Here is a 57,671-nt window from a genome sequence, read left to right on the forward strand (position 1 = left end):
TCCTTTGCAAGAATGGGGCGGGAAGCATTGGAAATGTCAGTTTCTCCACGGCAGAACTTCTTAAAGCCACCACCAGTGCCGGAGACACCAACAGTAACTCGAACTTTTCCTTTCTGTGCCTTTTGAAACTCTTCTGCTACGGCTTCGGTGATGGGAAATACTGTGCTGGAACCATCAATGTTAATTGTCGCTTGGCTTTGGGAGTAAACCGCAGGCACTGATACACTAAAAGTAGCTGCTACCAGTGAAATCACACCTAGTACAGTCAAGCTGTTAAACTTCAAGTTGATTGTTTTCACAGGGATACTCCTCACTTTAGAATGTTAAATTTCTATTTGATTACTCCTAATGCAGAATAGTTTTACTAGGTTAAAGGATGATAAATATAAGGTAGAGTATTGGTAAAAAAATGATGCAAATAAGTTAAGCCAAGGTTAATCTAAGGTTAAAACGTTTATTATGAAATATTTAAGCTGATCGGTTAAGATACTAGATTGTGGTTATTTGAAGCTACTTTTACCTCTATACTGGTTTTTGGTGTTGCTGAATTGAGGTATGAAATTTAAAAATCAGGCATTAAAAACTCTTATTCTCCGCGGCTCTGCGCCTCTGCGTGACCTCAATATAATCAAGATAAATAGTTTAATTTTCTAAATCGTTTCCTTTTTACAGATTGCCTTAAATTGCCAATCTTTTTAAGCAATAAACTTACCAATTCCAAATTTCAGAAACTGTTGGACAAATTACTTCACTATTACACAACATAAGTCCACTGTAGTAACTAGCGCGCGCCTTCTATTCAGCAGAGAATAGTTTTTCAATCATCTGCTCAAGAAGTTGAGAAAATGTGTTTTTAGTTTCTTGATGTTGCCTTAATTACCTACGAGAAATGTAATGTTAATTATTTAACTAGCCATAGAATAAATAAAATCGTTAGTCAGTTTATAAATCTTTTAAAATCATTTCATAAAAAGTAAACATATAAACTTTTCATATCCATGTAAGATGCCGATATTGGTATAATTTTGCTTATCATGTGGGTGATATTTTGTAAAAATGATAGCAAACCCAAAACAAAGCTAATAATTTTGTTCGTCTTTATTTAGGCATAGCTATGCATAAAGATTTTATTTAAAGTCAAAATTATTAGGTATTAAAAAGTAATTTAAATGTTAGATTTATAAAGATAAATTAATATTACTTTAATATTAAAAATATGAATAAACTAATTACTGCGATTAAAGTTAAAAACCTCAGCTTTTACTATGGCAAGACAAAAGTTTTGGAAGCAATCTCAATGGATATTTACCAGAACCAAATAACTGCAATAATTGGCCCTAGCGGATGCGGTAAGTCTACTTTTATTAAAGCTTTAAATCGAATGAATGAATTAGAAGAGGAAATAAAAGTTGAAGGCAGGGTAGAATTTTTCTCTCAGAATATTTATAGCCGTCGTGTTAACCTAAATCGGTTACGTCGTCAAATTGGAATGGTGTTGCCGAGACCAAATCTTTTTCCAATGAGTATTTATGATAATGTCGCATATGGTGTAAAAATAATAGGATGGCGTCCCAAACAAGAATTAGATGAAATCGTTGAATCTGCTATCAAAGCAGCTGGTTTGTGGGATGAAGTCAAAGATAAATTGCATAAATCTGCTTTCGGACTTTCGAGTGGACAGCAACAGCGGCTGTGCATTGCTCGTGCACTAGCAGTTAAGCCAAAAGTATTATTAATGGATGAACCTTGTTCAGGACTTGATCCGATTGCAACTATCAAAATCGAGGAATTAATTCGTAATTTGCGTGGAGAGTTAACAATTGCTATTGTGACTCGCAACACCCAGCAAGCTGCTCGTGTTTCTGATTTCACAGCTTTCTTTGGCACTGATGAAAATCGTATTGGGCGCTTAATTGAATTTGGAGCAACTGCTCAAATCTTTAACAATGCTGTTGATGAGCGCACTCGTGATTATGTTTCTGGACGTTTTAGTTAGTTGGGGTGCTTAGGCTGGTAAAAAGAAGGTTTTCATCAAGTGTGTGATGAGCAATTGCCTGTAGGAGTTTAACTTGTGAACTTAAACTTAGATAATTCTGCTAAATTAATAATAAATGTAGACTGGACGAATTAAATTTAACATATAAACGCAAAAAAGCGAAAAATTGGAGTGAAATCAGCCATAATTACTGCTAATGCTCTCATCAGCGCCAGCTATCCTTGTCTGATTCAATCAAAAATATTAAGCGGAACTAGAGGAGACGTTGAAAAGATTATCTGATGCGATTGAATTGGATTCGATCAGTGATGTTCACAAATCTGACTGCGGCGATACCCATCAGTGAAATAGCTAAAAGGCTTTTAGTCATATGGACATTCTACAAGTCCTAAACAACTTGCGGTTGTTGGTGGTAGATGATGATGCTGATACTCTTGAGTTAATCAGGTTCATCTTTGAACAACACAATGCACAAGTGAGTTCAACAGTATCAACAACTGAAGCTTTTCGGGTAATCCGGCTGTGGAAACCAGATATATTAATTAGCGATATCGCTATGCCAATTGAGGATGGGTGTTCGTTCATTCGCAAAGTCAGAAGTCTTAAACAACAGGAAGGGCAAATTCCAGCGATCGCTTTAACAGCATTGGCAGCACAGGAGAAACTAGCCCTGAATGGAGGATTCTCTACATATATGGTGAAACCATTTAATCCTGATGATTTGGTGAAACTTGTTGCAAACCTGGCTTTGCAAAAATCATTCACGCTTAGTCCAGCTGCATATGACTAAGAATGCAGAAGCTTTTGTGAGCAAAACAAACAGCGAAATATCTAAATAAACCCGCCCTTAATAACGACGAGCGGAGATTCACCCCATAGTGCACCTGAAATGGGCTTTATCGCCGTCTTTCGTTAATACATCTGGCGGTGCATCCATTGTCCACAGCAATACGCTAACGTAAAAATATTAAAGCACCTCTTTTAGAACCTTTAGATAGGTCACTAAGTCCCTGACTCTCAAAAGAACTGGCTACGAGACGGGCATAAGAAAATAGAAGTGTAGGAATGTAGGGATAAAGACAGAACAGCCTAATTAATTGGTGCGGCTCTCCCTGACACCCATGCCTTCCTAAACCCTTCCGCCCCTACAGTGTAAGTTGTCGAGGATAAAAAATGAGGTGGTAGGCTAGCTAAAGTCCAGGAAATTGCCATGCATGAACTGGTTCAGACTGTCTTAAACAGCGATGAGAAAACCGCTCTACGTCATTTAATATCAGAGTTGAACGCCTTAGGTAAGCGTTACTTCCTCAGGAATGAGATTTTGCACGCTTTTGCTGAGTACTGCCACCAATCCCAAAAGCCTGCCTACTTTTTCCACTCTTCCTCTTTGGGTAAGCTAATTCACTATACCCATGAAATTCTTTTGGAAGATGACAGTGCATGGTTTTTGTTACGACCAAGAATTGCTTCTCAAGAAGTGTGGCGATTGTCAGAAAACATGAGTAGCTTTGAGCAGATGGCTCCACAGGCATTGCTCGATGCACGCGATCGCTTTGTCAACCGCTACCAAAGCGAAATTCTCAATGTAGATTTTGGCCCTTTTTACCGAGCTTTTCCCTCCATTGACGATCCGAGAAAAATTGGGCAAGGTTTAGCTTTCCTCAATCGGTATTTGTGCTCTCAAGTTGTAATTAACCGCCAGTATTGGTTTGAGGTATTGTATGAAGCATTATGCAGGCTAAATTACAATGGCACACCACTACTGACTAGCGATCGCATTCGCTCCGGTACTCAATTATGCAGACACATTAAGCAAGCTATCAAATTAATTAGAAAGCTACCTCCAGAAGAACCCTACGTAAATTTCCGCAAAGATTTACAAGCACTAGGTTTGGAGCCGGGTTGGGGTAACACTGCATCGCGAGTATGCGAAACCCTAGAACTATTCGATCGACTTCTTGATGCTCCCGAACCTGCTATCCTAGAAGCTTTTGTTTCTCGTGTTCCGGCAGTTTTTCGTGTAGTTCTGGTTTCTATTCACGGCTGGATCTCTCAAGAAGATGTGCTGGGAAGATCTGAGACAATGGGGCAAGTAGCTTATGTTTTAGAACAAGCTCGCAGTTTAGAAAATCAACTGCGGCAAGATATTCAGCTTGCCGGCTTGGATCTACTGGGTATTCAACCCCAAGTTCTGATTCTTACCCGCCTGATTCCTAACTGCGAAGGCACTCATTGCGATCTACGTTTAGAAAAACTTGAGGGAACTGAAAACAGTTGGATCTTGCGCGTTCCCTTCCGGGAGTTTAATCCCAAAGTTACCCAGAATTGGATTTCTAGATACGAGATTTGGCCTTACCTAGAAACATTTGCCATTGATGCCGAACCAGAACTGTTGGCACAATTAGAAGGACGCCCAGATTTAATTATTGGTAACTACAGCGATGGTAATTTAGTTGCCTTTATGCTCACACAACGGCTGCAAGTTACTCTGTGCAATATTGCTCACTCCTTAGAAAAGCCCAAGCATTTATTCAGTAACCTCTACTGGCAAGACTTAGAAGAGCAATACCACTTTAGCGCCCAATTCACAGCCGATTTGATCAACATGAATGCGGCTGATTTTATTATCACCTCATCTTACCACGAAATTGTCGGCACACCCGACGCTCTCGGTCAGTATGAGTCGTATAAATGTTTTACTATGCCCCAGTTGTATCATGTGGTTGATGGGATTAATTTGTTTAGTCCCAAATTCAATTTGGTACCGCCAGGGGTAGACGAGAACATCTTCTTTTCTTACACCGAAAAAGAAAAGCGTGATGAGAATATCCGCACCAAAATCAACGAGCTACTTTTTAGCAGCGAACAACCGCAAATTCTCGGTCATCTTGACGATCCCAACAAGCGACCAATCTGTGCTGTATCTTACATTACCTCGGTCAAAAACATTTCTGGTTTAGCAGAATGCTTTGGTAAAAGTGAGGCATTGCAACAGCATTGCAATTTGATTCTTGTTACCAACAAGTTAAATGCTGCTGGAGCCACAAAGCCAGAAGAAGTAGAAGAAATTGAAAGAATTCATAACATCATTAATCAGTATAATCTTCACGGTCGCGTCCGCTGGATTGGAATGCGCCTCAAGAGTCCAGAATTAGGGGAACTTTATCGAGCGATCGCAGATCGTCAAGGTATATATGTACATTTTGCTTTGTTTGAACCTTTTGGAAGAACCATTCTCGAAGCTATGAGTTCTGGTTTACCAAGCTTTGTCACTGAATTTGGTGGCGCGGCAGAATTGATTGAAGGTGAAGAAGATGAATTTCATCTCAATCCTACAGACTTAGAAGGAACAGCAAAGAGAATTTTGAATTTCATTAACCAGTGCAACATCAATCCCGAACACTGGTACGAAATCTCCGAAAGAGTTATCCAGCGAGTTCATAACAGGTATAACTGGCAAGTACACAGCAAGCAGTTATTATTACTTTCTAAAATCTATCGATTCTGGGACTTTGTTACCCAGGAAAACCAAGAACCTCTGCTTCGCTATGTAGAAACTTTATACCATCTACTCTTTAAACCTAGAGCAGAAAAAATCTTGGAACAGCATATGCAGCGATAGGGACTAGGGACTAGGAAAAAGCAGGGGAGCAGAGGAGAAAAACTTCCCCAATCCCCATCCCTAGTACCCAGTACCCAATCCCCGTACTCTACGAGAAGCCGCTTGCGCGTCTACGCGTAGCGTCTCCGTCAGGAGAATCCCCAATCCCCTGTCTATTTTTACCAACAGCAGTGACGATGGATATAAAAGCCCATTCCCAGCATTTAACGTATACAGACTGGACTGTAAGTGAAACTCACCTCGCTCCAGAGCGGTTTAACTCTCGCGAAACAACTTTTACAATTGGTAACGGTTACCTGGGAACACGGGGCAGCTTTGAGGAAGGCTATTCTCGTGCATTGCCAGCTACCTTGATCCACGGTGTCTACGATGAAGTTCCGATTGTCTACACTGAACTCGCTAACTGTCCAGATTGGTTACCACTTGTAGTCATTGTAGATGGCGATCGCTTCCGCCTGGAGCGAGGTGAAATCTTAAGTTACGAGCGGCAGTTAGACGTGCAGCGAGGTGTTCTCAGCCGTAAAGTGCGTTGGCGCAGTCCTAGTGGTATAACAATTGACATTGTTTTTGAGCGCTTTGCAAGCATTGCCGATCAACACGTTCTTGGATTGCGCTGCCAAGTCACACCAGTAGATAGCGAGAGTGCGATCGAAGTTCAAGCAAGTATTAATGGTTACCCCGAAAACCAAGGATTCAACCACTGGGAATTACTGGATCAGGGTAAGACAGAACATGGAGTTTGGTTAAATCTCCGCACTCGTTCCTCCCGCATTCAACTGGGCATGGCAACTGGCATCAAATTATCAGGAGCCGAAGCCTCCCTGCAAGTCACCAATCCACCAGGTTATCCAACTTTAACTGCATCTTTTTTGGCTTCTCCAGGACAAACTGTGACTGTAGAGAAACTAGTTACAGTTTTTACTTCGCTCGAATGTGAAAATCCAGTTGAAGTAGCTTGTGAAAAACTTGCTCAATTACCAGAATACTCCAGTCTACTTGATGCTCATGTTCAAGCCTGGGATGAAGTTTGGCAAAAAAGCGATATTGTCATTGAGGGAGATGTCACAGCTCAATTAGCTGTTCGCTACAACCTATTTCAATTATTAATTTGCGCTCCCCGCAATAATGACAGAGTCAGCATTCCAGCAAAAACCCTTTCTGGATTTGGCTATCGCGGTCATATATTCTGGGATACAGAAATTTTTATACTTCCTTTCTTTATCTATACTCAACCCGAATTAGCACGCAATATGCTAACTTACCGCTATCATACCCTCCCAGGAGCGCGGCGCAAGGCAGTGCATTACGGGTATAAAGGAGCAATGTATGCGTGGGAAAGTGCGGAAACTGGCGATGAAGTCACACCCCGGTGGTTGCCTCCAAACGATTTTTATGGTGAAGACATTCGGATTTGGTGCCGCGATCGCGAAATTCATATTAGTGCTGATGTTGCTTACGCTACATGGTTTTATTGGCAAGCAACTGGTGATGATGAGTGGATGCGGGACTGCGGGGCTGAGATAATTTTAGACACCGCCATCTTCTGGAGTAGCCGGGTTGAATACAACACCAAATACGAACGCTACGAAATTCGTGAGGTAATTGGTGCGGATGAATATCACGAATTTGTCCACAACAACGCCTTTACTAACCGGATGGTACAATGGCACCTCGAAAAAGCACTTTATATTTACGATTGGTTGGGCAATAACTTTCCTGAAAAACTGAATGAACTCGATCAAAAATTAAATTTGAGTTCGGGAAGGCGATCGCGTTGGAACGATATTATTGCTAATATTTGGATTCCCTACGACGAATCTACCGGATTGATTGAGCAGTTTGAGGGATTTTTCCAACTACAAGATATAAATCTAGAAGAATACGAACCGCGTACCAAGTCCATGCAAGCTATCTTGGGAATCGAAGAAGGCAACAAGCGGCAGGTACTCAAGCAACCAGATGTGTTAATGCTGCTGTATCTGATGCGGCAATCCCAGGAGTTTCCCTACAGCCAAAAAACCTTAGAAAAAAACTGGGATTACTACGCACCCCGCACTGATATTTCCTATGGTTCATCTCTAGGCCCGGCAATTCATGCTATTTTAGCCTCAGACTTGGGCAAAACCGCAGAGGCTTATGAAAGATTTATGCAGGCAGCATTAGTTGATCTAGAAGATGTTCGTGGTAATGCTGCTGATGGCATTCATGGCGCTAGTGCTGGTGGTGTTTGGCAAGCTGTAGTTTTGGGTTTTGGCGGAATTCAAATCGGAAACGACGAACCCGTAGCTCATCCCCACCTACCTCATGGTTGGAGGCGTCTAAAGTTCAATTTTCTTTGGCGAGGGAAGTGGCACGCGTTCGATTTGCGTCCACAAGAGGATATGGAGACACGGAGACACGCAGACATGGAGATTTCTTTACCCGCTTCTTCTTCCGAATCCCCAAACATTCGGGGATTCATTTTCGATTTAGATGGAGTATTAACAGATACTGCTGAATATCACTATCTTGCTTGGCAAAAACTCGCAGATGAAGAAGGTTTGCTCTTTAATCGAGAAGCTAACGAAGGATTGCGGGGAGTGTCTCGTCGAGAGTCACTGTTAAGGATAGTGGGAGACAAACACTATCCGGAAGAAAAACTCCAAGAGATGATGGATCGCAAAAACCAATATTATGTAGATTCAATTCAAAACATCTCGCCCAAAGATTTGTTGCCTGGCGTACTTACCTTACTCGATGAATTGCGCCAAGCCGGGATCAAAATCGCCCTTGGTTCCGCCAGCAAAAATGCTCGTCCCGTTGTTGAAAAACTAGGCATTGCTAATCGTATAGATGCGATCGCTGACGGTTACAGCGTGCAGCGTCCCAAACCTGCTCCCGATTTATTTTTGTATGCAGCCAACCAGCTAGGGCTGGAGCCAGCGCAATGCGTGGTGGTAGAAGACGCAGAAGCAGGCATAGAAGCTGCTTTAGCGGCTGGAATGTGGACGGTAGGACTTGGCCCTGCTTCGCGAGTGGGAGAGGCTCACGTTATTCTACCAAACCTCGCAGATACAGACTGGACAAAACTACGGGCAAAATTGAACGATGCGGCTGCACAACAGCAAAAAGCGAGAGTATAAAGGGGATCGGGGATCGGGTATTAGGGATCGGGAAGAGGACACGGGGACGGGGGGATACGGGGATACGGAGAATCATGCTTCGCTAGCTGAGATAATAGTTCTGCTATCCGTCTTGCGTCTACCGCCAAACTGGGTTCAAGACTCCTACCAAAACAGCCTGGAGGCATAGCCTCGAAACTCTCGTTACCAGGTTGAACCTGGTAACGAGAACTAGAGCCTCTGGCTCTCTCAATCGTAGGGCAAATTCCTAGTCCCTACCCCTTAGTCATCAATCTATCCCTTCTGCCTTTCTTCAAATCATGACTTTGACTCTTCCCTCTAAACCTCGGAAGTTACCAACTCAAGCCATAGGAGCTAAAATTTTTCACTGGCTCAATATCATTAGCCTGTTTATCATGCTCACCAGTGGACTACAAATTTACAACGCCAATCCTGTGTTTGGTGGCAGATCGGGTTGGCACATTCCCCCTTTATTTACCTTGGGTGGTTGGTTGGCAGGAGGTAGGCACTGGCATTTTGCAGCGATGTGGCTATTCTCGCTCAATCTTGTCTGGTATGGTTTGTACATTTTAATTACCCGTCGCTGGCGACATCGGTTTGTGGGTAGCAATGATATCAAGGCATTACAAAAAAGCCAAAATCCGAAACGGCTGATTTATGCTTGGCATCGTATAGCCTATACAAGCATTATTCCAATCCTACTACTGGCGTTATTTACAGGAATTGGAATGTATAAGCCAGCCCAATTTCCTTGGATAGTGGATCTGTTTGGTGGTTGGCAACAGCTAAGAATTGTTCACTTTTCTTCAGTACCGTTATTTATTATCTTTGTTATGGTTCATTGGTGGTTGGGAAGTAAAGCTGGTGGTTCCGAACTTACAGATTCGATGTTTTGGTAATGGTTCTCAATTTACACGCCGTCAATTTTTACAAATTTCTGGATTGTCTAGCCTGAGTTTTTTGCTTGGTGGCTGTGGTGCGCCCATATTAGAAGATGTTGTGGGCAAACTTTCTGAACCGCTTAATCAGAAGTTTGAAGCTTTAATATTTAAATCGCAAAAGCCTGTTCCTGAGTTCAGCCAGAGTGAAATTCAACCACAGGCTTTAATCGTCAATAGCTTTAGAGGCACTCCTATTATCGATCCAGCCAAGTATCGTTTGATTGTTGACGGTGAAGTGAATCATCCCCTGAGCCTCAGTATGGTAGAGATTCAGTCTTTGCCTTTGACATCAATGATTATTCGTCATGTTTGCGTAGAAGGTTGGGCAGCGATCGTGCAATGGGGAGGTATACGTCTACGGGATATTGTTGCCCTTGCCCAGCCGCAAGAAAATGTTAAATATGCTTACTTTCAATCAGCCGATGGCTACTATTCAAGTTGGGATATTGCTTCAGCCATGCATCCTCAAACTTTACTAGCTTATCAAAAAAACGGTGAACCTTTGCCACCTGACAATGGTGCGCCTTTACGCTTGGCTGCTCCAATTAAACTTGGTTACAAGCAGAGTAAATGGGTGACTCGGATTACGCTAGTTAGTCATTTGTTGCCACGCAAAGGCTACTGGGAGGATCAAGGATACGAATGGTTTGCTGGGCTTTAAATTACTAATTTCAAATTATGCCTTCTTTAAATAAACTGTTGCAATGGTTAATTTTGACGCTGTTATTTCCTTTAATTTTTCTCAATATTTGGCTAGCATTTCGAGTTTTCCGATATTTTCAACCCCTAGTAACAATTCTTGTCTTGGCTTGTTTGCTAGCATTCATTTTGAATTATCCAGTTTCGCTTCTCCAGCAACGGGGAATTAAACGCAATTATGCGATTGCATTAGTTTTAATCTCAACTGTAGTGATTTTAGCCGCCTTGGGGATTACCTTGGTGCCTATTGCTTTACAGCAGTTTAGTGAAATGACTAAAGTATTTCCCCAATGGATTGATTCTAGCGAGCAAAATCTCCAAATTTTTAGCGATCGCGTTTTTGGTAACAAATTTAATATTAATCTCAGACAGATATTTTCTCAATTAATAAACCAGTTACCGAATGAAGCAGAACAAATAGGAGATAAGCTTTTTAGTATAGTTGTAGATACAATTGATGGTATTTCTGAAGCTTTAATTACAGTAGTGTTGACTGTTTATCTCTTAATAGATGGTGAAAGAATTTGGGAAGGAATATTTAAGAAGCTACCTTTAGGTTTTACTCAGAAAATCCAGCAATCTCTTCAACAAAATTTCCAAAATTACTTAATCGGGCAAGTGAGTCTGGCTTTGTTGATGGGTGTTTCACAAACTGTGATGTTTTTAGTTCTGAACGTCCGATTTGGTTTACTCTTTGGTTTGGGTATTGGCATCTTAAGCTTAATTCCCTTTGGTGATGTTGTCAGCCTGGCTATCATCACTCTGATTATTGCTTTCCATAACTTTTGGTTAGCAGTCAAAGTTTTAGTGGTAGCTGTAATTATTGATCAGTTAATAGACCAAGCGATCGCACCCCGACTTTTAGGTAGTTTTACAGGGATTAGACCAATATGGGTGATAGTTTCTTTACTTGTAGGAACTTATCTGGGTGGAGTGTTAGGGTTACTTATTGCCGTACCTGTAGCTGGTTTTATTAAAGATGCAACAGATGGTTTTGTTACAACATCTGCAAATACTAGCAACCAGATTGAGAGTGAAGAATTACCAGAAATGTTAGCAAATGAGTCTAGTTTGCATTAAGAGGGAATAGGGTTGGGGGAACAGAAGAGGACAAGGAGAATGGTGATTCAAGTTCTTTCCCCTTATCCTCATTCCCCTCTGCCATCTGCCTACTGACTTCTGCCTTCTACTTACCGTTAACATGATTAGCGATACTGTACTAACCACCCAGAGCAAATATGTTGTTTGAAAACTTATTTACAACTTCATCTGAGGGGGAATCCACTTCACCCATTGTTCGCCGCCCCCGCAAAGGTGTGATTGTAGGTGCAGGGCAAGTGGGAATGGCTTGTGCTTACTCGATGCTGATCCAAAATATCTTTGATGAAATGGTTATAGTCGATGTGAATCAGCACAAGCTAGAAGGGGAAGTTATGGACTTGCTGCACGGACTACCCTTTGTAGAACCAACACTGGTGCGTGCAGGAACTTTGGCAGATGGTGAAGATGCGGATATTGTCATTATTACTGCGGGCGCAAAGCAAAAACCGGGAGAAACCCGTTTAGATTTGGTAAACAGAAATGTAGAAGTTTTTAAAGGCTTAATCCCGGAAGTAGTCAAGTGTTGTCCAAAAGCGGTTTTGCTGATTGTTACCAATCCAGTGGACATTATGACCTATGTTGCTCTTAAACTTTCTGGATTACCTAGTTCTAGCGTGATTGGTTCGGGTACGGTGTTGGATACCGCGCGTTTCCGGTATTTGCTAGCACAAAAATTAGAGTTAGATCCCCGTAGTCTACACGCCTACGTGATCGGCGAACACGGTGACAGTGAAGTTCCTGTTTGGAGTAAGGTGAATATAGCGGGTATGAATCTTTTGGATGTGGAAGCAGAAGGCAAAGATATCAATCCGCTCCTACAGGACATTTTTGCCCAAGTTAAAAATGCCGCCTATGAAATTATTCAACGTAAGGGAGCTACCTCCTATGCGATCGGTTTGGGTGTAGCTCAGATTGTGCAAGCTATTTTACGCAATCAAAACCGAGTTTTAACTGTTAGCACTCTGATCCAAAATATTCATGAAATTCAAAATGTTTGTTTGAGCTTGCCTTGCGTAGTAAATCGTCAGGGAGTTACCAGAGTTTTAAATCTCTCGCTCACTCAAGCCGAGTTACAGCAGTTACAACACTCTAGCCAAGTTTTACAGCAAACGATCAAGAAGCTGAAACTTTGATTTTGTGATTTTTGGATAGATGCACCGATCGCGTATATCAAACTACTCCCTTCTCGATGTTAAGGTTACCGATGTAATTTCTTCTCCCCTGCTCCTGGTGCCCTTGAAGTTCCTCTGCTGGCTAAACGGTAATCTTTGGGTGGAAAAGGTAGCTGTCGTGACTCAGCGTATGATTAACGTAGCAGTGGCGAGTAATCACCCTGCTAAGTGCATATTTATGAAAAGCGATCGCACTTCTTAACAATACAAATTCCAAATTTATGTTAGCCTTTTGTTGGAAGATTAAATTCGGTTGTGCTGTTTGTTTTTCACAAGACTTGTATTACAGACCTCTCCGGATCTAAATCTCTACACCCGCTGATTCTGGAGATATTCTATGTCAATTTATGTCGGTAACCTATCTTATGAGGTTAGAGAAGACGACCTCAAGCGTGTTTTTTCAGAATATGGCTCTGTCAAAAACGTTCAAGTACCGATTGATCGGGAAACTGGTCGCATGAGAGGTTTTGCGTTTGTAGAAATGGAAACAGAAGCCGAAGAAGCCGCAGCCATTGATGCTCTAGATAGCGCAGAATGGATGGGTCGCAGCTTGAAAGTGAATAAAGCCAGACCGAAGACAGACGGAGGTTCTGGTGGTGGCAGACGTGGTGGTGGTGGCGGTGGCTACTCTCGACGTTACTAAGCCTTAAGACAAATCATCTTACTCTAAGGTCTTAAAGGCAGACAAAGAGTCTGCCTTTTTTTAACTCTAGGTACCTGAATTGCTCATTATCATGAAATAATAGCCACTAAATCTAAATTAATTCCATTTAGTAGAAGGAGAGAGAATGACTCAAATCATCGTAGGTGAGAATGAAGGGATTGAGTCAGCCTTACGTCGATTTAAGCGGCAAGTTTCCAAGGCAGGGATCTTCCCCGATATGAGGAAGAATCGTCACTTTGAAACACCCCTGGAAAAACGCAAGCGCAAAGCAGTTGCCAAGCAAAAACAGCGTAAGAGAGGTTTCCATAGTTAAAGCCTACAGTCTTCGCTCTAATGATTTAATTGTTTTCTGAACAGATATCACTGTAACTCCAGAAGCCAAACAAACTGTCAGTAAATTAGGGCTAGGCTTCTGGCAAGTTCAACAACTATAAAATTTAAAACTAAATATTTGATTTTTGATTCAGTAGGAATGCGATCGCTTGTTGTGTAGAGAGGGGCGATCGGTTTTTTGTCAAAATTTTATTTAGATCCCCGACTTCTCAAAGAAGTCGGGGATCTGTATTTGAGCGATCGCCAATTTCGATAATGGTATTACACTGCCAAAAGTTGTTTTGCTGTGTAAATAGACAAAAATGAAATTTTTGGGCATTGATCTAGGCTGGAAATCGCAACCAAGTGGGCTGTCTTGCTTGCAGTGGAAAGATGATCAACTACATATACTTGAAATCGATCGCCAAGAAAAAATAGCAGACATTCTGACTTGGATTGATCGCTGCGTACAGCCAGAAGAAAGTGCCATTATCGCTGTAGACGCACCTACCATCATCCCCAACGCTACCGGAAGTCGCCTACCGGACAAACTTACTCACAAGTATTTTGGAAAATATCACGCTGGATGCTATCCAGCTAACCTTAACTTACCTTTTGCAGAACGCACGGTTAAATTTGGCTTAGAACTAGAATCTAGGGGTTTTGATCATGCACCCACTATCGAACCGCAAAAATTTGGCAGATATCAAATCGAAGTTTTTCCCCACCCAGCAATAGTGCATCTGTTCGGCTTAGAAAAGATTCTTAAATATAAAAAAGGACGCCTCGCCGAGCGCCGTTTAGAACTTCTAAAACTCCAAAATTACATAACACAGACTCTACCCTTTCTAGAGCCAAGCCTATGCTTTTGTAAGCATCAAGAATTGACTCTTTTACCTTCCACTGGTGCAGCACTTAAAGCTGCCGAAGATAAACTTGATAGCCTCATCTGCGCTTATGTCGCTGCCCACTGGTGGTATTGGGGAGAAGAACGTAACCTGGTGCTGGGCGATCGCACTACAGGCTACATTGTCATTCCGCAAAGAAAGTGACTGGGGATATCAGTTATCAGTTACCAGTTATCAGTTATCACAAATAACTGATAACTGTTCACTGTTCACTGTTCACTGCGCCCACACAATCAACCTTGGTTCATAAGGACTAGAAAGGTATTTGTGTTTGGGTAATACACGCAAAGATAAGCCTTGCAAACCAGACGTAGTATACAGAACATTAGCAGTGTAAACACTTAAGCCTTGTGCATCCTCTCCCTGGTATTCCATGACTACAGGCACGCCATTGACAATCTCACCATTGGCATCGATAGCACCTTGGTAGAGTTCTACCTGTACATCATTGTTCGTGAGAGTTGCTAAGTCAAGCTTGGCTTTAACAACAACAGTTTGGTTAACTTTAATGTCTGTACCTGAGGATACATCAACATCTTTAATTTTGATATCGTACCAGTGTTCATAGAGTTTCGCTTTCCAAGCTGCTAATTCTTTGGCAGGAGCGTAATTATTTCCTGTCAAGGTGGAGTTGCGATCGCTTGCCGGGAAATATGCTCGCTGTGCATATTCTCCCACCATCCGCGCCGTATTAAAGTACGGGCAATTTAAGCGGATTGCATCTTTCATTTTGTCAATCCAGTGTCTGGGCAAGCCATCAGCATCGCGATCGTAGAACAACGGTACAACTTCTTTTTCTAATAAGTCATACAAAGCATTTGCTTCGACTTGATCCTGATAATTAGGATCGTCGTAAATCTCGCCATGTCCGATCGCCCAGCCAGTGCGGACGTAATCTGCTTCATCCCACCAGCCATCTAATACGCTTAAATTCGGCAATCCATTCATTGCTGCTTTCATCCCGCTGGTACCCGAAGCTTCACGGGGGCGACGCGGTGTATTTAACCACACATCACAACCCGCTACCATCAGCCGGGAGATATATATGTCGTAATTGGGAACGAACACAACCTGCTTTTCCAAGCCTTGTTCACGAATGAAATGATTAATGTCGCGGATTAGCTCCTTACCAGGAATATCTCTGGGGTGAGCTTTTCCAGCAATAACAAATTGCACTTTACGGTGTTTGTTACCCAACAACAGCCGCCTGATGCGTTCTAAATCCCGCATCCACAAGGTAGCGCGTTTGTAAGTAGCAAAGCGACGAGCAAAACCAATAGTTAAAACATAAGGATCGAGGACTTCTTGTGCTTGGGCAATTTCGCTAGGAGAAGCACCGCGATCATACAAATGTTTAACAAGACGCTCCCGCACATACAAAACCATATCTAAGCGACAGCGTTCATGATTTCGCCATAACTCCTCATCAGGAATAGCATCCATGCGATCCCACAATGGGTGATCGGTTGGTGCGGATGACCAATTGGGGCCTAAGTAGCGATCATATAATTCCTGAGTAGATTTAGCAACACAACTGCGGGCATGAACACCATTAGTTATAGCATTAATTGGTACTTCCTCTACTGGTAAACCTTTCCACAACCCTTTAAACATCTGCCGCGACACTGTACCGTGCAGTTGTGCTACACCATTAGAAAATGTAGCCATCTTCAGTGCCAACACTGCCATACTAAAAGGCCCAGATAAATCACCAGTATTCTCTCGCCCTAGAGCCAAAAATTGGTCTTTGTTTAGACCAAATACATCTGCATAGTGACCTAAGTAGTGCAAAACCTTGTCTGGAGGAAACAAGTCAATCCCCGCCGGTACTGGTGTATGGGTGGTAAAGATATTTGTGGAAGCTACCACCTGTTTAGCTTCGTCATAACTAATCCCTTGTTCCTGAATCAGAATGCGGATGCGTTCTAAAGCTGAGAACGCCGCGTGTCCTTCATTCATGTGATAGGCAGTGACGTTATACCCCAGTGCTTTCAACATCCGCACACCACCAATACCCAACATCATTTCTTGGTGGATACGCATATCGATATCCCCACCGTACAGCTGATCTGTAATGTCGTGGTCGTAGGGATTGTTGGGTTCGATGTTGGTATCGAGCATATATAGCGGCACCCTGCCAACCTGTACGCGCCAAACTCTAGCGTACACGGTGCGTCCTGGATAATCTACCGCAATCCGCAGTTCTGAACCATCAGGATTGCGCTCCAGTTGTATGGGCATATTGTAAAAGTCGTTAATCGGATAGCGTTCCTGCTGCCAGCCATCGGCATTGAGATACTGAGCAAAGTAGCCTTGTTGGTACAGCAAGCCCACTCCCACCAAAGGCAATCCTAAGTCGCTAGCCGATTTCAGGTGATCGCCCGCCAGTACTCCCAAACCTCCAGAATAAATCGGTAAACAATCTACAAGTCCAAATTCAGCGGAAAAATAGGCATAGCACTCTGGAGATCGGGGATCGGGAGAAGACAAGGAAGAATTTATCCCTTGTCCACCTTGTCCCTTATCCCTAGTCCCCGATCCCTTGTACCTTGTTTTCTGATACCAAGTGCGCTCTTTGAGATAGTCTTCTAGCTGCAAAGCGGCACGATCCATTTGTGCTAGGAAGCCTTCATCTTCTACTACTTCCGTCAACCGGATTTGGCTGATAGTTCCTAGCATGAGAACAGGATTGTGATGGCTAGATTCCCATAGATCGGGATCTAAGCGGCGAAATAGATCTTTAGTCTCAACGTTCCAATCCCAATGTAAGTTGTATGCTAGCTTCCGCAGCGGTTCTAATCGCGGAGGCAATGCAGGAGAGACGTTGAATGTGCGAATTGGCTGCATAGGCAAGCAGAGCTCCAAGTCTAGCTATCGCTATTGTTGTCTTTCTTTTGTTAATGTTGCCAATTTTTTATACTGTGTTTGCAAACTACCCTTAACATTGTTAAGCTTTGCAAACTATTCTCATTTTTCTTGCGATCGCTAATAGTAAGCAAATAAGTATGATTGCCAATAAATAGATGCCTTGCGGTGATAGCAGTTGATAATGGCTAGTTAGATTAGAGTAATTCAGTCATTGCCATCCTAAAAGCCCTAAATTCAGTATTAGCAATCTCTTTTCTCTCCAGAGCGCAAGGATAATTACAGCCAATCCACTCAGAATTACTTTGAGCCAAAATGGTAGATTCTGACTCGGAGCACGCTTGTAAACACCTACAGGGCTAGAACATCCCGATTCATCGTAGCGATGATAATTTCATCTGTCCATCAAAGAGGTGATTGATAGTTTGTTGACTTTCTTGGGGCATAAATAGCTTTCCTTACTGGACTAGAACTTTAATTTACGTGTAGTGAAGTTAAACGCAACAAGAATCTATCTCTAGTAGGAAGTAATATGATTTTGTTTTATTTATGCAACATTTCACTGTTATCTCTGAAGCACTTCTACTTAAACTAGGTATTTCCCCAGGAGCGCTTCAGGCTCTAATATACTTTTCGTATCAAAATCTCTAAAGCCTTACTAATTGAACTTTACTATTGCAATAAATAATTATTATCAACTCCAAGGAACTTTATCTACTAGTTTTAACTCTCGGTTACTGAAAAATCTTGACGACAGTTGCTATCCAAGTACTTCTTTTTTAATTAACACCCAAGGAGGATGTCTGTACAGATTCAATGTACTAAGAAAGTTTAATAGAGTTAATACAGATAAATATCTTATGTTAATTTCTCTGAAATTTCTAAAGATGTTGAGGAAATTAAGTATTTAAATTTACACGCAATTGCTCAACTAGGTAAATTAGCTTTGAGTTAGGCTTTACTAACTTAAATACCATCTTTATCTTAACTTAATAAAATACCTAATATATTTAAATGAATCTTTTTATTCTGGAACGATAAAATAATTTATGCTATACGTAAGCATAACTATTTCAAAAAAACATCTATATAAGCAAAAAAGCAATTTGGTTTGTCTGTAGTAATCTACGTACATCATGACTAAAGCAGCATATTACAAAAACTGGCTGCAAGAAAGCCGTCACATAAATCGAGGAAGCGCTTACCTTTTTACGGTTAAGTTGAATGTGATGGCCGAAGTTGGAGAAACTCCACCCTAATTTTTGTTGTACGTGAGCAGAAATATTAAAAATTCAACAACTACATTTTTTGGATAAAAGGCGGAGAGCCTCATTTTGGTAAGAAAAACTTCGACATATGTAGCTAAGATAGAATTTTTGCTTGTCTAAGTAAATATCGAGAGGATTAAAGCTGCCTTGCAGAAAATGGTTTTACAGGCAGATATTCCGTACTAGCTGTATCAGCGTTGAATGTAAATCTTTATCTTTTTGCTTGAGAAATTACCAAAGCCTACTCTTACCATCTATTCTGTGCTTTACTAATCTGATGGTCATAGCTTATAAACGCTGATATAGGCTGAAAATTCTCTCTAAATTAAAGATAAGCTCTGCTCTTTACGTTTTTCGCTTTCATATCATTTTGCACAATTCTATTGCTAACAAAAACTTTTAGTACCAAGTTCATGGAAGCTAATATTGGTAATTAGAAAAGTAAATATCTATTTCACTGTTATCTATTACCAGTTTTACCTATAAACTTCCTGCATTAACCTACTTAATATTAAGTAGAAGCAAATAGAATTAGCCTTAGATGCACTAGAACGGGTATTTATTAGCACTTTTCTCAGCTTTCAAAATTACAAAAAAGCAACAAGATTTGTAATTTTGTTTATTCCTCATCAGAAGTTCAATGCCTGATAAATACCTGCATTTTTAGTGGTTTTCAAGTTAAAAATACGCCTTAAGCCAAAAAGTGGAGAGTAGATTAGATGAATCAACAACAATTTTTTGATAAATGGCAGCGTTTCAAAGAAGTTTTATTAATTAGTTTGCTAGGAGCAATTCCAACTATTGTCTTTGGGCCGAAGCTGCGAAACTTGCTATACCGTTTTATTTTTGCCGAAATAGGCGTTTCAGTCTATATCCAAAATGGAGTTGAATTTCTCGGTACTGATTGTATTGAGATTGGCAATGGTGTACATATTTTCAAAGGTGTTCGTATAAATGCGAGAGGGCATGAAAATAATAGAGTTTGCTTGGAAAAAGGAGTTGCTATCGAGAGAAATGTTGATATTGGTTGTTTAGACAATACATCCATAGAAATTGCTCAAGATACTTTTATCGGCCCTGGTGTTTCTATTACTGGCCCAGGAAACATCAAAATAGGAAAACGCTGTTTAATTGCGTCCCATTCAGGAATATTTGCCAATAATCATAACTTTGCAGACCCGTTAAAATACATAGCAGATCAAGGTATAACTCGCCAGGGAATTGTTATAGGAGATGATTGTTGGCTGGGGCATGGGGTAACAGTACTAGATGGAGTCACTATCGGTGAGGGTAGTGTCATTGGTGCAGGAGCAGTTGTTACCAAAGATATTCCTCCCTTCTCTATTGCTGTGGGGGTGCCTGCAAAAGTAGTTAGAAAACGAGTTAGCAAGCAACTGATTAACCCTAGAGAATCAGAAATGAAATTGACTAAGTTTTAGAGTAGGAGTATCTCTCTTGCTTGTGATGGATTCAGCAAGCCAAACTTCTATCAAGAGATTTTCATCTGTCTTGTGTCTTTTGTTCACATTTGGCACAAGTTACAACTATTGTTGCCAGGTTGAGCCTGGCAACGAGAAATGTATATATTTTCTGTTTTCTCCCTCAAGTCATCAAAAATCTTATTAGTACAAATTCAAATATATCTTGTAATTTTAGTTACTATAATAGTTTTAACACTGATCCAATCAGTTATTTGATGTCAAAAACATACTTTTATATTGAAGTTGGAAACATCTAATCTAGGCAAACGTCAGAATAGCCACCAGTTTACAACTGAGAAAATCACGTGCATCTGTAAGGCAGAAGCCTGTGTGATTAATCTCACAATAAATTGATGAAAACTTCTCTTTCCTCACTCCTAGCCCCTATTCTCAAGTGAGATAACCTGGGTGAGTGGTGAGTGCCTAACTTCAGCTGTGAAGTTTATCTCCTGACTTACACCAGTCTTCTCCAAAAAGAGAATGAGATTTGGGTAAGATAAAGTAGCTATCTTGATCTGCATAGCAGACTCGGAAGTTTTTCATACCCGAAGGAGTTATCTTTCATGCTGACTTTAAAAATCGTCGTTTATATTGTTGTTGCCTTCTTCCTGACTCTGTTTATTTTTGGATTTTTGTCAAACGATCCGGCTCGCAACCCCGGTCGTCGGGACTTAGAGTAATATCGAGACAAGTTATCCAGAGCTGCCTAAAGGCAGAACAGACTAGACGCCTTTGGGGCGGCTTGCTTAAAGTTAGAAAGGCAAAAGTCGGAAGGCAAAGTTTTTAATTAGTCCTTCCGGCTCTTAATTTGGCTATTTGTTTGCTCGACTATGCTGAAATATGCTTCATCCATTTCTGCCGCCAGTCCCGCCCCTCATTCTCGAATCTTCACAATCTACAAATCTACTAGCCATAACTGTTAGCGATCGCCAGTTTAAATTAACCACCGATGCTGACAGCAAAACATTTATACACAAAGAGAATTCCCAGGAGCAACGGCAATCACCACAAAAGGAAACTGCTAGCAATACGGGCAATCTTCCACAACTCGGTGAGGATGAGGCTTTAACTGCCAAGACATTATCTGCACCCACTCAGCAGGAAATCCTCCCGTCTGAAAATTCATCCCTAAATGTTGCTAAAAATGCAGCGGCATTGGGTGAGCCGTTATCTATTGGCGATCGCTCAATCCAATTTGCACAATCAAACGACAATAGAGTCATTCTAGGTGAGCCATTGTCTATTGGTTATCCGGTGCAGCGATCAGCAGAAGTCTCTCAGTCAAATAAAAGGGAACAGAGAACAGATCAATTATCTCTAACAGACTCGCAACAAACGGCTGAAAATTTACTCCCAACTCAACAGGGTGATACAGCTACTAAAAATTCTCAAAATTCAGAAACTTTTCAACTGACACAACAACCAATTAAAATCCAATTTAACAGCCATAGCAAAACAAACGAATCACCACAGCCCTCGACGATCGTATTTAAATCTCGCAGTATTACCAGTCAATTCCCAACGCCCGATCCTAATATTCCACAACAGCCTCCGCAGCCTGCGCCCACAGCACCAAACACCACACCCGAACAACAAACTCAACCACCTACCGCACCTCCACAAGATAGAAGAGTAGTTGAAGTAGTAGCAGATCGGCAAGAATACGATGAACAGCGACGGGTAGTAACAGCAGAAGGTAATGTAGTTGTACGTTTTGATGGAGCGGTGGTAGATGCCGATCGCCTGCAAGTGAATTTAGATAATTTGATCGCCGTCGGTGAAGGAAATGTGGCACTAACAAGAGGCGATCAAGTATTGCGGGGAGAGCGTTTTACTTATAACTTTATTCAAGATAGTGGAGAACTAACAGCAGGCAGTGGTGAAATTTTTATACCCACAGTTGGACAGGATTTTACCTTCTTGCCTACAAATATCACACCGAGTGGAGTACCAGCCCGTCCAATTAGCGATCGCATCAGACAAAATCAACCGCTGACGGCGGGAAGTGCGGGGGGAATTGATATCGGTGTCGGCACTGGATCTCGCGCTAGAAATTTAGTTGGGCAGCAACAGGGAGGACAAGTTAGGCGACTACGCTTTGAAGCCGCACACATTGATTTTTATCCGCGTGGTTGGCAAGCTAGGGATGTTCAAATCACCAACGATCCTTTTTCGCCTCCAGAATTAGTGCTAAGGGCGGATAAAGTCACCTTGACGCGGGAGACTCCTCTACGCGATCGCATCAAAACACAGAGACAGCGTTTAGTATTCGATCAAGGGTTGAGTGTACCCATTCCCAGAGATGAGCAAGTGCTCGATCGCAGGGAGCGCGAAGTTACCCCAGGATTAGCTTCTATTGGCTATGATGGCGAGGATAGAGGTGGTTTATTTGTAGAGCGCAGTTTCCAACCCATCAGTACAGAGCAGGTGAGCTGGAGTTTCACGCCTCAATTTCTTGTTCAAAAGGTTGTAGAAGAAGGTGTTAGCAACATACCAGGATTATTTGGTGCAAGAACAAGCCTCAATGCCACTTTAAGTCCGCGGACAACAGTTGAGGGTAGCGGGCGGTTAAATAGTTTTGACTTAACTCAAGTAGAAGACAACCTGCGCGCAAGTTTGCGATTGCGTCAACTACTAGGCGACATTACAAACCCCCACACTTTGGCATTGGAATACAGTTACCGCGATCGCCTCTACAACGGTACCCTTGGTTTTCAAACCGTTCAGAGTAGTCTGGGGGGCGTGATCACCTCTCCTGTCATTCCTTTAGGTAATGGTATCAATTTTAGCTATCAGGGAGGCGCTCAATATATTAATGCCAGAACCGATCGCCAAGACTTGCTAGAAACAATTCGAGACAACGATCGCATTTCACTTGGACGTGCTCAAGCTAGCGCCGCTTTGAATGGAGGTATTTTGCTATGGCAAGGCAAACCATTAGCACCTACTGCCACAGAAGGTTTACGATACACGCCAAACCCAGTTGTTCCCTACCTGCGGGCATTTGCTGGGGTGACTGGTACTACTAGTTTTTACACTAGCGGCGATAATCAAAACTCTTTGTTTGGCACTATTGGTTTAGAAGGGCAATTAGGACATTTTTCGCGTTCCTTTTTTGACTATACCGCTTTTAATGTCAGTTACTCCCAAGGTCTTAACAGCGGGGAATCTCCGTTTTTATTCGACCGCGTCGTAGATACTAAAATCTTGAATGTTGGAATCACACAGCAAATCTACGGGCCATTTCGCCTTGGTTTTCAAACATCTGTTAACTTAGACACGGGAGAAAGCCGTAGCACCGACTATATATTGGAATATAGCCGCCGTACCTATGGAATCACCTTACGTTACAATCCAGTTTTAGAATTAGGTGGTATTAGCTTCCGAATTAGTGATTTTAACTGGACTGGTGGCACAGATCCATTTACGGGAGTTAAGCCAGTAGTTGGTGGGGTAGAGCAACGGGATTAATTCTTAATTCTGAAAAACCCTTGCAAAAAGTAAAAAATATTAATAAATAACTTTTCTATCCAGAGCATAGCTCGATCCAACCATTCTAGAATCAGTTCTAGTGGATGCTTTTCATACCCAATTAACTTGGCTTTGATTTCAATCCAGTCAGGCTTTGCCTCGACTTGAGTAGTGGGAGCGCTATCTTTTACTAGCTCAAAAGTCGCGGATGCAGTTTGTGTTGTAGAGGCAACTTTTGCAGATGTTTTGTGAGCGGCAGTAAACTCAAGAACTGATTTTTTATATTGTGCTAATTTTTTAGAGGCTTTTGATTTTCGTTGTGGCAATGCGATCGCTTTAAAACGATAAATCAGCTTTTTTAAATGGTAATGTGCCTTCTGGCTGGGGAGAACAACAGCATTATTGTTTGGCGAAATTCCGATTAACTGATTATTTACAGGTTGGCTAGCTGCTGGAATTTCACCAAATAAATCATCCTCGCTTAACCAAGGATCTGTTAAGTAACTATTGGGTATCTGAGAACTTGGAGGCAAATTTTGAGGATAAAAACGTTGGGAAAACTTTAACCTTGGTGGTTTCATCCCAGGAGTCATTGGCAAAGCTGCTGAAGCTTGGCTTTGTGAGGTGTTTGATTCTAGTTTTTTATCCTTACGTTCTCCAAAAAAGAAATTTAGTGCCGCCCAAATTAAAGCTTGAATTTTTGGTGTTTGATTTTGTAAATCATCGGCAGCAACCGTTGTTTGTCTTCTCACAGGGAGCTGCTCTTGTCCGTAAACAAATATATGTAGTTGAGTTTGGATAACTTGGAGTAGCTCAGAACTAGCGCGAGAAATTGGCATTAAAGCATTTGATTCCAACTTGGCAACAGTCGCGTCTAATAATTTAAGCGATCGCTCCGGATTCAGAAGATATGGATACTCAATATTATCTTCTTTAACACCAGAGGGTAGCAAAGCAGGAATCTTATCATTTTTACTAGAACTTAATTTATGTATTAAATAATTAATTTCACTTAAAATATTTGTTTCTTTTTTTGCTTCTATTAAGCGCCAGCGACGCCAGTAATTAGCAATTTCTGTAATGATTCGCTCTTCCAAAATTTGCTGCTGTTTGGGCGTCAAAAGATCCAAAATTTCATTTTCATGGGTAACAAGTACCAATTGGCGATTAGATAACTGTGAGGCAATTCCCTGAATATGAGAGAGAGTGGGAGAATGGGAGAGGGGGGGAGTGGAAGCAGGGGAGCAGAATTCTTCGTGTCCCCTTGTCCCCGTGTCAACGGACAGTTTGCTCAACAAGGGGAACCTCGGCACACTACTGTCCTCCCCTTGTCCTCTTTCCCCGCGTCTTTTTGTCCCCTTGTTCTCTAATTGCAGATGCTCTACTACCTGCAGCACTTGCAAAATAGGAGTATCGGCTACCGGGGGAGTTTCGGGTTGGGAATCGGTATAATGTGCTTCTAATTGTGGTTTGCTTTGTTCCTGTCTGCCATCGAGTTGTTTGCCAGATGATTCAACAGCTTTTTGAATTAGCTGGAAGAAGGGATACATCAGTGCCTCTAGGGACAAAGTGGCAGCAACTTGCAGATGGCGGAAGGTACGTCCCAATCCTTCGCCCCAGCGTCGAGATTGTTGGTGGACAAAGTTAAAAAGTCTGCTTTGATAACGTCCAGAAGAAGCAGGAGGCATGGTAGTGAATTTTTGTTGAGATGTTTGTGAATTATTTGATTCCCACCAAACAATGTGATTGTGTTTGTTAGTAGGGGCGGGTTTTTTGATTATTTTTCGGCTGCAATCGACAATTTATCTTCTAAACCCGCCCGTACAGTAGTTAGTGGTTAAGTTTTACCAATAACTAATGACCAATGACTAATGACTATCCACTAACAATTATCACGAAAAATACGTTTTTTGATGCCAACATAGCTTTGTAGTGTCCCCATCATAGCGGAAATATGGTCTTTCCCGTGTCGCAATCCAGTACGAAATTAATCTTGGCAGAAGTTGAGAAATTACGCTCTTTTTGTCAAGAGAATATACTCCTAAATTGGCGTTATTTTGCAGGTGATTTGACTATTGCTGAGGTAACTTCAACCTCTTTGTCTGGTTGGACACCTGTCGAGCTAAATGCTAAGGGACATATCGCTTGGGCTGCCGGGCAAGAAGTTTTGTGGTTAGCTCAAAAGTTTGTGATTCCCCAAGATATACAAGGTTATTTACTTGGGGGTTTGTCTTTGCGATTGGCGTTAGTTTGGTGGGCAAATGCTGTCGAAGTTTATGTGAATGGAGTTTTGGCAGCCGAGGGAGATTTGTTTGATTTTTCACCACGGGTATTACTCTCTTCGGCAGTGACACCAGGAGAAGAATTTTTTGTGGCTTTGCGTTTGGTAAGTCCAGGGCATTGCGATGGGGCTTTGGTGCGATCGCTTTTGGTTTATGAATCAACTGATGAGAGTCGTCTTGATCCTGGTTTTGTTGCTGATGAGTTGGCTGTGATGCAGCGTTATTTGGAGAGTTTTGCGCCTGGGAAGTTGGATGATTTGGTGGCGGTGGTGGAAGGGATAATGAACCGCAGAGGCGCAGAGAACACGGAGGAGGAGAAAGGAGAGTTAGAGAAAGAGTTATTTTCTTTGCGAGAGAGTTTAAGTAAATTTAAAATCCCAAGTCTAGATTCTAAAATCTATCTGGTGGGTCATGCTCATTTGGATATGGCTTGGCTTTGGCGTGTGAGTGAAACTTGGAGGGCGGCACAAAATACTTTTGAGTCGGTTCTCAAGCTTCAGCAAGATTTTTCGGAGTTAATTTTCTGCCATTCGACTCCGGCTTTGTATGCTTGGGTTGAGAAAAATCGTCCGGATTTGTTTAAAAGAATTCAAGCAAAGGTGGCAGATGGATGTTGGGAAGTTGTTGGTGGTTTTTGGGTAGAGCCTGATTTGAATTTGATTGCTGGGGAGTCGATTGTTCGGCAGTTGTTGTACGGGCAACGCTATGTGCTGGAAAAGTTTGGCAAGCTTTCGGCTGTGGAGTGGGTTCCAGATAGTTTTGGTTTTTGTGCAACGCTACCGCAGTTTTTACAACAGGCAGGAATTAAGTATTTTGTCACTCAAAAGCTGCGTTGGAATGATACGACTAAGTTTCCTTATGGTGCTTTTTGGTGGCGTGCTCCGGATGGCAGTGAAATCTTCAGTTTTATGTCTGCATCGATTGGTGAAGGTATTGAGCCTGTAAAAATGGCTGAATACGCGATTGAATGGCAAAATCAAACTGGTTTTGCTGACTCGCTTTGGCTTCCTGGTGTTGGCGACCATGGCGGCGGCCCCACCCGTGATATGTTAGAAGTTGCACGTCGTTGGCAGAAATCTTCTTTTTTCCCAGGGCTAGAATTCACGACGGTTGAGAAATATTTAAAGCAATTACAGTCAAAAAATAATACTCAAGAATTAAACATCACCTCATCCTCTGATCTCCCAAGGTGGGATGATGAACTCTATCTTGAATTTCATCGCGGTTGCTATACTACCCACGCGGATCAAAAACGCTGGAATCGTCGCTGTGAAAGTTTGCTTTTCCAGGCGGAACTGTTTGCTGCGATCGCAAAGATTAGCTGTGGGGCAATTTATCCCAAAGCGGAACTGGAAGCGGCATGGAAGAAGCTATTATTTAACCAATTTCACGATATTCTGCCTGGCTCGTCGATTACTGAAGTTTACGAAGATGCTTTACCAGAGTGGCAGGATATAGAAAAGGTTGGCACTGAGATATTGCAGGGTTCTTTGAGCGCGATCGCATCTCAAATTCGCTTCCCAGATCCACCGCTATCTAATTGTCTGCCTGTGATAGTGTTCAATTCCTTAAATTGGCAACGGTGTGAAGTTGTTTCTGTTTCTTTACCTTCAGACGCTACACCAGACCAAGAATGGCGTATATACGATGCTGCTGGGCAAGAAGTTGTTTCTCAGTTGAGTGCAGCAACACTATTATTTTTGGCAAGTGATATTCCACCTGTAGGCTATCGTTTATTTTGGCTGTGTAGGTCTCAGACTAAAAAAGGCCATAATAAGGCTTATTATGAAGATACCAATTTAGGTTTGCAAAAGCAACAACAATTTTCATCAAAAAATTTGACTCTAGAAAATGAATTTTTGCGGGTAATAATTCACGAGGAAACTGGTAATTTATCTAGCATTTTTGACAAGGTTAATAATAAGGAAGTTCTCAACCAAGCAGGTGGAAATCAATTACAAGCTTTTCAAGATAGCGGTCAATATTGGGATGCGTGGAATATTGATCCTAATTATGCCCAACATCCCCTACCACCAACTCACCTCAAATCTATTCAGTGGTTAGAAAACGGGTCAGTGCAAAGCCGTCTGCGTGTGGTGCAGCAATTTGGCAACTCAGAGTTTTGCTGTGATTACATCCTGCAAGCAGCCTCACCGATCCTAAAAATTGCCACAAAAGTTGACTGGCAAGAACGTCAGGTATTAGTTAAGGCAGCTTTTCCTCTAAATCTTGAGGCGGATTTTGCCACCTATGAGATTCCCTGTGGGGCGATTAGCCGCCCGACTAAACCCCAAACAGCAGTAGAACAAGCAAAATGGGAAGTACCTGCTTTGCGTTGGGCAGATTTGAGTGCGAACCATGAGGGGAGTGTTTATGGCGTTAGTTTGCTCAATGATTGTAAATACGGTTATGACAGTCAACCCAATCAATTACGACTAACCTTATTACGCAGTCCCAACTGGCCAGATTCACAGGCAGACCGAGGATTACATGAATTTACTTATGCTTTATATCCTCACGCTGGTAACTGGAAATCAGCCCAGACAGTACGACGTGGCTATGAATTCAATATTCCTTTGCAAGTAATGGTAAATCCACAGAACTCTCGCTTTGAATCTTCTTCGCCAGCGGAAAAGTTCCTTGGAGCTAGAGTGAGTTTCCTAGATTTATCCGCCGAAAATTTAGTTTTAATGGCGTTGAAACAAGCGGAAGATGATCCAGAGCAATTAATTCTTCGTTGTTATGAATGTCATGGGGAAACAGCCGAGTTATTCTTGCAGAATAATTTGGGATTAAGTTTAGAAGATTCAGTAGATTTATTGGAGTGTTCTTCGTCTACATCCAACTCTAAAAAGATTGCCCAAAAGAATACTGTTAATCCCTGGAAAATTGCTAGTTTTAAACTTAAAGTTAGTGATTCTGCAAATTCTTGATTACTGGTTATTAGCTCTCTTCTCACTTAATTAAATTACCCATCCTTCATCTAAATAATTAGTTTATTAATGAAGGATAGGTTATTGATTTTGAGATAACACTTTTACCCCATTGCCATGTCATTTTTATGGCATTGGATGAAATAGTAAATCTGGGAAAACAAAATTAAATATAGCCCAAGTCGAAAAGGCAATTACTACCGCAAGCACGGCAAGTACAGGCGCGAGGGAAAGGTATCTAAGAAAATAGCCTTGTTGCTCTGTTGGTTTCTGAACCATCTTATCTCTCAAAAGTTTGTATGAATTACACTGAATTATTTTTGTGATGATACAGAGACTTAATTGGCTCTGTGTTATGTAAATCATCCAAAAATCTTTCTATTTGGTACTGCAAATTTAACTTCCAATATTAGGAGTTCACTTTAGAGTACATTCATTAGATTAATTACTAATAATTGGATATCCTTCTGACTAAAGGAATAAAAATAAAAAATTGAATTAAATTAGCTTTGTTATCTTAAACACAACTTGAACTAATTTGACTTGTATATAAAAAAATAATTATAAAAAATCATCCGCCAGCAATATCTTCAAATTCTATATTTGCTGATTTTTAATTAGATAATATTCCTTAGCCACAATTGGTTATGTAGCAAAAAATTCCAGATACAGCAATAAGGACACAGAAGGTGATTCCAATTCAGCATCCAACATCTCAAATTCAAAATGGGATGGGCGATCGCTCCAGTCCAAATCATCACCCCACCTAGACAGCCTGTAGGTGGGGTTGCTTAAGGTGAATTGACGATAGAAGCTTTGCAAGCTAGCTTGCTTAATCTTCATGATCCTCAAATGGGTCACTCAACTCTTTGGCAGGAGGGCCAAAAGCAGTGTAAATAGACAGCGCCGTGATGACAATCACAATTGCGCCAACAGAAATGCTAAGAACTGTTGCGGGTTCCATAATTTATAGATAGATTATGAGTGCTATTCTTATAGAATATTACAGAAGATTAAAAAATGCTTTGGCAAGTAATCTTAAGGTGAAATATGGCACAACGGACGCGGTTGGGAGATATCCTCAGACCACTTAACTCTGAATACGGTAAAGTTGCTCCAGGTTGGGGTACTACCCCCCTGATGGCTGTCTTTATGGGGCTATTTTTTGTGTTTTTGCTGATTATTCTGCAACTCTATAACAGGTCAATAGCGATCCAAGACGTTAATGTAGATTGGCGGAGTTTGGGGCGATAACAAATATAAAAGCTTAAAAGCTTGCATAAAAAGCTCCTCCACCCGGCTCGACCGGGTTTTTTTATTTTCTCAAATGCTTACAGAAGAAGACACGGGGATAACAAAGCAGGGGGCAGGGGAGCAGAGGAATAGTAAATAAATAACCACTAACCACTATCCACTAACAAATGACAAATGACCACTATCTTTGTCTAAACTAAATTTGTGGGTTCATAAAGCATTTTTTTAGTTAACAGGATAGAAAAAATGAATGTATTTGGTATCGGTCTGCCGGAAATGGCTTTAATTATGGTTGTGGCACTGTTAATCTTCGGCCCCAAAAAGTTGCCAGAAATAGGTCGTAGCATGGGAAAAGCAATTCGCGGTTTTCAAGAAGCTTCTAAGGAGTTTCAAAACGAGTTCCAAAAAGAAGCAGCTCAAATCGAAGAAGCTGTGAAGACTACTGCTGAACTAGAACCCAAGCAATTAGAGGCTACTCGCAAGGAAGAAGCTTGAAGATAGAAGGCAGAAGGCAGCTATGCTGAAGTTAAGATATGACTTGATTACTTCATAATTCATAACTCATAATTCATAATTCATACTTCATACTTCATACTTCAGATGACAGAAGCTACTGCCAAAACAGCTTTAGTGATTCCTCAGCTGATTGTCGGTTTGGGGAATCCAGAGCCTAAGTACCACCATACACGTCACAATATCGGTTTCGCTGCTATAGATGCTCTATCACTTGCTTGGAAAATTTCACTAGCAGAAAATCGTAAGTTTCAGGGTGAATATGGAGAAGGTATCGCACCAAATGGAGAAAAAATCCGCTTGCTGAAACCATTGACTTATATGAATCGCTCCGGGCAGGCAATACAAGCTGTCACAAATTGGTATAAATTGCCGCCTGAATCGGTATTAGTAATTTATGACGATATGGATTTGCCGCTAGGAAAAACTAGACTGCGCTTGTCTGGTTCTGCTGGTGGGCACAACGGTATGAAAAGCGCGATCGCGCACCTGAGTACGCAAAATTTTCCCCGTTTGCGGATTGGGATTGGTAAACCAAAAGGTGTTGCTGCTGACGTAGAAAATGGTGCCGTATCCCATGTTTTGGGAAAATTTTCTGCCTCTGAAACTCAGTTTGTATCTGAGGTATTGCAGTTTGTCGTAGAGTGCGTAGAATTATGCCTGAAACAAGGTGTAGAAAAAGCAATGAACCGTTGTAACAGTCGCACTCTCACTCGTTCGGAAACCGAAAGTTCTGCAACTAAAGCTATGTAATTTTATAAGTTTTCTTAGACTTGATGTTAACTTTCTAGCCCCAGCGAACCTTTGTTTAAGGTTACTAAGTAGGTGGACAGAATCAAATGTAAAATACTTATCGCCAGCAACTATATAGAATAAACTTTTTCCTTTCGCCTTCTAGTTGCCACAAATGTAGCCGTATAAATCGCAGTAGCTTTTGTGATTTCCCTATTTTGAGGTTGATGGGCAGCTATTGAGCTTGTCCCATCCAACCAGAATTGAAATTTTCCAGCAAATTCTTCACACCCCATAAGGGGTGAGCATCCTCTTGCCAATTTTTTGTAAAAATGATAACAGAGGCGCTTTGGCTAGTTTAATTTGATGTTGTCAAACAACGTCATTACCAAATAGGTTTATTTAAAACGCCGCTTGCGTCTGGCAGCCACTGCTTTGCGCTTACGCTTTTCTAATGGTGTTTCAAAGTGCCGATGATACTTAACATCAGCTAATATCCCAGCTTTGGAAACCTGGCGCTTAAAGCGACGCAGTGCCGACTCTATTCCTTCATTTTCTCCTAATACCACCTGGGTCATTCTGGCTTCGTCCTCATTTCCTCATTATCAATATCTCTCATTGTAATGCCGCCTTCACCTTGATGAAACCCGTGTGAGATACTTATGACTTAAAGTCATGCGATCGCTAGATTAAAGGTTGAAGGGGTAAGGGTTTAACTCCTCTTTGCTCAAAACTTTTATCACTAAAGCTGCAAAATTAAATTTTATAAAAGAACTATTTTATACAGCATCCTCGTTGAGATAATTACTTTTTATCTATGCTGGCTTTCCTTCTATCTTCAGCTTGGTGGCTCCAATGTATTGATAGCAAGAGCAAGTTGGTAAAGTTGGCGGCGCGGAAGAGAAGTGAATTTTGCCAACTCTCGACTAGCTTGCGATCGCGACATTCCTTGAGTGATGAGTTTTGTTAGCTCAACTCTTAATTCTGCTTCTGAAAATTGCTGTTGAGTTGGTGGCTTTCCCGCTACTACTAAAGTGTATTCACCTTGAGGCTCGCGATCGCGACAAAAAACAACTGCTTGCTCAAGCGTTCCCCGCCAAAATTCCTCATACAATTTAGTTAGTTCTCGTGCCAGTACAATTTGGCGATCGCCGCCGAAAATATCGGCTAAATCTTGTAATGTTTCTCGCAAGCGATGGGGAGACTCGTAAAAAATGAGAGTGCGAGATTCGGTGATCAACGATTCTAAGTGTTCTCGTCGTGCTTGGGCTTTCGCAGGCAGAAATCCTTCAAATACAAACCGATCGGTTGGTAGCCCAGCTGCACTGAGCGCTGTAATTGCTGCACTAGCACTAGGAATCGGTACTACTGTAATTCCTGCATCAATACAAGCTTTGACTAATTCGTAGCCAGGATCGGAAATTCCCGGCATTCCCGCATCAGTCACAACAGCGATCGCCTTACCTTCATCCAACTGCTTCAATAATTCTGGGATGCGGCTGTTACGATTGTGCTCGTGATAACTTACCTGGGGAGTTTTAATTTGAAAATGCTGTAGTAATTTCCCTGTGTGGCGTGTGTCTTCCGCTGCAATTAGATCCACGGCTTGCAAAATTCGCACTCCCCGGAAAGTCATATCTTCCAGATTGCCAATTGGTGTGCCGACAACGTAAAGTGTTCTTGGTTTGGGATCAGTTTGCATGAAGGAAATTTTAATTTGTTAGTAGTTAGTTAGTAAAGGTAGGTTTAGAAGATAAATTATCAGTTTGAACGGTAAGATTATCAACAAAACCCGCCAGTACATAGTGGTTAATAGGTGCGTTTTACCAATGACTAATGACTAATGACCAATGACTAATCATGGCTTATTTGTTGGTTTAGTAACTTTGGATCTAATTTACCTTGCCCAATCTCCTCCCAAGAACAATCAGAAAATAGTTGCCACAGACTATATTGTCGCAGCAGGAGGCCCGGCTACAAATGCAGCGATCGCTTTTAGCCATTTAGGTAGCACAGACACAACTCACAATGTCTCTGCCTTGTTAGGTATAGTTGGTTCTCATCCATTAACGCAATTAATTCGCGGCGACTTGCAAAAATATCAAGTAGCAATAAACGATCTCAATCCTACAACGAACAACCCACCACCTGTTTCTTCTATCATTGTTACCCAAGCCAGCGGTGAACGAGCTGTGGTTTCCATCAACGCTGTCAAAACTCAAGCCGATCGCCAAGCTATTCCGCCAGAAATTTTACAAAATATGGATATCGTGCTGATCGATGGGCATCAAATGGCAGTTGGCATCGAAATTGCTCAAAGGGCAAAAGCTAAAAATATCCCAATAGTCATTGATGGTGGTAGCTGGAAACCTGGATTTGAAAAAGTCTTGCCCTTGGCAGATTACGCAATTTGTTCTGCTAATTTCTATCCTCCCCACTGCCATACACAGGAAGAGGTATTTGCCTATCTCAGTCAACTTGGCATTCCTCATATCGCCATTACCCACGGCGAAAAACCAATTCAGTATCTCACACATCTCTTCCCCTGCGAGCGGGAGTTGGAGGGGGGTACAAATGGCATTATAGATGTTCCAAAAACTCAGGCTGCTGATACACTGGGGGCTGGAGATATATTCCACGGTGCTTTTTGTCATTACATCTTACGGGAAAATTTTATCGATGCCTTAGCATCAGCAGCGAAAATAGCCACTTTCTCCTGTCAATTTTTTGGCACGCGCCGCTGGATGGAATCTTAAATACAGGGCAAAATAAATGCAAGATTTACAAGAAATACTTTTATTAGCTCGTTCCATCAGTTGGGAAGCGGCAGGTATCCTGCGGTCTTATTATCACAAGAATTACAATTCTTTAGAAGTACAGTATAAAGATAGCGATCCTGTTACCGTTGCTGACTTAGCTGTCAACCATTACATTTTAGAAAAGCTCCAAGCAGCTTTAGGTAATGAAAATTTCGTTTATATTAGCGAAGAAACTTACAAAGAAGCACAAAGCAAGCAACTGAATTCGGCATGGACATGGATCATCGATCCATTAGATGGAACGCGAGATTTTATCGAAAAAACTGGGGAGTATGCCATTCATATTGCTTTGGTAAAAAATCATCGTCCAGTGTTAGCAACAGTAGCAGTTCCGGAAGCAGAAAAATTGTACTACGCAACAAAAGGTGGCGGTGCATTTGTAGAAACTTCTGATGGTAAAAGTACTGCTTTAAAAGTGTCGCCACGCGATCGCATCGAAGAATTAACTCTAGTCGTTAGTCGCAGCCATCGCAACGAAAGATTAAATTATTTACTGCAAAATTTACCCTGTCAAAATCAAAAATCTGTTGGCAGTGTTGGTTGTAAAATTGCCACAATTGTCGAACAACAAGCAGATATTTATATTTCCCTTTCTGGTAAATCTGCTCCTAAAGATTGGGATATGGCTGCACCTGAATTAATTTTGACAGAAGCTGGCGGTAAATTCACCCATTTTGACCTGACGCCATTGCATTACAACACAGGAGATATCAGTCAATGGGGCGGTTTATTAGCTAGTAACGGGCAGTTTCATGAAATACTTTGTCAGGATGCACAGAGAATTTTAAAAGAGTGGGAAAAAAACAAATTCTAGAATATCTCATTTACCTAGTAATTATTAAAGTTTTGTAAAGAAAATCGGATCTTTACGGATTGTTCTAAGTAACTCGTGATTTCAACAGTGCGAATGCGTCAGCATAATTACTATTAACTGTTTGATAATCATTAAAGGTACAAAATGGCTTCTAAATCTAACGTTAAATTGACAATTGCTCTTAAAGAACCCGATCTAACTTCAACTCGATCCCAACTTTACACTCGCCTACTACCAACGAGGGAATGCCCGTAATGAAATAGAAGATTACAAAAAAGCAATTGAGGATTTTAGCCACTATATTCGCTTCAATCCAAATGATGTTGATGCTTTTGATAATCGATGCATTGCTTACAATAAATTGAATAACTACAACCTAGCAATTTCTGATTGCAATCAAGCTATTAAAATTAATTCCAAATACTCAAGTGCGTATGTTAATAGAGGAAATGGCTATCATGGGCAAGGTAACTACGAGCGGGCAATTGCTGACTACAACAAATCTATTGAAATTAACCCCAAGTCTGCCACAGCTTATTACAATCGGGGGAATACTCGCCGTCGACTTAGAAACTATGAAGAAGCAATTAAGGATTATAACCAGGCTATCTATATAAATCCTAACTATGCCGATGCTTACTTCAACAGGGGGCTTACTCACTCTATTCTTAGAGGCAAGCAAAAAGCGATCACCGATTATCAAAAAGCTGCTGAACTTTATCAGAAACAAAGAGACACAAAGAACTACCAAAAATCATTAGACAGAATTAAAAAGCTTCAGCAGTAGTCATATTGAAATTAGGCAACTGCCAAATCATAATGCAAAGCCAAAAGTTCATCTGCTTTTAAGGTAGCCATTGCATATTCGCATCCTTGAGTGTCAGCAAATTCAACTAAATAATGACAATCTTCTCCTTCCTCGTACACTTCTACAATCGTTCCCACTTGTCCTCTTGGCAGACTTTCAATACCAGCTTTATCTGTTTCCAATAATGTTAATCGCTCAATGGGAACAGGGTTTAGGGTAGCGACAGTATCTAAAAGTTTAAGTTTTGTCATTTAATTTGATTCACACCTTGCACCAGTCCCGTCAGCCTAGAAGCGAAGCCTCGAAACCCTCGTTACCAGGTTCAACCTGGTAACGAGAACTAGAGCCTCTGGCTCTTCTTGAGAATGGTGCAAGATATCATATCAGTTGAGAAATGCAGTAATCAAAGAGATTTTATCAAGCGATCGCTGCTATCTCACTCACCTTGCTACCTATATTTCCGTTACAATCAACTCCTGTGGACAGTGGATAGGGAGAAACTAGGGTTGCCTACACTAGGTGTAAATATCGATCATATTGCCACCATCCGACAAGCACGACGGACAGTGGAACCAGATCCCGTAGCAGCAGCAGTACTGGCAGAATTAGGCGGTGCAGACGGGATCACCGCCCATCTACGCGAAGATAGACGACATATTCAAGAACGAGACGTGCGGCTATTACGACAAACAGTCAGAACCCACCTGAATTTAGAAATGGCTGCCACAGATGAAATGGTAGCGATCGCCCTCGTTCTCAAACCCGATTATGTAACTTTAGTTCCTGAACGGCGGGAAGAAGTAACCACAGAAGGCGGACTGGATATCGTCGGTCAAATTGCTAGAATCGGAGAGGTTGTTGATAAATTACAAGGCGCTGGCATTCCAGTGAGTTTATTTATCGATGCAGAACCAGCACAAATTGAAGCATCTCAAACGGTAAAAGCAAAATTTATTGAACTGCACACCGGACGATATGCTGAGGCTAAAGACGAAACAAGTCGTAAGCAGGAATTAGATGTGTTGGCAGCCGGGTGCGAGCAAGCAATTAAAGCCGGATTAAGAGTTAACGCCGGGCACGGATTAACCTACTGGAACGTCTATCCTGTGGCTTGTCTTCCTGGTATGGAAGAACTTAATATTGGTCATACCATCGTTAGTCGGGCAGCATTAGTCGGGATGGAAAGGGCTGTTCGAGAAATGAAACTCGCCATGCGCGGGCATCAGTGAACAGTGAACAGTGAACAGTAATCAGTAATCAGTATATTTGTCTTTCTATTGATAACTGATAACTGATAGCTGATAAGCCTAGAGGGGAAATTATCTGCGAAATCTAGAAAGATGTTGGTATTTGCTTATACAGCAAATTAAATTTCTTGCCAATAATTCTATGAGCGCAACACCATCTAAAAACCTTCCACTTTGGGTACAGGATCGGGATACAGTTATTGCCCAAAGCACTGATGCTACTTGGCGTCACGGTACTCCCCCAGATTACACCGAATCAAAAGCGGGTTTGGCACAAGAAAGTAAATGCAAACACCTTGAAGGTTCTCTAGAAGCGATCGCGCAAAACTTAGTCAGAACTTTTGAGATGGAGGCTTCTTTTAAAACCAGCCCAGATCAATGGTTGTCGATTGTCAATGACAAGTTTCGCATGAGTAGTAATGGCGGACAAGCCTATACAGCGAAAGAAGTGTCCGCCTCTGGGACTTACAATTTATTTATCGGCGATACAGAAGATTATCAGGCTTCCCAAGAAACCTTTGAATCTTCGGGCAAACTCTTCCGCACAGCATTTCCCAAAGGATTCTTGTGGGAAGTGTTGGAAGTTTACTCTGCGCCACCAAAAGTTACCTTTAAGTGGCGACATTGGGGAACTTTTAGCGGATACTACAAAGACTATGCACCTACAGGAGAAACAGTGGAAATAGTCGGCATGAGTGTTGCCCACCTTACCGAGGATTTGAAAATTCTTTCTGTCGAACATTACTTCGACAACAGCTTGTTTTTAGCAAAGCTGACAAGTGGTGGGAAACAAACTACTAATGAACAGCAAGCAACTGGTTGTCCTTTTGGCTCGTGGTTCAAGGGATTGAAGCTGAGATAATTCAACAAGGACACCGTAAATTTTACTGTGTCCCAATGTTAATCATTTAGCAACGAACGAAAATGCAAACATACTATTACGTTTTGGCTTCTCAACGCTTTTTACTAGAAGAAGAACCGATGGAGGAAGTGCTGCGGGAACGTACCCGCCACTACCATGAACAAGAAAAAGAAATTGATTTTTGGGTAGTTAAGCAACCAGCATTCTTAGAAGCGCCTGAGATGGCAGCGTTAAAAGCAAAGTGCCCCCAACCAGCAGCAGCAATTATTTCTACCAATCCCCAATTTATTACTTGGTTAAAACTCCGCTTGGAGTACGTTCTGACAGGAGAATTTCAGGCTCCTTCTGAAACTATTCCCAATGCTTTGGCATCCTTAGCTACTGTATCCTAATCAAGAGTAAGGAGAGTAGGGGAAGCTAGGAAAAAATTTTATACCATTTTCTACTACCCCGCCTCCCGCTCTCTAACATCCTTTCTCTTTAAAATGAGTACAAATGATGCAAGGATTTTGGAGAATTTTTATAACTGTGCAATATTCCTTCAGCCACCTAGAAATCTGAGAAATAAATTATATATATTTATAGTCAAATCCTGAAGATAATACGGTGGTATATGTATAAAACTGTGTTAGGGAAAGCTCAGAATTTACCAAAGGCGATTGGAAGTAGTTTAGGATTAGCGATCGCTTGGTTATTGACAGGCATAAATACTACCTTGGCCCAGCAACAAAATCTTCCCGTTTGCCAACCTCCAAATCCTGGCGAGTATCTATTGTTGGTTATCAGTCCAACAGCGGATAATCAAAATCAATTGCGCCGTGCCATACCAAATGAAATTAAAACTACAACCTGTAGATATCTTACCGATACAGTCACGCGCATCGGCGGTTTTACTAAAATAGATGATGCTAATCGTTGGGCAAGATATATCAACAGTATTGTCGGATTATCTGCCATTATTACCACTCGACCGGGAGAGCGTTTAGCAACTCAACCAACAACTCAGACACCTCAAATCAATCAGCTTAATCAGCTTAATCAGCCTAATCAGACAGCAGCCTATCAACCCCAACGTCTAAAAAATGGTTTTGCAGTCTTAGTGGATTATTTCAATCGTCCAGAGGTAGCAAATCAAGTTAAGCAAATCGTAGGCGGTGATGTTGGTTTTGTTTCCTACGGACAACGCCCCTACTTGTTAGCAACTTACACGACTAATCAAAAAGACGCATATAGTACATTACAAAAGCTATCGGAACGTGGTTTTTTTGCTGTCATTGTTGACAGTAGCAAAGTCATGCTACTGCGACCGATAGTAAATTTACCTAATTCACAATTTTAAAGTTATAGCGGATTTCAAGTTGGTATTGAAATTTAATTATAGGCATAGCGAGCTAGCCAAGAGATCGTAATACCCAATGCCGATCCAGCTATCACCTGAAAAGGAGTATGCCCCAGTAATTCCTTGAGGCGATCGCCTGTAAATTCTGGGTGTTCATCAAATAGTTCATCAATCATTTGATTGAGAATCCGGGCTTGTTTTCCAGCAGCTTGGCGAACTCCAGCGGCATCGTACATGACGATAATGGCAAAAACCGTAGCAACTGCAAATTCTGCGGATGCCCAACCACGAGTTTGCCCTACGCCAGCTGCCAGAGATGTAACCAGAGCCGAGTGAGCACTAGGCATACCTCCGGTTGTCACCAAAGCACGCACGTTCAGTTTTCGATTCTTAATCAGCTCGATTACGAGCTTTAAAGTTTGAGCAATTAAACAAGCTACCAGAGCAACCACCAGCACCTGGTTCTCTAAAATGTCGCCGATGTCCTGCATGATATTTTAGTCAGCTTAAAAAAATTATGAGCCGCGGTTTTATGTGTGAGGAAAATCGCGCTACTTTGCATGGGGAAACCTCCCCAAGTTTCGATTTGTTGCATCTTGTGACTTCTTTTGGCACGTGAATGCCCAGAAAGTCCAAAATTAACCTAATGATTGCGACTGGTAATAAAGTGAGCCAGTGCCACTAAAGGTTCTGCCGCCTTTCCAAAGGGTTCTAATTCCGCACAAGCTGCCTCAATCAGTTTTTGGGCTTGTCTTCGAGATTCTTCAATTCCCCAAAGACTAGGATAAGTCACTTTTTTGGCTTGTTGGTCTTTGCCTGCGGTTTTACCTAATTGTTCTTGGGTAGCAGTAATATCCAGAACGTCATCAATAATCTGAAATGCTAAACCAATATTTTGAGCATAGTTAGATAAGCGTTGTAAATCTTTTTCAGATGCTCCTGCTAGTACACCACCACAAACAATACAAGCTTTTAGGAGCGCTCCTGTTTTGTGATTGTGAATAAAGTTTAGCGTTTCTAAAGAAGTATCTGACTTTCCTTCCGATTCTAAATCTACTACTTGACCGCCGACTAATCCAGCAGCGCCTACAGCACGCCCCAAATGAGCAACTACCTGCAACACTCGTTCGGGAGGCACATTTTTGGTATGAGCAGCAATATACTCAAAAGCGTAAGCCAACAAGCCATCACCAGCTAAAATGGCCACATCTTCTCCATAAACCTTGTGGTTTGTCAGCTTTCCACGACGGTAATCATCATTATCCATTGCTGGTAGATCGTCGTGAATTAACGACATCGTGTGGATCATCTCCAAGGCACATGCTGTTGGCATTGCCATTTCGATCGTACCACCTGTCATTTCACAAGTAGCAAGGCAAAGAATGGGACGCAGGCGCTTACCTCCGGCTAAGAGTGAGTAGCGCATCGCTTCATAAATTTTTTCTGGATAACGCACGGGAATCGTCTGCTCCAGAGCTTCTTCACAAAGCTGTTGTCGTTCTTTCAAATAGGTAATGAGATCAAAAGTTGCTTGTTTTGGAGTCGGTTTCAGATTATCCGCTGCTACCATTCCTAATTTCCTTATGTTGTATGTTATTCACGTAACAATTTTAAGGGCCTGCGGTAATTTGAGATTTAGAATTTAGGCTTTACTCTTAACTAACCATAGTTTTTGGTTTGAAGAGTGCAACTGGTAATTGAAAATCTCTAATTTAAACTTTTTTTGTCACCCTTAAATAAGTAGAAAAAGTATTTTGCAATAACATGGCAACGGTCATAGGGCCGACACCACCAGGAACCGGGGTGATAAATTCTGCCACACCAGCAACTGAGTCAAAATTGACATCTCCGACTAGGCGACTGTTGCCACCAACATCAGTAATGCGATTTATCCCCACATCTACCACAACAGCGCCAGGTTTCACCATCTGTGCTGAAATCAATTCTGGACGACCTACTGCTGCAATTAGAATATCAGCATTTTTGGTAATGGCAGCTAAATCTTGCGATCGCGAATGAGCAACTGTCACCGTAGCATCAGCTTCCAATAACATTAACGCCAGTGGTTTACCCACCAAAATACTGCGTCCTACTACTGTTGCTTGTTTCCCTCGCAAGGGAATTTCATACTCTTGCAACAGGCGCATTACTCCTGCTGGAGTACAACTGCGTAAACCAGGCTCTCCCCGCATTAGTTTTCCCATGTTTACCGGGTGCAGTCCGTCAGCATCTTTGTCGGGGTGAATTTGATGTAATAGAGAAACAGCATCCAGATGGTTTGGTAGGGGTAACTGCACTAAAATACCATCTACCCGCTCATCCTGGTTTAGAGTATGAATAGCTTCCTCAAGTTCAGCTTGAGTAGTTTCTGTAGGAAAATGCTTACCAAAGGAGGCAATACCAACTTTTGCGCAAGCTCGTTCTTTGCCGCGTACATATGCAGCTGAGGCGGGGTTATCGCCAACCATTAGTACTGCTAAACCAGGCGGGCGTCCTATTTGAGGCTGTAATTGGGTAATCTCAGCAGCAAGTTCTTGCTGAATTTTTGCAGCTAAAGCTTTACCATCGAGCAATTTGGCAGTTTTTGTTTCCATTCTGTGATTAGAAGTACGCTCTTACTTTGACGTTGCTGTCTGATGCCGTAGCAGCACTCATCCAAACATAGACTCCTCAAAGAAGTGTGAGATTTTTAGTTAGGGTTTCATTGATCGCTTTTGGTTGATGTTTATTTGCTGTACAAAACATTAACCAACAACAAACAACGACCAAAACGCAATCTCTCACAAATCAGATCAGATCTCTATCTTTATCTTCTCAGATTGGTTGCTTCAGGTGAGAGTGTATTTCTCGCACCGCACAACATCCTGTTGATAGGCATTTACTCAATTAAAGTTGCGACTAACCAACTACTGATGCCACAATTTCCGGAAAAGGTATCTTTTATGCTACAAGTGAAAAAAAAATTCCTCATTAATACGGTATCCCGTTTGGGTTTGATGTGTGTCCTTTTTACAGGATTAGTGGGTTGCAGTCAGTTTAGTTTTTCCAAAGTGAATGCACTAGGAGCCAATGTAACTCCGATTCGGGAACTACAATCAGAACCCATGATTGGCACAACAGCATACATTCAAGGCAAAGTAGAAAGGCGAGTTCCTCTGCTGAAGCGACAGGCGTATTTAATTAACGACTCCACAGGCAAAATATGGGCGATTACCAATCAAACTGCTTTGCAAGAAGGAGAGTACGCGGTAATCAAGGGCAAAATTAAATATCAGCCTATACCTATAGCTGGCAAAGACTTTGGAGAAGTTTTTTTAGAAGAAAAGTAAAAACTAAAACATTAAAAGTGCAATTTATATAGAGAAAAGCAGCGCCAAGACAGGTATTAGTGTGACTTTATACTTATTCTCAAAGACGATCGCCCAATCTAAAGAAATGCCATAACACAATCCGGATGTGGGAAAAAAGCTGAAAGATGTGCAAAATAAAGAACATTGCTCTCTAAAAGTAGTAAATATGGCTGCTCACGTAGCGATCGCAATTCTCTACCAAGAAAATAAGTTTCTCATGCAACTGCGGGATAATATTCCCAATATTCTTTATCCTGGATACTGGGGGCTATTTGGCGGACACATCGAAGCTGGCGAAACTCCAGAGATAGCAGTCAGGCGAGAAATTTTAGAAGAAATTAATTACGAGCTACCACAAAAATTTGATGAGTTTGGCTGCTATGGTGATGATAGAGTGATTCGTCACGTTTTTCATGCGCCGCTTTTGGTGGAATTAGATCAACTAGTTCTTAGCGAAGGTTGGGATATGGGCTTATTAACACCGGAAGACATAAGCCAAGGTAGCTGTTATTCAACTGTAGCAGGAGAAGTCAGACCTATAGGAACCGTGCATCAGCGCATATTGTTAGATTTTATGCAGAACATGAATACATAGAATTCAGTGCCATGCAAACAGTAAACAAACTACCGCGATGGTTAACCTTTGGCTTGGCATTTCCCCTTGTCATCCTTAATGGCTGGGTATTGCTTCAGGTAATCAAGTATTTTCAACCCTTAGTTAGCATTTTAGTTGCTGCCTTATTGCTGGCTTTTCTTTTAGATTATCCAATTCGATTTTTTCAAAAGCAAGGAATAAAACGCAACGTTGCTGTTACAGTTGCCCTATTGCTAACTGCATTTATATTAGTAGCTTTAGGCATTACTGTGGTGCCGTTAATCATCCAGCAAATCAACGAATTGGCTAACATTTTACCCGCTTGGATTGATTCTGGTACTCAACAGCTACAAAATTTTCAAAACTGGGCAACAACAGAACAATTACCAGTACATTTGAGTGGATTGTTACCTCAAATTCTCGACCGAGTATCAACTCAAATTCAAAATTTTACTGGCAAGATATTAAGTTTTGCTTTAGATACTATTGGCAGTCTTGTCAATATTTTGTTGACAGTAGTGTTAACTTTCTACCTTGTGTTGAATGGAGAAAGTATCTGGGACGGCATATTTTTGTGGTTTCCGCCGCACATCGGAACATACATCCGTCAATCACTACGTGAGGATTTTCAAAATTATTTTCTTGGTCAATTAACTTTAGCTACTATATTGGCAACAGGAATTACACTAGCTTTTTTAGCACTGCAACTTCCATTAGGTTTACTATTCGGATTAGTAATAGGTTTTTTTGCTTTATTTCCTTTTGGTACGGGAATAGGAATTGGTATAGTTAGCTCTTTAGTAGCATTAAATAACTTTTGGCTAGGAGTAGAAGTTTTAATTGTCGCAGTAGCAATTGACCAATTTAATTCTAATTTTGTCGCTCCTCGCATTCTCGGTAATTTAACTGGTTTAAATCCCGTTTGGGTAGTTATTTCCTTACTTTTAGGAGCGAAATTAGGAGGGTTGTTGGGGCTATTAGTTGCTATTCCTTTGGCAAGTTTCATTAAAAGTGTTGCAGATACATGGCGTGAAGGAAAATTTGAGAAAGCGGAGGAGATAGAGTCAGAATCGACTGTAGTGACAAGTCAGAAAATAGAAACTTTTTGATTGAAGAAGAATACAGAATACCTGCGGAAGCTGCTACGCGCCTACAAAATGAAAAATAAAATGACGTTGTAGATCCAGTTGGGTATGGTGGCGGCAATCTGCTGAATTTACTAGTACAGTTAGAAACCGATTTAACTGGGTATGACTTTTCTCGTCTCACCATTCGTAACTGCGATTTGCGATCGCTCAACTTACATGGGGTCAACTTTACCCAAGCAACTTTTCGAGATTGTGTATTTTCAGAATCAAATTTTTATTTAATTCTTTTGTCTGTAAGATCCCCGACTTCTCTAAGAAGTCGGGTATCTATGTTTTGTTCTTAATTCTGTACTCTTTTTTAATTTGATTTTTAATGATACCAAAATCAAAATTATTTTTATGTGTAAACAGCGAACTTAGTTAAGGAACACTAAGTATGCAAACAAATTAGACAAAAGTTCCAAATTTATACAAGCTTGCTTTAACTCGGTTATATAGTGAAGTAGAAATACGGTAATACAGTGAAGCTGAGAATAATTTTAAGCAAAATATTTGAGAATTGGGATGAGATTGCTATTTAAATTGTATTCATAAATTTCAGTGTTTAAGAATCCGGATTTATTGCCCAAACTTTGTAGAGAATGAATACGGGAACACTCACTGACAAAATCACAAAGACCATGATTACAGTGCCTAAAACTCTAGCATTGGTTACATTATGCTAATTTTTAAATTCGTGTTCTCACTTCTGATAACTGCGCTTTTTGAGAATAACTGGATTCGCTTCTTGATACTCAAATCATCTGCAATATTAATTAAAAACATAGATGGATATTCATGAACTGTGCAGATGTGAATACTGAATTATCTGTTTTTGGAATAATGGCAACAATATTTGGGTAAGAGGAATAACCATGGAATGTAATTGTTATGGTGAACGTGGTAGTGGCCGATATAAATATTTAAATTTAATTTTAAATTAAATTTAATAATCAGCCACATTAGTAATGTTCTTGGAGAGCCGAAATTTCTTTACTAATGGTACAGTTATGTGGTTTTATTTCGGCTTGACGAGTCCCTTCATCTCCATATTTCAAACATAAACTTATATAAGTATGTGGTTTGTAAGGCATTCTATCTGCCCATTCAATTGCCACAATACCAGGATATACCTCCACACCTTCCCAGTAGATTTCTAAGTTTAATGCCGCAACTTCTTCAGGTTCTAAGCGATATAGATCTAGGTGATAAAGGGGAAGGCGTCCTTGGGTGTATTCGTTAATGAGTGTGAAAGTTGGACTGACTATTGGTTCAGTGATACCTAAACCTTCGCCAATACCTTGTACCAGAGTAGTTTTGCCAGCACCTAAATCACCTTCGAGTAAAAGGACGCTACCAGCATTGAGTAATTGACCTAGACTGATACCAAGCGATCGCGTAGCCTCTGTATTTGGCAGCAAAATTTTCATAATTTCAGTTAGTCATTAGTCATTGGTCAATAGTCATTGGTTAGTGGTTAATGGTTGGTTGCTCTGTTTTTGTCCCCTTATCTCCTTGTCCCTTTGTCCCCCATTCTCCCCATTTTCCATGATGAGTTCCACTGTACCACCGCAACAAAACTCGCGCTAATCTTTGAGGATCGTGACGTACACAACCTGTTTCATCTTCATGCATGACATTAGCCAAAACAATCCTTCGCTCCATTTTGGTTACCTCTTCGCGATCCAAAAAGACAGGATGAGAGCGTTGTTGGGCATAACGGATCAGGGCGCGGGCAGAAGGGGATCTTTTATGTACTAGCACAGCATTAAATAGGCGTCTGCCACCACAAGCCTCATCAATGGCTCGAATGTGGTCACTAACAGTGTATCCCTGAGTTTCGCCTGGTTGAGTCATAATGTTGCAGACATAGATTCGGGGTGCTGTAGAAGCGGCGATCGCATCAGCAATTTCTGGCACTAACAGATTGGGAATTACGCTCGTATATAAACTACCAGGCCCCATAATAATGTAATCGGCTTCTTTAATCACCTTAATAGCTGCGGGTAATGCGGGGGGATTAGCGGGAGTACAGCCAATTTTGACAATACTGCCTCCTGCTTCGGTGATTTTTGATTCACCTTCAATGCGGCGTCCATCAGCTAACTCTGCCCACAAACGAACATCACTAAGGGTTGCTGGCAAAACTTGTCCCCGAATAGCTAGTACCTTTGAACTAGCTGTTACTGCTCGCTCTAAGTCCCCGGTAATTTCACTCATTGCCGTTAAGAACAAATTGCCAAAACTGTGACCAGTTAAACCATCACCAACACGGAAGCGATATTGAAATAGTTCTGTTAGTAACTTTTCTTCATCTGCTAATGCGGCCAAACAGTTGCGAATATCTCCTGGTGGCAAAACACCAAATTCCCGCCGCAAGCGTCCTGAAGATCCACCATCATCAGCAACGGTGACAATAGCAGTAATATTAGCACTGTAGCGTTTTAGTCCTCTTAATAACGTAGAAAGTCCTGTACCACCACCAATCACGACGATTTTCGGGCCTCGATACAACCGACGATGTGCTAGTAACACATCTACAAGTTCTTCATCGCCTTCTGGTCTTAGCACTTTAGTGATTGAACCTACCGTGCGAGTTTGCCCCCAAAGAAGCAACAACAGCCCAAATAGCAGAACAAGAGGCCCGCTAATATAGTTGGGTAAGATATTAGTAATTACTGCTAGAAAGCCTCTGAGCAGCTCCAAAGCCCAAAAAATCGGCGTTAGTTTAATCCAAATTGCTAATCCCAGAGACGCTAGCAGTACACCCCCAACACTAATTAACAACCAACGTTTTACAGATAGTCCTGGAGATAACCACTTGAACCACTGGTTAACTCGATGGCGAGTGCGACGGCGCGACTGCTGTTGAAATGTGTTAAGAGCTTGCCTAAAAAAACCAATTGACATACTTAAAAGAGAGCAGTACTACAAACAATGATTAACAGAGAATTTACACTACCTGGTCTCATGTCCAAGCGTGAAATTATTACATTTTTCACTCTTACGAGACCAAAAGCGTCGAGTCAAACTTGCTAAACTGCCCTGTAACATAACACTTGGCGAGCGTGGATCTGAAGTTAATGGAAAAGCAAATTTTAGGATTAGACCCTGGGCTAGCCACCTTAGGATTTGGAGCAATTATCTGTAATCAAAATCAAGCTCAGTTACGAGATACCTCAGTAAATATGCTAGACTGTGGTGTTATTACTACATCAGCAGATACAGAAATGGGACAAAGGCTTCGTACTTTGTACGAAGATTTACACACCTTGATTGAGGAGTTGCAACCCGACTTGGTAGCGATTGAGAAACTATTCTTCTATCGTATGGGAAATACTATTTTAGTTGCCCAAGCACGGGGTGTAATTATGCTAGTTTTGGCGCAACACAATTTACCTTATGTAGAATTTACTCCCGCTCAAATCAAGCAAGCTTTAACCGGATATGGTAATGCTGAGAAATACGAAGTTCAACAAGCTGTCGCACGAGAGTTGAATTTAGATTGCATTCCCCATCCAGATGATGCGGCAGATGGCTTGGCAGTGGCTTTAACAGCATGGTTTCAATTTTAATTTGCAATTCCTTCTGTACGCCCGGCAAGGTTAGCGACTACCACTGCTAATTCTGTAGGATTTACTGGTTTGGGAACGTGAAACTGAAAACCTGCCAACAGTGCTTGTGCCCTATCTTCTGCTGTTGCATGGGCTGTCAGTGCCACGGCAGGAGTACTTCGCCATCGTTTGTGGGGAAGCGATCGCACTTGACGAATCAGCGTATAACCATCTTCTTGGGGCATCCCGATATCGCTGACTATGACATCCGGCTGAAAGTGTGGCAGTGTATCCAATGCCTCAGGAACCGATCCAACCGCTATGACTTCTGCTCGATACTCTCCCAAAATTGTTAACAGCAACTCGCGAGTATCTTCCTCGTCATCTACTACCAACACTCGCAAACCTTTCAAGAATAGAATATGCTCTTGACTGACTTGCTCCCCAAGTGTTGGTGAAAGCAGCTCTGATGAATTTGCTTTCATATCAACAGCTCTCATCGGCAGATTAACAATAAATGTCGCTCCCTGTCCACTTCCTGAACTGTGGGCACAGACTATACCACCGTGCAATTCTACCAAATAGCGGACAATTGCTAATCCTAAGCCCAGTCCGCCATGCGATCGCGTATTAGAACTATCGCCTTGCCGGAAGCGATCAAACACGTAGGGCAAAAATTCAGGAGAAATACCCTCTCCTGTATCTTGAACCCAAATTTGCACGCTATCATCTGTGCGCTTGACTTGCACGTCTATCCTTCCCCCTTGGGGTGTAAATTTCACAGCATTAGCAAGCAAATTCCACACTACCTGTTGCAAGCGATTGCCATCACCAATTACTACCCCGACTGTTGGATCGAATTCAGATTCGATCTGAATTTTCTTAGCGGCAGCGGCTGGGCTGACTACATCTAATGCTGCTTTCACAATCGATACCAATTCTATCCGCCGGAGATTCAGGTGAAGCGTACCTCTAATAATTCGCGATACGTTCAAAACATCTTCAATTAACATTGTTAGGGACTTGGTATTGCGATCAATGGTTTCTAGTGCCCTAGCAGTAGTAGCTTCATCAAACTTGCGACTGGTGAGTAATTGCGTCCAGCCAAGCATAGCATTGAGGGGCGTGCGGAGTTCGTGGGAAAGTGTTGCTAAAAACTCATCCTTCATGCGATTGGCAGTTTCGGCTTCAGTACGTGCAGCTTTTTCACTTGCTAGCAGTTTTTCCCGTTCTTGTTCTGCTAGCTTGCGATCGGTAATCTCGTTAATAAGAGCAACAAATCCTTTTACTTCTCCTGTTTGATGCAAATGGGGAACATACGAGACATGAACATAACGTGTGTCGCCATTAGCAAAAGGTATTTGGGTTTCGTAGCTGACTTGTTTTCCTGATAATACAGTTTCTATATACGGACGAATCGACTCATAAACCGAATCACCTACCACTTCCTTAATATGTTTGCCATAAAATTCTGCGGCAGAAAGTCCATACCAATCTTCGTATTTTTTGTTATTGAAGCGGTAGCGTTGTTCAGCATCGACATAGGAAATCAAAACTGGCACAGAATTTGTAATCAAGTGCAGTTCTTCTTCTCGTTGGCGCAGTGCTGTTTGTGTTTGCTTGCGTTCTGTGATGTCGCGCACTGAAGCCACTCGTACATTTCGACTCTGGTATAAGCTACTTCTACCAATTACTTCTAAGGTAATATATGTGCCATCCTTCTTGATCCCCGTTAACTCATAAGGCTGTTGATTGTCGGATTGAATTTTTTCTAAGATAATTTTTTGTGATTCTGGTGTGACAAAATCTGCTGCCGATTTGCCAATGACTTCGTTAAATTCGTAGCCAAAAATTTTGGCAAAAGCTGGATTGGCGTCCAGAACTTTTCCATTTTCGTGAATCACAACACCTTCAATCGTGGCATCAGCTAGGGCACGAAATCGACTTTCACTTTCACGCAAGGCCTCTTCTACCCGCTTGCGTTCTGTGATCTCCCGTTGGGTTCCCCAAGCTCTTACTAAAATGCCATTTTCTAAAATTCCTACGAGGTTATTTAAAAAATACTTGCAATTCCCATACCTATCTACTTCATAAGATTCGGCATCAATCAAACGGTAGCCGGAACGGATAAAATTACGTAGATATTCAATATTGTGTGGATTTGCAGCAACAAGAAAGTCTTTTAACTTAGCTCCGACAATTTCTTCAGCACGAGAAAAGCCATACATTTGTGCTGTAACATCGTTACAATCTCTTAGATAACCATATAGGTAAAAATGCTGAATTTGCTCTTCTTCCGAACAGTTCGATGAAATCGGTTGCTCTAGTTCAAAGCACCAAATACCCTCTGTACTTTGCTCTAGAAAAGCCCGGTAGCGTTCTTCGTTGCTTCTAAATTTTGCCTCGCTGGTTTTTAACTGCTGCAAACTTGTTTCTAAGTATTGTTTGGCAGTACGTAAATTAAAGTTTAGCAGCCCCATTAGTGTTGTTTCCAAGACAAATACACTCAAATATAAGACGTCTTCCGTCCCCAAAACCCAAGGCGAATAAGCTGGTTCAACAAAGCTGATGGATAATATCGATAAAGCTATTGCTAGTAGCCCTGGTACAGTACCCCCGTAGTAAATACTAATTGCCACAGCCACGAAAAATAATGGAAAAATATTTGGCGTTAGCAGTGATTGTAACAATAGTGTTAGCAGTAAGGTAACACCAACAGTCAAAACTGTCAGGATATATGGCACGAAACCGGAGTTTTCTCCTTTCAAGACAGATTCTCCTTTGATGCAGATGGCTGAAAAGACAATTGCCAAATTCATCTAGTCAAAGAATGCGATCGCTACACACCTATTTTGCAATATATACTGGTTTTTACTTAGAAAGTATGTAACAAATAATATTTTATACATATTTATTTTATAAAGAGATTCCTTCGTGTAGCAAGTAGCTGTATATCTATCTTTAGATAGAGTATGCAATAAAATAATAAGTATTTATATCTATCCAAAGGTAGAACATAAAATCTATCGAAAGTAGTATTGATTAGCTATAAAATTAAAAATACTTTTTATACGCTTAACGGAAAATCTTACTATAATTATTTTTGATTATTTGTATTCTAAAATCCTTATGATCTATTTTTCACTAACATCCTCAAAATAAATAAAACTTTTTTTTCTCTTTGCTCTTTTTCAGATTAAATTGTCTTATCAAACTTGTAACTTATTTTACACCTTTGAAGACAAAATGTCTTTGACTTCTTAGAAAAGTTAGGAAGCTGTGTATTAACTTATAAAATTTAATGTTGATTAAAGATTAAGTTTGGGAATAAAAATGAACCTAAATTGTTATTTATTGCACGATATATTGCGTCTGGGCACGGCCTGTATTTGTATGAGGTTTTTTTATGAAATAGTCTTACATATACGGAACTTTCCTGGTTGAGTATGGCTATCTTCCATTTACCCTCTACTTAGCTTCGAGATTTTTAACTATGCAAAACTAGTTATTTTGTAGGTTTACCGTAATTAATCATCACTTTTTAAGCTATGTTTAGGAATGGGCATAAGGCAATACCTAATACCCAGTACCCAATTCCTAATCCCTAATTCCAAAAAGGATTAGAAAAGGCGAAAAATGGCTCGCACCCCCACATTAACTTTTGATCGCGGTACATTAATTTTGCATCCACCACCACGCGGCAAAGGCTGGATGGATTATGCTACATGGGATGATAGAGTTGAAAAATTTCGCATTCCAGCAGTGAAATACCGTGCTTTAGTAGAAACACTGCAAGCAGAAAATACCAATTTCCTTGACGAAGCTAAGGCGTTTTTTTCTCTGGAATTGACTTCCAGTATGCAAATGGAACCTTATCCCCACCAAACCGAGGCTTTAGGAGCCTGGAAACTGGCGGGAAGACAGGGAGTTGTAGTGCTGCCTACCGCTGCGGGAAAGACTTATCTGGCGCAAATGGCGATGGAAGTCACACCACGCACAACGCTAATTGTGGTGCCAACTTTGGATTTAATGCACCAGTGGTATGCACATTTAGTAGCGGCATTCCCTGATGCAGAAGTGGGATTGCTAGGTGGTGGTTCGCGCGATAAGACACCAATACTGGTAGCAACTTACGATAGTGCCGCGATTAACGCAGAAACGCTGGGGAATCAATATGCGTTGATAATTTTTGATGAATGCCATCATTTGCCCACAGACTTTAATCGGGTAATAGCGGAATATGCGATCGCGCCCTATCGTTTGGGGCTTTCTGCTACACCAGAACGCAGTGATGGTAAACACGCTGATTTAAATATTCTGATCGGCCCAGAAGTATACCGCAAAAGGGCTGAGGAACTAGCGGGAAAGGCACTGGCAGAGCATGAAGTAGTGCAAATAAAGGTGAAATTATCACAACACGAGCGTCAAAAATATAATCAATTAATTCAAATCCGTAATGATTTTTTGCAGCAAGCAAAGATTTCTTTGGGAAGTATTCAAGGCTGGCAAAAATTTGTCCAAATGAGTGCGCGATCGCAAAGTGGGCGTAGAGCAATGTTAGCGCACAGAGAAGCGAAAGAAATTGCCTTAGGTACGGATGGGAAATTAAGAATTTTAGCAAATTTACTTGCTAAACATTATCCAGAACGAGTTTTGATTTTTACTGCTGATAATGCTACCGTTTACCGCATTTCTAGTGAGTTTTTAATTCCGGCAATTACGCATCAAACTCCTGTCAAGGAGCGGCATGAGATATTAACCAAATTTCGGGAAGGAGAGTATAAAACTTTGATTGCTTCTCATGTTTTGAATGAAGGAGTGGATGTGCCAGCCGCTAGTGTAGCAATTATTTTATCTGGGACGGGATCGGCAAGGGAATATATCCAAAGGTTGGGAAGAGTGTTAAGAAAGGGGAAAGATAACAATAAGCAGGCGATTTTGTATGAAGTGGTGGCTGAGGATACAGCTGAGGAAGGTACTTCGGCAAGAAGAAGAGGGATAAAGAATAATGAACCGCAAAGACGCAGAGAGCGCGAAGAAAAGAAAGAAAAGAGAGGGAATTTGCAGGTTGTTTATGGAAGCAATCCGCAAAAAAGTTATCGTGCTGCGGAACAGTTAGAATTTAATTATTTTACTGAAAATAAAAAGGCTCAAAATAAAGATGAGTTAGAGGAATGAAATATTTCTTCCTCTTCGTGTTCTTTGTGTCCTTTGTGGTTTATAAAAAATTCTAGATGCTACCAACAGATTTACTAAGTCATCGTCAAAATGGTGAGGAAATTATCCCAAAAAGACTGAAAATTGACAACAAACATTTAGAGTTAGCAAATGAAATCATTACTTCTTTTCAAGAGGCGGTAGGGAAAACTCAAGGTGCGCTTGAGCGTTTGTTACTGGAATTAGAAGGTGACACTCCTGATTATCGTGTGAAGCGGGGTTTGGCTTATATTCTCAAAAGCAGTTTCTGCACGTTTGAGGTGGTGAGTCCACTTGAACCTCAGATGTTAAGAGAAAGGGTGTTTGCCCTTGCAGCTAAGTCTGTTCCTAGTAAGGAGTTAACACAAGTTACTTTAAGTAAAATTGCTGATGAATTAAGTCAAGAATTGGAGCGTGAAGTTTTACCAGAACAAGTTAGTAGTGGATTATATGCTGATTTGACAGAAAATAAAATTTTGACTGCTTTTGATGCACCTACAGCAACAGAATTATTACATCGTTACAATTTATCCCAAGTGCAGGGTGTGTTTTATAAAGCCAGTCAGTTAGTGTTAAATGCTCATCGTAATGTACCAGGAGAATATAAGCTTTTATTTCGCTATCTCAAGTTGTTTCAATTAATGGCATATATTGAGGGAGATGCCGACCACGGATTTACAATTACAATTGATGGGCCGACAAGTTTATTCTCTCCAAGTACCCGCTATGGTTTGGCAATAGCTAAACTGATTCCTGCTTTACTTCACGTCACAAAATGGAGCCTTTCCGCTACACTACAAGTTCGTGATTTTTATACAGAAACTTGGAAAACGGGGCGTTTTACTCTCAATTCTGATTGCGGTTTAGTGTCTCACTACCCTCCAGGAAAACCTTACGATAGTATGTTAGAAGCATCTTTTGCTGATAAGTGGGATTCATTGAAAACTGAATGGGTTTTAGAGCGAGAAGTTGATTTAATTCCTATTCCTGGTAGTGTGATGATCCCCGATTTTCGGTTAGTGCATCCTGATGGGCGTAGCTTTTTATTAGAAATTATTGGTTATTGGCGACCAGAATATTTACAAAAAAAGTTTGCCCAAGTCAGACGCGCTCAATGTCATAATTTAATTTTGGCTATTTCCGAACGTTTGAATTTGGATAAAGCTGGCGTAAAAATAAATGATGTTCCAGCTAGAATTGTTTGGTTTAAAGATAAATTGTTGCCAAAGTCAGTGTTAGCTGTGATGGAATAAGAGTCAGAAATGTTAAATATTAAGTAATTTATTATGTCAGACAGTGCTACATTTGAGTTAACAACAACTGTAGATAAGTCAACCATAGCTCATCGTGTAGCTGAATTATGGAAAGGATTCGCATATAGTTCAGATATTTATACCTTTCCTGGATACAATGAAAAGATATTTTGTACCTTAGATTATGTTTTTGGATATCCTGTAGAGAAAGAAATGATTCGTAAAGTTTTGAACTATCTACTCGATATCGCTTCTAATCATGAAGTTTATTACTATCGCTGTGCAGATTTTATTCATATACATAATCAAGATACTCAGCCTATTCAAATAAGTGTTGATGACTTATTTCGAGAAGAGTACACACCCTCAATAGGCGCTTCAATTGAGAAAAAATATGTTATCCGTCGAGTTTAACTCTATTGCTACTATAATTTCAAAGCTCATGTAGCTCAAAATTTCTAATTTTCTAACTGCAACTTTAGCATCTCAAATGGCGATCGCCCAATACCTGCTTTAGCTCCTCAACTCTGCGATTATAGTCATCCATCAGCTACTTGGCTGCCTCTGTTTTACAAAAAATGAAGTGTATTCATTTATACTAATAAATGCGAAGTATGCTTTTGGTGTAATTACTTAAGCTATTTTTAGTCAGGGTATTACTTATAGCTAGTGCAAAAACTAAAAACCTAATCGAAAATTATATCAAGAAACAATAAATTTTTTTTAGGTATCAGTTGAAAAAAGATAGCAATAAGTTTAAAGTATGATCTTGATTAATAAAATTACACAAGTATATAGATGAATGATTTAATAACTCATAAATTACTAAAAAATTTATCAATTAGATGCTTAAAAATAGTTGACTATTGAAAGTGAAAATGATAATAGGCTCATAACAAGTTCCCAAAACAGATAATCTTCTTCGAGTAACGGCAAGAGCATGACAAAAGCAACCACAACATTACCTAGTGGCTGGAAAACACCCCAAATATCACCTTTAGTAGGTCTGCTTATAGGACTAACGATCCTACTGGTTTGTTTAGTTTACAGCGTCACACTGGGTGCAGCAGATATACCTTTAGACAAGATTTTGGCATCCTTTGTAGCTTTTGATGGTTCTTATGAACACTTAGTCATCCAGACTGTGAGATTACCGCGATCGCTTATGGCTATGCTTGTGGGTTCAGCGCTGGCAGTATCTGGAGCATTAATGCAAGGTTTGACACGCAATCCCCTAGCAGATCCAGGAATTTTGGGTATTGAATCGGGAGCAGCACTAGCTGTAGTGGCAACAATTTTTATTTTTGGCAGTTCATCCCTCAGTGTTTTAACCATTGTGGCCTTTTTGGGTGCAGGAGCCACAGCAGTGTTAGTCTACTTTCTTGGTTCTCTGGGGAGGGGAGGAGCTACTCCACTGAATTTAACAGTAGCAGGTGCAGCGCTTACAGCTCTGATTTCTTCTCTCACTACTGCTGTTCTCATCATCAGTCAAAGAACTTTAGAAGAAATTAGATTTTGGTTAGCTGGTTCATTAGCTGGGCGCGATACTAATATACTCTTTCAAGCACTACCTTTTATTGTCATTGGATTAGTAATTGCTTTTGCCCTTGGTAGACAGATTACTACTATGAGTCTCGGTGAAGATGTGGCAAAAGGCTTAGGTCAACAAACAGCTTGGATTAAAATAATTACTGCCATTAGCGTAGTTTTGCTAGCCGGTAGTTCAGTGGCTCTTGCCGGGCCAATCGGTTTTATTGGCTTAGTTGTTCCCCACATAGTAAGATTTTTCATTAAAGCTGATTACCGTTGGATTTTGCCTTATTCCGCTATTTTGGGCGCAACTTTACTCTTGATTGCAGATATCGCAGCGCGTGTATTACTCAAACCTCAGGAATTACCTGTAGGTGTGATGACAGCACTCATTGGTGCTCCCTTTTTTGTCTACTTGGCTAAGTCAAAGGTGAAAAAATGAACATGGATTGGCTAGTCATCCGTTCCGAGGCTATATCTTTCCGCATCGACCGACGTGTACCACTGATATTACTATTGCTAGGACTGACTATTTTTGTGGCGGTGGTAATGAATGTGGGTAAGGGTGAATATCCAATCTCGCCCTTGGATATCATTAAAACTTTATTTGGTATAGATACGGGAAATCCCGATCATGCTTTTGTGATTTACAATCTGCGTTTGCCTCGCACCCTTGTCGCTGTGATGGTGGGAATGGCGCTGGCAATCTCTGGCACTATCTTCCAAGGTTTAACACGCAATCCCCTAGCCGATCCTGGTATTATCGGTATCAATGCTGGAGCAAGTCTGGCAGCAGTCAGCGTAATTGTGCTATTTCCCTCAGCACCAATTTATACCTTACCTTTATCAGCTTTTGCTGGTGCTTTGCTGATGGCGATTTTAATTTACTCGCTAGCTTGGAACAGAGGTAGTTCTCCGCTTCTATTTATCTTAATGGGTGTTGGTTTGTCTGCGATCGCTAGTGCTTTCACCAGCTTGCTGATTACCTTTGGGGAAATTTATGACGTTAGTAATGCTTTGGTTTGGTTAGCTGGTAGTGTTTACGGACGTACTTGGGAGCAAGTATTTTCGTTATTACCTTGGTTGATTGTTTTCATCCCAATGGCGTTAATACTAGCAAGGCATTTGAATGCTCTGAACTTGGGAGATGACGTAGCCAAAGGTATAGGTACTCGTGTGGAATGGCAACGTGGTTTACTCGTACTGGTGGGTGTAGCCTTAGCAGGTGCAGGAGTTGCCACCGCCGGCATGATTAGCTTTGTTGGTTTAATAGCACCCCATTTAGGACGACAACTAGTGGGTGCAACCCATGAAGGTTTGATTCCTACCTCAGCACTGCTAGGAGGAATGATTGTTGTGCTCGCAGACTTTTTGGGACGAACACTATTTGCACCGATTGAAATTCCTTGTGGGGTGGTGACTGCTGCTGTCGGTGCTCCTTATTTTCTTTATTTGTTAATTCGCAACCGTAAAAAATAAAAAATAGGGGACTGGGTACTGGGGATTGGGGACTTGGTAAAAATTATTTCTTAATCAACCCAAAACTCAGATTTTTATTAATCTAAAATCCAAAATGGTATCAATTATGAAAGGGCTATCAACCAAAGGTCTGTCTTTAGCTTACGATGGGGTGCCAATTATTCGAGATTTAAATTTGGCAATCCCTGCCAGACAAATTAGTGCTTTAGTTGGTGCTAATGGTTGCGGTAAATCTACTTTGTTAAGAGGTTTAGCAAGATTGCTCAAACCTTGTGGCGGTACAGTATATCTTGATGGAGAGTCTATTTTTAAGCTTTCCACTAAAGAAGTAGCTCAACAGTTGGGTATTTTACCCCAAGGGC

General features: G+C 41.2%; 52 protein-coding genes and 1 pseudogene (2 of these 53 running past the window's edge). 38 read left to right on the forward strand and 15 right to left on the reverse strand.

All coding sequences use genetic code 11. The features are described from left to right. On the reverse strand, nt 1–299 hold the start of the coding sequence (locus UYC_RS0118985; protein ID WP_016875737.1) for a PstS family phosphate ABC transporter substrate-binding protein. It extends 712 nt beyond the left edge of the window; the window shows 299 of its 1,011 coding nt (coding positions 1–299); its start codon is at nt 297–299; its stop codon lies beyond the left edge, outside the window. Nucleotides 300–1,216: 917 nt separating this feature from the next. Here UYC_RS0118985 and pstB point away from each other — a divergent pair. From pstB to UYC_RS0119040, 11 genes are all read left to right on the forward strand, one after another. After that, entirely contained in the window at nt 1,217–1,996 is a 780-nt protein-coding gene (gene pstB, locus UYC_RS0118990; protein WP_016875736.1) for a phosphate ABC transporter ATP-binding protein PstB, read from the forward strand. A 370-nt stretch (nt 1,997–2,366) separates the two neighbouring features. Beyond that, nucleotides 2,367–2,786: a response regulator gene (locus UYC_RS0118995; RefSeq protein ID WP_016875735.1), complete on the forward strand. Its 420-nt coding sequence runs from the start codon at nt 2,367–2,369 to the stop codon at nt 2,784–2,786. Between the two features lie 420 nt (nt 2,787–3,206). Further along, the gene (locus UYC_RS0119000) at nt 3,207–5,618 is read left to right on the forward strand and encodes a sucrose synthase (RefSeq protein WP_016875734.1); all 2,412 of its coding nucleotides are present in this window, start codon (nt 3,207–3,209) and stop codon (nt 5,616–5,618) included. A 176-nt stretch (nt 5,619–5,794) separates the two neighbouring features. Next, nucleotides 5,795–8,740 carry a beta-phosphoglucomutase gene (pgmB, locus tag UYC_RS0119005; RefSeq protein ID WP_016875733.1) on the forward strand — a complete coding sequence of 982 codons (2,946 nt, stop codon included), beginning with the start codon at nt 5,795–5,797 and terminating at the stop codon, nt 8,738–8,740. Nucleotides 8,741–9,039: 299 nt separating this feature from the next. Then, nucleotides 9,040–9,639, forward strand: coding sequence for a cytochrome b/b6 domain-containing protein (locus UYC_RS0119010; RefSeq protein ID WP_016875732.1), 600 nt, complete (start codon nt 9,040–9,042; stop codon nt 9,637–9,639). Continuing rightward, a complete protein-coding gene (locus UYC_RS0119015) occupies nt 9,605–10,342 on the forward strand; it encodes a molybdopterin-dependent oxidoreductase (RefSeq protein WP_016875731.1) in 738 nt (245 codons plus the stop codon). The genes UYC_RS0119010 and UYC_RS0119015 overlap by 35 nt, the downstream gene beginning before the upstream one ends. A 17-nt stretch (nt 10,343–10,359) precedes the next feature. Next, a complete protein-coding gene (locus UYC_RS0119020) occupies nt 10,360–11,460 on the forward strand; it encodes an AI-2E family transporter (RefSeq protein ID WP_016875730.1) in 1,101 nt (366 codons plus the stop codon). 158 nt (nt 11,461–11,618) lie between these two features. Further along, entirely contained in the window at nt 11,619–12,614 is a 996-nt protein-coding gene (locus UYC_RS0119025; protein ID WP_016875729.1) for an L-lactate dehydrogenase, read from the forward strand. Between the two features lie 376 nt (nt 12,615–12,990). Further along, nucleotides 12,991–13,296 carry an RNA recognition motif domain-containing protein gene (locus tag UYC_RS0119030; protein WP_016875728.1) on the forward strand — a complete coding sequence of 102 codons (306 nt, stop codon included), beginning with the start codon at nt 12,991–12,993 and terminating at the stop codon, nt 13,294–13,296. Between the two features lie 145 nt (nt 13,297–13,441). Then, nucleotides 13,442–13,630, forward strand: coding sequence for a 30S ribosomal protein S21 (gene rpsU / locus UYC_RS0119035; protein ID WP_016875727.1), 189 nt, complete (start codon nt 13,442–13,444; stop codon nt 13,628–13,630). A 322-nt stretch (nt 13,631–13,952) separates the two neighbouring features. After that, nucleotides 13,953–14,681: a DUF429 domain-containing protein gene (locus UYC_RS0119040; protein WP_016875726.1), complete on the forward strand. Its 729-nt coding sequence runs from the start codon at nt 13,953–13,955 to the stop codon at nt 14,679–14,681. A 72-nt stretch (nt 14,682–14,753) separates the two neighbouring features. Here UYC_RS0119040 and glgP read toward each other — a convergent pair whose 3' ends face one another. Beyond that, entirely contained in the window at nt 14,754–17,384 is a 2,631-nt protein-coding gene (glgP, locus tag UYC_RS0119045; protein ID WP_016875725.1) for an alpha-glucan family phosphorylase, read from the reverse strand. 1,154 nt (nt 17,385–18,538) lie between these two features. On the opposite strand from glgP, the gene UYC_RS39955 reads away from it, so the two are divergent. The 4 genes from UYC_RS39955 (at nt 18,539) to UYC_RS0119055 (ending at nt 23,622) form a co-directional block, all read left to right on the forward strand. After that, nucleotides 18,539–18,661: a hypothetical protein gene (locus tag UYC_RS39955; protein ID WP_016879613.1), complete on the forward strand. Its 123-nt coding sequence runs from the start codon at nt 18,539–18,541 to the stop codon at nt 18,659–18,661. A 728-nt stretch (nt 18,662–19,389) separates the two neighbouring features. Continuing rightward, a complete protein-coding gene (locus tag UYC_RS0119050; RefSeq protein WP_016875724.1) occupies nt 19,390–20,109 on the forward strand; it encodes an acyltransferase in 720 nt (239 codons plus the stop codon). 605 nt (nt 20,110–20,714) lie between these two features. After that, complete coding sequence (locus UYC_RS36660; RefSeq protein WP_071588449.1) at nt 20,715–20,831, forward strand: photosystem II reaction center protein I; 117 nt, start codon at nt 20,715–20,717, stop codon at nt 20,829–20,831. A gap of 160 nt (nt 20,832–20,991) precedes the next feature. Then, nucleotides 20,992–23,622: a DUF3769 domain-containing protein gene (locus tag UYC_RS0119055; protein WP_016875723.1), complete on the forward strand. Its 2,631-nt coding sequence runs from the start codon at nt 20,992–20,994 to the stop codon at nt 23,620–23,622. On the opposite strand, the gene UYC_RS0119060 is transcribed toward UYC_RS0119055, so the two are convergent. Then, nucleotides 23,619–25,310 carry a hypothetical protein gene (locus UYC_RS0119060; RefSeq protein WP_016875722.1) on the reverse strand — a complete coding sequence of 564 codons (1,692 nt, stop codon included), beginning with the start codon at nt 25,308–25,310 and terminating at the stop codon, nt 23,619–23,621. The two genes, UYC_RS0119055 and UYC_RS0119060, sit on opposite strands and share 4 nt — an antisense overlap. Nucleotides 25,311–25,576: 266 nt before the next feature. On the opposite strand from UYC_RS0119060, the gene UYC_RS0119065 reads away from it, so the two are divergent. Further along, the gene (locus tag UYC_RS0119065; protein ID WP_016875721.1) at nt 25,577–28,837 is read left to right on the forward strand and encodes an alpha-mannosidase; all 3,261 of its coding nucleotides are present in this window, start codon (nt 25,577–25,579) and stop codon (nt 28,835–28,837) included. 126 nt (nt 28,838–28,963) lie between these two features. On the opposite strand, the gene UYC_RS38970 is transcribed toward UYC_RS0119065, so the two are convergent. From UYC_RS38970 to psbN, 3 genes are all read right to left on the reverse strand, one after another. Beyond that, nucleotides 28,964–29,116: a PsaJ asl3190 gene (locus UYC_RS38970; RefSeq protein WP_026087525.1), complete on the reverse strand. Its 153-nt coding sequence runs from the start codon at nt 29,114–29,116 to the stop codon at nt 28,964–28,966. 366 nt (nt 29,117–29,482) lie between these two features. Further along, nucleotides 29,483–29,680, reverse strand: coding sequence for a hypothetical protein (locus UYC_RS0119075; RefSeq protein ID WP_016875719.1), 198 nt, complete (start codon nt 29,678–29,680; stop codon nt 29,483–29,485). Continuing rightward, nucleotides 29,670–29,801 carry a photosystem II reaction center protein PsbN gene (gene psbN / locus UYC_RS0119080; protein WP_016875718.1) on the reverse strand — a complete coding sequence of 44 codons (132 nt, stop codon included), beginning with the start codon at nt 29,799–29,801 and terminating at the stop codon, nt 29,670–29,672. Before psbN ends, UYC_RS0119075 begins: the two co-directional genes overlap by 11 nt. Before the next feature lie 86 nt (nt 29,802–29,887). On the opposite strand from psbN, the gene psbH reads away from it, so the two are divergent. From psbH to pth, 3 genes are all read left to right on the forward strand, one after another. Next, on the forward strand, nt 29,888–30,091 hold the full coding sequence (gene psbH / locus UYC_RS0119085; RefSeq protein WP_016875717.1) for a photosystem II reaction center phosphoprotein PsbH: 204 nt from the start codon (nt 29,888–29,890) through the stop codon (nt 30,089–30,091). A gap of 246 nt (nt 30,092–30,337) precedes the next feature. Then, complete coding sequence (locus UYC_RS0119090) at nt 30,338–30,586, forward strand: TatA/E family twin arginine-targeting protein translocase (RefSeq protein ID WP_016875716.1); 249 nt, start codon at nt 30,338–30,340, stop codon at nt 30,584–30,586. Nucleotides 30,587–30,691: 105 nt separating this feature from the next. Then, nucleotides 30,692–31,357, forward strand: a complete 666-nt coding sequence (pth, locus tag UYC_RS0119095; protein WP_016875715.1) for an aminoacyl-tRNA hydrolase — start codon at nt 30,692–30,694, stop codon at nt 31,355–31,357. A gap of 377 nt (nt 31,358–31,734) precedes the next feature. Here pth and rpsU (UYC_RS0119105) read toward each other — a convergent pair whose 3' ends face one another. Both rpsU (UYC_RS0119105) and rsmI read right to left on the reverse strand, forming a co-directional pair. Then, complete coding sequence (gene rpsU / locus UYC_RS0119105; protein ID WP_009459242.1) at nt 31,735–31,914, reverse strand: 30S ribosomal protein S21; 180 nt, start codon at nt 31,912–31,914, stop codon at nt 31,735–31,737. Nucleotides 31,915–32,174: 260 nt separating this feature from the next. Then, a complete protein-coding gene (gene rsmI, locus UYC_RS0119110; RefSeq protein ID WP_016875713.1) occupies nt 32,175–33,038 on the reverse strand; it encodes a 16S rRNA (cytidine(1402)-2'-O)-methyltransferase in 864 nt (287 codons plus the stop codon). Between the two features lie 148 nt (nt 33,039–33,186). On the opposite strand from rsmI, the gene UYC_RS0119115 reads away from it, so the two are divergent. From UYC_RS0119115 to UYC_RS0119125, 4 genes and pseudogenes are all read left to right on the forward strand, one after another. Then, entirely contained in the window at nt 33,187–34,092 is a 906-nt protein-coding gene (locus UYC_RS0119115; protein ID WP_016875712.1) for a sugar kinase, read from the forward strand. A gap of 16 nt (nt 34,093–34,108) precedes the next feature. Next, the gene (locus UYC_RS0119120) at nt 34,109–34,969 is read left to right on the forward strand and encodes a 3'(2'),5'-bisphosphate nucleotidase CysQ family protein (protein WP_016875711.1); all 861 of its coding nucleotides are present in this window, start codon (nt 34,109–34,111) and stop codon (nt 34,967–34,969) included. 238 nt (nt 34,970–35,207) lie between these two features. Continuing rightward, a pseudogene (locus tag UYC_RS40365) lies at nt 35,208–35,279 on the forward strand (hypothetical protein); the annotation flags it as partial. 51 nt (nt 35,280–35,330) lie between these two features. Next, nucleotides 35,331–35,756, forward strand: coding sequence for a tetratricopeptide repeat protein (locus tag UYC_RS0119125; RefSeq protein ID WP_016875710.1), 426 nt, complete (start codon nt 35,331–35,333; stop codon nt 35,754–35,756). Between the two features lie 11 nt (nt 35,757–35,767). Here the strand turns inward: UYC_RS0119125 and UYC_RS0119130 are convergent, their stop codons facing one another. Continuing rightward, nucleotides 35,768–36,028 carry a DUF4926 domain-containing protein gene (locus UYC_RS0119130; RefSeq protein WP_016875709.1) on the reverse strand — a complete coding sequence of 87 codons (261 nt, stop codon included), beginning with the start codon at nt 36,026–36,028 and terminating at the stop codon, nt 35,768–35,770. Nucleotides 36,029–36,283: 255 nt separating this feature from the next. Here UYC_RS0119130 and UYC_RS0119135 point away from each other — a divergent pair, with 255 nt between their 5' ends. The 4 genes from UYC_RS0119135 to UYC_RS0119150 all read left to right on the forward strand — a co-directional run bounded on the left by UYC_RS0119135 (nt 36,284) and on the right by UYC_RS0119150 (nt 39,225). Next, on the forward strand, nt 36,284–37,006 hold the full coding sequence (locus tag UYC_RS0119135; protein ID WP_016875708.1) for a pyridoxine 5'-phosphate synthase: 723 nt from the start codon (nt 36,284–36,286) through the stop codon (nt 37,004–37,006). A gap of 160 nt (nt 37,007–37,166) precedes the next feature. Continuing rightward, complete coding sequence (locus UYC_RS0119140) at nt 37,167–37,886, forward strand: nuclear transport factor 2 family protein (protein WP_016875707.1); 720 nt, start codon at nt 37,167–37,169, stop codon at nt 37,884–37,886. Between the two features lie 62 nt (nt 37,887–37,948). Continuing rightward, nucleotides 37,949–38,278 carry an MgPME-cyclase complex family protein gene (locus UYC_RS0119145; RefSeq protein ID WP_016875706.1) on the forward strand — a complete coding sequence of 110 codons (330 nt, stop codon included), beginning with the start codon at nt 37,949–37,951 and terminating at the stop codon, nt 38,276–38,278. A 221-nt stretch (nt 38,279–38,499) separates the two neighbouring features. Next, a complete protein-coding gene (locus tag UYC_RS0119150; protein WP_016875705.1) occupies nt 38,500–39,225 on the forward strand; it encodes a hypothetical protein in 726 nt (241 codons plus the stop codon). Between the two features lie 32 nt (nt 39,226–39,257). Here UYC_RS0119150 and UYC_RS0119155 read toward each other — a convergent pair whose 3' ends face one another. The 3 genes from UYC_RS0119155 to folD all read right to left on the reverse strand — a co-directional run bounded on the left by UYC_RS0119155 (nt 39,258) and on the right by folD (nt 41,819). After that, nucleotides 39,258–39,716: a divergent PAP2 family protein gene (locus UYC_RS0119155; RefSeq protein WP_016875704.1), complete on the reverse strand. Its 459-nt coding sequence runs from the start codon at nt 39,714–39,716 to the stop codon at nt 39,258–39,260. A 152-nt stretch (nt 39,717–39,868) separates the two neighbouring features. Further along, entirely contained in the window at nt 39,869–40,795 is a 927-nt protein-coding gene (gene crtE, locus UYC_RS0119160) for a geranylgeranyl diphosphate synthase CrtE (protein ID WP_016875703.1), read from the reverse strand. A 142-nt stretch (nt 40,796–40,937) separates the two neighbouring features. Further along, nucleotides 40,938–41,819 carry a bifunctional methylenetetrahydrofolate dehydrogenase/methenyltetrahydrofolate cyclohydrolase FolD gene (gene folD / locus UYC_RS0119165; protein ID WP_016875702.1) on the reverse strand — a complete coding sequence of 294 codons (882 nt, stop codon included), beginning with the start codon at nt 41,817–41,819 and terminating at the stop codon, nt 40,938–40,940. 318 nt (nt 41,820–42,137) lie between these two features. Here folD and UYC_RS0119170 point away from each other — a divergent pair, with 318 nt between their 5' ends. The 4 genes from UYC_RS0119170 (at nt 42,138) to UYC_RS37155 (ending at nt 44,602) form a co-directional block, all read left to right on the forward strand. Next, nucleotides 42,138–42,554 (forward strand): hypothetical protein, encoded by a 417-nt coding sequence (locus tag UYC_RS0119170; RefSeq protein WP_235082978.1) that lies wholly within the window; start codon nt 42,138–42,140, stop codon nt 42,552–42,554. 187 nt (nt 42,555–42,741) lie between these two features. Then, a complete protein-coding gene (locus UYC_RS0119175) occupies nt 42,742–43,170 on the forward strand; it encodes an NUDIX hydrolase (protein WP_016875700.1) in 429 nt (142 codons plus the stop codon). Between the two features lie 11 nt (nt 43,171–43,181). Then, the gene (locus UYC_RS0119180; RefSeq protein ID WP_016875699.1) at nt 43,182–44,279 is read left to right on the forward strand and encodes an AI-2E family transporter; all 1,098 of its coding nucleotides are present in this window, start codon (nt 43,182–43,184) and stop codon (nt 44,277–44,279) included. 176 nt (nt 44,280–44,455) lie between these two features. Beyond that, a complete protein-coding gene (locus tag UYC_RS37155) occupies nt 44,456–44,602 on the forward strand; it encodes a pentapeptide repeat-containing protein (protein WP_235082977.1) in 147 nt (48 codons plus the stop codon). Between the two features lie 657 nt (nt 44,603–45,259). Here UYC_RS37155 and UYC_RS0119185 read toward each other — a convergent pair. Together UYC_RS0119185 and UYC_RS0119190 are read right to left on the reverse strand one after the other, a co-directional pair. Then, nucleotides 45,260–45,727: a bifunctional alanine racemase/tRNA (adenosine(37)-N6)-threonylcarbamoyltransferase complex ATPase subunit type 1 TsaE gene (locus UYC_RS0119185; protein WP_016875698.1), complete on the reverse strand. Its 468-nt coding sequence runs from the start codon at nt 45,725–45,727 to the stop codon at nt 45,260–45,262. Between the two features lie 40 nt (nt 45,728–45,767). Further along, on the reverse strand, nt 45,768–47,207 hold the full coding sequence (locus UYC_RS0119190; protein ID WP_016875697.1) for a gluconeogenesis factor YvcK family protein: 1,440 nt from the start codon (nt 47,205–47,207) through the stop codon (nt 45,768–45,770). A 173-nt stretch (nt 47,208–47,380) separates the two neighbouring features. On the opposite strand from UYC_RS0119190, the gene ruvC reads away from it, so the two are divergent. Further along, entirely contained in the window at nt 47,381–47,872 is a 492-nt protein-coding gene (gene ruvC, locus UYC_RS0119195; RefSeq protein ID WP_016875696.1) for a crossover junction endodeoxyribonuclease RuvC, read from the forward strand. Here the strand turns inward: ruvC and UYC_RS0119200 are convergent. Then, on the reverse strand, nt 47,869–50,670 hold the full coding sequence (locus UYC_RS0119200) for a hybrid sensor histidine kinase/response regulator (protein ID WP_016875695.1): 2,802 nt from the start codon (nt 50,668–50,670) through the stop codon (nt 47,869–47,871). The genes ruvC and UYC_RS0119200 overlap by 4 nt on opposite strands. 817 nt (nt 50,671–51,487) lie before the next feature. Here UYC_RS0119200 and UYC_RS0119205 point away from each other — a divergent pair. From UYC_RS0119205 to UYC_RS0119230, 6 genes are all read left to right on the forward strand, one after another. Further along, nucleotides 51,488–53,029: a DEAD/DEAH box helicase family protein gene (locus tag UYC_RS0119205; RefSeq protein ID WP_016875694.1), complete on the forward strand. Its 1,542-nt coding sequence runs from the start codon at nt 51,488–51,490 to the stop codon at nt 53,027–53,029. A 56-nt stretch (nt 53,030–53,085) separates the two neighbouring features. Then, complete coding sequence (locus UYC_RS0119210; RefSeq protein ID WP_016875693.1) at nt 53,086–54,300, forward strand: DUF790 family protein; 1,215 nt, start codon at nt 53,086–53,088, stop codon at nt 54,298–54,300. 33 nt (nt 54,301–54,333) lie between these two features. Next, nucleotides 54,334–54,714, forward strand: coding sequence for a hypothetical protein (locus UYC_RS0119215; RefSeq protein WP_016875692.1), 381 nt, complete (start codon nt 54,334–54,336; stop codon nt 54,712–54,714). Nucleotides 54,715–55,240: 526 nt separating this feature from the next. Then, entirely contained in the window at nt 55,241–56,272 is a 1,032-nt protein-coding gene (locus tag UYC_RS0119220; protein WP_016875691.1) for a FecCD family ABC transporter permease, read from the forward strand. Beyond that, nucleotides 56,269–57,309 carry a FecCD family ABC transporter permease gene (locus UYC_RS0119225; RefSeq protein WP_016875690.1) on the forward strand — a complete coding sequence of 347 codons (1,041 nt, stop codon included), beginning with the start codon at nt 56,269–56,271 and terminating at the stop codon, nt 57,307–57,309. The genes UYC_RS0119220 and UYC_RS0119225 overlap by 4 nt, the downstream gene beginning before the upstream one ends. Nucleotides 57,310–57,415: 106 nt before the next feature. Beyond that, on the forward strand, nt 57,416–57,671 hold the 5' portion of the coding sequence (locus UYC_RS0119230) for an ABC transporter ATP-binding protein (RefSeq protein ID WP_016875689.1). Its footprint extends 563 nt past the window's final position; 256 of the gene's 819 nt are visible here — the first part of the coding sequence; its start codon is at nt 57,416–57,418; its stop codon lies off the right edge, out of view.

Origin of the sequence: Chlorogloeopsis fritschii PCC 6912 (assembly GCF_000317285.1) — a bacterium.
GTDB classification, from domain to species: domain Bacteria; phylum Cyanobacteriota; class Cyanobacteriia; order Cyanobacteriales; family Nostocaceae; genus Chlorogloeopsis; species Chlorogloeopsis fritschii.

Bases quoted from the DNA above. Each gene is read 5' to 3' on its own strand.
- pstB (WP_016875736.1), top strand. From the start codon at position 1,217: ATGAATAAACTAATTACTGCGATTAAAGTTAAAAACCTCAGCTTTTAC.
- UYC_RS0118995 (WP_016875735.1), top strand. From the start codon at position 2,367: ATGGACATTCTACAAGTCCTAAACAACTTGCGGTTGTTGGTGGTAGAT.
- UYC_RS0119000 (WP_016875734.1), top strand. From the start codon at position 3,207: ATGCATGAACTGGTTCAGACTGTCTTAAACAGCGATGAGAAAACCGCT.
- pgmB (WP_016875733.1), top strand. From the start codon at position 5,795: ATGGATATAAAAGCCCATTCCCAGCATTTAACGTATACAGACTGGACT.
- UYC_RS0119010 (WP_016875732.1), top strand. From the start codon at position 9,040: ATGACTTTGACTCTTCCCTCTAAACCTCGGAAGTTACCAACTCAAGCC.
- UYC_RS0119020 (WP_016875730.1), top strand. From the start codon at position 10,360: ATGCCTTCTTTAAATAAACTGTTGCAATGGTTAATTTTGACGCTGTTA.
- UYC_RS0119025 (WP_016875729.1), top strand. From the start codon at position 11,619: ATGTTGTTTGAAAACTTATTTACAACTTCATCTGAGGGGGAATCCACT.
- UYC_RS0119030 (WP_016875728.1), top strand. From the start codon at position 12,991: ATGTCAATTTATGTCGGTAACCTATCTTATGAGGTTAGAGAAGACGAC.
- rpsU (WP_016875727.1), top strand. From the start codon at position 13,442: ATGACTCAAATCATCGTAGGTGAGAATGAAGGGATTGAGTCAGCCTTA.
- UYC_RS0119040 (WP_016875726.1), top strand. From the start codon at position 13,953: ATGAAATTTTTGGGCATTGATCTAGGCTGGAAATCGCAACCAAGTGGG.
- glgP (WP_016875725.1), bottom strand. From the start codon at position 17,384: ATGCAGCCAATTCGCACATTCAACGTCTCTCCTGCATTGCCTCCGCGA.
- UYC_RS39955 (WP_016879613.1), top strand. From the start codon at position 18,539: ATGACTAAAGCAGCATATTACAAAAACTGGCTGCAAGAAAGCCGTCAC.
- UYC_RS0119050 (WP_016875724.1), top strand. From the start codon at position 19,390: ATGAATCAACAACAATTTTTTGATAAATGGCAGCGTTTCAAAGAAGTT.
- UYC_RS36660 (WP_071588449.1), top strand. From the start codon at position 20,715: ATGCTGACTTTAAAAATCGTCGTTTATATTGTTGTTGCCTTCTTCCTG.
- UYC_RS0119055 (WP_016875723.1), top strand. From the start codon at position 20,992: ATGCTTCATCCATTTCTGCCGCCAGTCCCGCCCCTCATTCTCGAATCT.
- UYC_RS0119060 (WP_016875722.1), bottom strand. From the start codon at position 25,310: ATGCCTCCTGCTTCTTCTGGACGTTATCAAAGCAGACTTTTTAACTTT.
- UYC_RS0119065 (WP_016875721.1), top strand. From the start codon at position 25,577: ATGGTCTTTCCCGTGTCGCAATCCAGTACGAAATTAATCTTGGCAGAA.
- UYC_RS38970 (WP_026087525.1), bottom strand. From the start codon at position 29,116: ATGGTTCAGAAACCAACAGAGCAACAAGGCTATTTTCTTAGATACCTT.
- UYC_RS0119075 (WP_016875719.1), bottom strand. From the start codon at position 29,680: ATGAAGATTAAGCAAGCTAGCTTGCAAAGCTTCTATCGTCAATTCACC.
- psbN (WP_016875718.1), bottom strand. From the start codon at position 29,801: ATGGAACCCGCAACAGTTCTTAGCATTTCTGTTGGCGCAATTGTGATT.
- psbH (WP_016875717.1), top strand. From the start codon at position 29,888: ATGGCACAACGGACGCGGTTGGGAGATATCCTCAGACCACTTAACTCT.
- UYC_RS0119090 (WP_016875716.1), top strand. From the start codon at position 30,338: ATGAATGTATTTGGTATCGGTCTGCCGGAAATGGCTTTAATTATGGTT.
- pth (WP_016875715.1), top strand. From the start codon at position 30,692: ATGACAGAAGCTACTGCCAAAACAGCTTTAGTGATTCCTCAGCTGATT.
- rpsU (WP_009459242.1), bottom strand. From the start codon at position 31,914: ATGACCCAGGTGGTATTAGGAGAAAATGAAGGAATAGAGTCGGCACTG.
- rsmI (WP_016875713.1), bottom strand. From the start codon at position 33,038: ATGCAAACTGATCCCAAACCAAGAACACTTTACGTTGTCGGCACACCA.
- UYC_RS0119115 (WP_016875712.1), top strand. From the start codon at position 33,187: ATGACTAATCATGGCTTATTTGTTGGTTTAGTAACTTTGGATCTAATT.
- UYC_RS0119120 (WP_016875711.1), top strand. From the start codon at position 34,109: ATGCAAGATTTACAAGAAATACTTTTATTAGCTCGTTCCATCAGTTGG.
- UYC_RS0119130 (WP_016875709.1), bottom strand. From the start codon at position 36,028: ATGACAAAACTTAAACTTTTAGATACTGTCGCTACCCTAAACCCTGTT.
- UYC_RS0119140 (WP_016875707.1), top strand. From the start codon at position 37,167: ATGAGCGCAACACCATCTAAAAACCTTCCACTTTGGGTACAGGATCGG.
- UYC_RS0119145 (WP_016875706.1), top strand. From the start codon at position 37,949: ATGCAAACATACTATTACGTTTTGGCTTCTCAACGCTTTTTACTAGAA.
- UYC_RS0119150 (WP_016875705.1), top strand. From the start codon at position 38,500: ATGTATAAAACTGTGTTAGGGAAAGCTCAGAATTTACCAAAGGCGATT.
- UYC_RS0119155 (WP_016875704.1), bottom strand. From the start codon at position 39,716: ATGCAGGACATCGGCGACATTTTAGAGAACCAGGTGCTGGTGGTTGCT.
- crtE (WP_016875703.1), bottom strand. From the start codon at position 40,795: ATGGTAGCAGCGGATAATCTGAAACCGACTCCAAAACAAGCAACTTTT.
- folD (WP_016875702.1), bottom strand. From the start codon at position 41,819: ATGGAAACAAAAACTGCCAAATTGCTCGATGGTAAAGCTTTAGCTGCA.
- UYC_RS0119170 (WP_235082978.1), top strand. From the start codon at position 42,138: ATGCCACAATTTCCGGAAAAGGTATCTTTTATGCTACAAGTGAAAAAA.
- UYC_RS0119175 (WP_016875700.1), top strand. From the start codon at position 42,742: ATGGCTGCTCACGTAGCGATCGCAATTCTCTACCAAGAAAATAAGTTT.
- UYC_RS0119180 (WP_016875699.1), top strand. From the start codon at position 43,182: ATGCAAACAGTAAACAAACTACCGCGATGGTTAACCTTTGGCTTGGCA.
- UYC_RS0119185 (WP_016875698.1), bottom strand. From the start codon at position 45,727: ATGAAAATTTTGCTGCCAAATACAGAGGCTACGCGATCGCTTGGTATC.
- UYC_RS0119190 (WP_016875697.1), bottom strand. From the start codon at position 47,207: ATGTCAATTGGTTTTTTTAGGCAAGCTCTTAACACATTTCAACAGCAG.
- ruvC (WP_016875696.1), top strand. From the start codon at position 47,381: ATGGAAAAGCAAATTTTAGGATTAGACCCTGGGCTAGCCACCTTAGGA.
- UYC_RS0119200 (WP_016875695.1), bottom strand. From the start codon at position 50,670: ATGAATTTGGCAATTGTCTTTTCAGCCATCTGCATCAAAGGAGAATCT.
- UYC_RS0119205 (WP_016875694.1), top strand. From the start codon at position 51,488: ATGGCTCGCACCCCCACATTAACTTTTGATCGCGGTACATTAATTTTG.
- UYC_RS0119210 (WP_016875693.1), top strand. From the start codon at position 53,086: ATGCTACCAACAGATTTACTAAGTCATCGTCAAAATGGTGAGGAAATT.
- UYC_RS0119215 (WP_016875692.1), top strand. From the start codon at position 54,334: ATGTCAGACAGTGCTACATTTGAGTTAACAACAACTGTAGATAAGTCA.
- UYC_RS0119220 (WP_016875691.1), top strand. From the start codon at position 55,241: ATGACAAAAGCAACCACAACATTACCTAGTGGCTGGAAAACACCCCAA.
- UYC_RS0119225 (WP_016875690.1), top strand. From the start codon at position 56,269: ATGAACATGGATTGGCTAGTCATCCGTTCCGAGGCTATATCTTTCCGC.